Genomic DNA, 57538 nt, shown 5'->3' with positions numbered 1-57538 from the left:
TCTCTTCGCCGAGCGCGGCTTCCACGGAGTGGGCGTCGACGAGATAGGGGCAGCGGTCGGCATCAGCGGCCCCGGGCTCTACCGGCACTTCCCCGGCAAGGACGCGATGCTCGCGGAGCTGCTGGTGGGCATCAGCGAGCGGCTGCTCGACGGGGGCCGCCGCCGCGTGGAGGAGTCGGACGGGGACCCGCACGTCCTCCTCGCCGCGCTGATCGACGGACACATCGACTTCGCGCTCGACGACCGCCCCCTCATCACCCTGCACGACCGCGAGCTGGACCGCCTGCGGGACGCGGACCGCAAGCGCGTCCGGCAGCTCCAGCGGCAGTACGTCGAGCTGTGGGTGACAGTGGTGCGCGAGCTCTACCCCGCCCCCTCGGAAGCGGAGGCGAGAGCGGCCGTGCACGCCGTTTTCGGGCTGCTCAACTCGACGCCGCACCTCGGGGCAGGGCGGGGCGTCACCGAAGGGGTGCTCCAGCGCCTGGCGCACGGGGCGTTCGGGGCCCTGGCGGCCGGCTGAGCGCCCCGGCCCGTCGTCCACGGGGCGGAACATCGCTGCCGCGCGCCCAACGGCCCGGCAGAATGGGGACCATGCCGATACCCAGCCGCGCAGCCCTTGTCGAGCACCTCGTCCGCACACGTATCGCCGGAGACGTCGCCACACCCCGCGACAACAACCTCTCCCACTACCGCAAGCTCGCCAACGGCGACCGCCACTACTGGCTGGGCCTCGAACTGGGCGACCGCTGGACCGACGAGCAGGACGTGCTCGCCGTCATGGCCGAGCGGTGCGGCGTGAACGACGACCCCGCGCACCGCGCCGGGCAGGACACCATCGACCCCGAGCTGACCGTCGACGCCCTCGACCGGATGGCCGCGCGGCTGCGCAAGGCCGCCGCCGGGAAGCAGCGAGTGCTGTTCGCGACCGGGCACCCGGGCGCGCTGATCGACGTCCACAGCAGAACCGCCTCCGCGCTGCGGGCCGCCGGGTGCGACATCGTGCGGATCCCGGGCGGGCTGACCGCCGACGAGGGATACGTCGTGCAGTTCGCCGACGTCGCCGTCTTCGAGCGCGGCGCCTCCCTCTGGCACACCCATTCGCCGGAGCCGATGAACGCCATCCTGGACGGCCTGGAGGCCGAGGGCAGCGCACAGCCCGACCTGGTCGTCGCCGACCACGGCTGGGCGGGGCGCGCGGGCCAGCGGGGCATCGACTCCATGGGGTACGCGGACAGCAACGACCCGGCGCTCTTCCTCGCCGAGGCGGAGGGCACCCTGCAGGTCACCATCCCGCTCGACGACCATGTCGTGGACCCGCGCTACTACGAGCCGATGACGGACTACCTGCTGGACGCGGCCGGGCTGCTCTGACGGGGGTGGCGGCGGGACCGGCGGAACGCTCGCGGCCGTGGGCCCGGAGGCGCCCGGCAGGGCCCTGGATCCCCCGCTGGGGCTCACCCTCCCGCAGGCCCTCTCCCGGCCACCCCTGGCGTCGGGTCCAGATACACCCTTCGGACCGCCGGGAAGCGCTCGCGGAGCTGGGCCTCCGCCTCGTCGCAGGCCCACTCCACCTGCTCGGCCGACGCCACGTCGCGGAAGTCGACCTTCGCGGCGATCAGGACCTCGTCCGGGCCCTGGATCAGCGTCGTCAGCTCCAGTACGCCGGTGATGTGCGGCACGGAGAGGATCTCCTCGACCACCGCCTCCCGCATCGGCGCCGGTAGCGGGCGCCCGATCAGCAGCTCCGCGTTGGAGCGGCCCAGCACCCACGCCACGTACACGAGCAGCGCGCCGATCAGGATCGAGGCGACGCCGTCCCACACGCCCGATCCGGTGATGTGGGCGCCCGCGAGGCCGCCGGCCGCCAGCATCAGCCCGGCCAGGGCCGCCGAGTCCTCCAGGACCACGGCCTTGACCGCCGTGTCGGGCGTGTGACGCAGATAGGTGCCCAGCGGCGCCTCGAAGCGCTCGGCCTCGCCGCGGAGCTGCCGGATGCCGGTGCGCAGCGAGTAGCCCTCCAGGAGGAAGGCGACGCCCAGCACGAGGTACGACACGAGCGGGTCGCCGAGCTCCTCGCCCTGGACGAGGGTGTGGACGCCGTCGTAGACGGAGAAGACCGCGCCGCCGACGAAGGTCGCCACCGACGCGAGCAGCGCCCAGATGTAGCGCTCGGGGCCGTAGCCCAGGGGGTGCTCCTCGTCGGCGGGCTTCACGCTCCGCTTGAGCGAGGTGAGGAGCAGCAGCTCGGTGACGGTGTCGGCGACCGAGTGGGCGGCCTCGGACAGCATCGCGCTCGATCCGCTGACGACGCCCGCGGCCGCCTTGGCGGCGGCGATCCCCAGGTTCGCCACCGCCGCGACGATCACGGTCACCACGCTGTCACCCTGCTCCGCCATGCGACTGACGGTATGTCCGATCGCGGCGGGCTGCATCAGCGCGGACGGGCGCTGGGGGCGCTGGGAGCGGGGCCGGACGTGGTGCGCGTCAGTGCGGGACGCGCACCACGCCTTCCTGAATGACCGTGACGGCCAGCCGCCCGTCCTGCGTGTAGATCCGGGCCTGGCCGAGACCGCGCCCGCCGGACGCCGACGGCGACTCCTGGTCGTACAGCAGCCATTCGTCCGCGCGGAACGGCCGGTGGAACCACATCGCGTGGTCCAGCGACGCGCCGACGACATCGCCGACCGCCCAACCGCCGCGCCCGTGTGCCAGGAGCACCGAGTCGAGCAGTGTCATGTCGGAGACGTACGTGGCGAGGCAGACGTGCAGCAGGGGGTCGTCGGCCAGCTTGCCGTTCGTACGGAACCAGACCTGGGAGCGCGGCTCGCGCGGCTGTCCGGCCGTGGCGTAGGGCGGCGCGTCCACGTACCGCAGATCGACCGCGGCCCGCGCCTCCAGCAACCGCTCCGCCGTCTCCGGGTGGATGAACCGGTCCGCGTGCAGCGGCAGCGTCTGCGCCGCCGTCGGAAGCGACTCGGGGTCGGGCGCCGTCGGCATGTCCGCCTGGTGCTCCAGGCCCTCCTCGTACGTCTGGAACGACGCGGAGAGATGGAAGATCGGCTGCCCGTGCTGGACGGCGACCACCCGGCGGGTGGTGAAGGAGCGGCCGTCCCGGATGCGGTCGACCGTGTAGACGATCGGCGCGCCCGGGTCGCCCATGCGCAGGAAGTACGCGTGCAGCGAGTGCGCGGTGCGGTCCGCGGGGACCGTGCGGCCGGCCGCGAGCAGAGCCTGGGCCGCGACCTGTCCGCCGAACACACGGGGCACGATCGCCGAACGTGACCGCCCCCGGAAGTAGTCCTGCTCGATCTGCTCCAGGTCGAGCAGATCGAGCAGGCTGTCGAGCGCCTCGGTCACAGGCCCTACAGGCCCATCGACTTGGCGATGATCGACTTCATGACCTCGCTGGTGCCGCCGTAGATGCGGTTGACGCGGTTGTCGGCGTAGAGGCGCGCGATCGGGTACTCGTTCATGTAGCCGTAGCCGCCGTGCAGCTGGAGGCAGCGGTCGATGACGCGGTGGGCGACCTCGGTGCAGAACAGCTTCGCGGAGGCGGCCTCGGCGGCGGTGAGCTCGCCCGCGTCCAGGGCCTCCAGGGCGCGGTCGGCGACGGCCTCGGCCGCGTCCACCTCGGCCTGGCAGGCGGCCAGTTCGAACTTGGTGTTCTGGAAGGAGGCGACCGGCTTGCCGAAGACGGTGCGCTCGCTCACGTACTGCTGGGCGAACCGGATGGCGGCCTTGGCCTGCGCGTAGGCGCCGAAGGCGATGCCCCAGCGCTCGGACGGCAGGTTCTGGCCGAGGTAGTAGAAGCCCTTGTTCTCCTCGCCGAGAAGGTCCTCGACGGGCACCTTGACGTCGACGAACGCGAGCTCGGCGGTGTCGGAGGTGCGCAGGCCGAGCTTGTCCAGCTTGCGGCCGATGGAGTAGCCCTCGGACTTGGTGTCCACCGCGAAGAGGGAGATGCCGAAGCGGCGGTCCTCGGCGCTCGGGGCGGAGGTGCGGGCGCAGACGATCACACGGTCGGCGTGCACACCGCCGGTGATGAAGGTCTTGGAGCCGTTGAGGACGTAGTGCGTGCCGTCCTCGGAGAGCTTGGCGGTGGTCTTCATGCCCGCGACGTCGGAGCCGGTGCCCGGCTCGGTCATCGCAAGCGCCCACATCTCCTCGCCGGAGACGAACTTCGGCAGGTAGCGCTTCTTCTGCTCGTCGTCGGCGAGCAGCTTGATGTAGGGCAGGGCGAGCAGGACGTGCACGCCGGAGCCGCCGAAGTTGACGCCCGCGCGCGAGGTCTCCTCGTAGAGGACGGCCTCGAACTTGTGGGTGTCCAGGCCCGCGCCACCGAACTCCTCGGGGACGTTGATCCCGAAGACGCCCAGCTCGCCGAGCTTGTAGTAGAAGTCGCGAGGCGCCTGGCCCGCCGCGAACCACTCGTCGTAGACGGGGACGACCTCGGACTCGATGAAGGCCCGGATGGTCTCCCGGAACGCCTCGTGGTCCTCGTCGAATACGGTACGGCGCATCGAGCCGCCTCCTCCGGAGTCTGGTACGCGATTGTCTAAGCGCTTGCTCAGCCTTAAGTTACCTACCAGTCACCGGCGCTGTCCAGAGCGGGTCGTTCATCTCACAACGACTGCCCCAACGACAGACACGACCACTGTCACGGCGTCGGCGGCCGCGGCCCCGCGCGGATCTCACGGCGACTCGAGCGACTTCAGCGCGAACCACAGCTCCATCCGCACGTCCGCGTCGTCCAGATCCGCCTCCAGCAGCGCAGCGCAGCGGGCGATCCGCTGGCGGACCGTGTTGCGGTGGACGCCCAGCGCCGTCGCCGTACGGTCCCAGCTCCCGTGCAGGGAGAGCCAGGCACGCAGGGTCTCCACGAGCGCGGGGGAGTCCGCCACGGCCGCGAGGACCCGGCGGGCGTGGGTGGCCGCCTCCTCGGCGCCGACCAGGCCGGCGAGCCCGGCCTCGCGGTGCCGGGCGAGCGGGGTGTGGGTGGCCTCGGCGCGGCGGACGGCCCTCGCCGCCTGGAGATCCGCCTCGGGAAGGCCCTCGGCGGTGGCGGGCGCGCTGACCCCGAGGACCCAGCCGGGCTGCGCGGTCACCTCGCGGTCTGCCGGGAGCAGGACGCGTACCCCGTCAGCGGTCGCATCGGTCAACGGGCTGCCGAACGAAGGCGGGGACCCCTCGCCGCGCGCGTGGACCACGGTCCACGGCCCGCCGCCGAGCAGCGGCGCCGCCTCGGCGGGGGAGGCGCCCAGCAGGAGCCTGACCAGCGCGGCGGAGCGGGCCGCCTCGTCGGCGCCCTGGTGGGGCGCGGTGAGCAGGGAGAGCAGGACGACCGCGACCCCGGCGATGGTGTGGTCCCCGGGCTCGCGCCGCTCGGCGGCGATCCCGAGCGCGAGGCCCTGGGCGCCGCCGAGGGCATACGCGGCGAGATGGGCCCCGGGGACGGTGTCGGTGGCCGAGGCCGGAGCGGGGCGCGCGGGCGGGGCTGTGGTCTCCCCCGGCCCGGGCTGCTCGCTCCCGGATCCGATGACGACACGGACGAGCGGGGCCAGCGCGGTGCGGGCGTCCGGCGCGGGCTCCCTCCCGGACTCGGCGAGGGGCCCGCCCTCGGGGCCGTACAGGGCCGCCCAGCCGCCCAGCCGCGCCGCCAGCGCCCGGAGCACCGCCGGGACCGGGTCCGGTCGGGCCGCCGCCGTGGCCAGGGACTGCTGGGCCTCGGTCACCCGGCGCAGTTCGTGGTGACGGGCCTGTGCCATCAGCCGCCAGACGGCCCGGGCCACCGTCGTGAACGGGGTTCTCGGCGGTACTTCGAGCAGGGGCAGTCCGTGCCGGGCGCAGGCGTCCACCAGGTCCTGGGGCACGGTGTCGTACACCGGGGCCACTCCGAACGCCAGCGCCGCCGCTCCTGCCTCGACGAGCCGGGAGACGTAGCGCTCGGGGTCGGTGAGCTGCACGCCCGCCGTCATCAGCAGCTCCCCGCCGAGAAGGTACGGATAGGGGTCGGCCATCTCCGAGGTGTGCACCCAGTGGATGTCCGCGTCGCCGGGACCCGAGATCAGGACGAGCCCCAGTTCCTCGCGCGCCAGCAGCGAAACCAGGGTGATGGGAGGGGTGGGCGGGGCAGCCATCGGCTCCGACATGGACACTCCATCCATCGAGCGTGTGAGCAGTGGAGGAAACGTACACTTCAGCGTCGCTTTCCGGCCACTTACTGTCGACCCCATCCAGAGGCCACGGGTACGGGCGGATGTCCCCGTGAACAGCCTCAGGAGCACTCCACCCGCACGACACGCCACCGAAGTGAGCGAAGGAGGGCCCCATGGCCGTCGACTACACAGTGATCGTCGTCTATCTGGCCGGCATGCTGGCCATGGGCTGGTGGGGCATGCGCCGCGCCAAGTCCAAGAGCGAGTTCCTGGTGGCGGGCCGCCGGCTCGGGCCCTGGATGTACTCCGGCACCATGGCCGCCATCGTCCTCGGCGGCGCGTCGACCATCGGTGGCGTCGGCCTCGGCTACACGTACGGACTCTCCGGCGCATGGATGGTCTTCACCATCGGCCTCGGCCTGCTCGCGCTCTCCGTCTTCTTCTCCGCCCGCATCGCGCGCCTGAAGGTCTACACCGTCTCCGAAATGCTCGACCTGCGCTACGGCGGCCGGGCCGGAGTGATCTCCGGTGTCGTGATGTGGGCGTACACGCTGATGCTGGCGGTCACCTCGACCATCGCGTACGCCACGATCTTCGACGTCCTCTTCGACCTGAACCGGACCCTGTCGATCATCCTCGGTGGCGCGATCGTGGTCGCGTACTCCACGCTCGGCGGCATGTGGTCGATCACGCTCACCGACATGGTGCAGTTCGTCGTCAAGACCATCGGCGTGCTGATCCTGCTGCTGCCGATCGCCGTCATCAAGGCGGGCGGCTTCGCCGAGATGAAGGCGCAGCTGCCGACCGAGTACTTCGAGCCGCTCGGCATAGGCGGCGAGACGATCTTCACCTATGTCCTCATCTACACCTTCGGCATGCTCATCGGTCAGGACATCTGGCAGCGGGTCTTCACCGCCCGCACCGACCGGGTGGCGCGCTGGGGCGGCACGGTCGCCGGTACGTACTGCCTGGTCTACGCCCTCGCCGGAGCGGTGATCGGTACCGCCGCCAAGGTGCTGTACCCCACGCTGCCGAGCGCCGACGACGCCTTCGCGACGATCGTGAAGGACGAACTGCCCATGGGCGTGCGGGGACTGGTCCTCGCGGCGGCCCTCGCGGCGGTCATGTCGACCTCGTCCGGCGCCCTGATCGCCTGTGCGACGGTGGCGAACAACGACATCTGGTCGCGGCTGCGGGGCGCGGTGTCCCGCGGTGACGGCGAGGCCCACGACGAGGTGAAGGGCAACCGTGCCTTCATCCTGCTGATGGGTGTCGCGGTCATCTGCATCGCCATCGCCCTCAACGACGTCGTGCAGGCGCTGACCGTGGCGTACAACCTGCTCGTCGGCGGCCTGCTCGTCCCGATCCTCGGCGGTCTGCTGTGGCGCCGGGGCACGGTCCAGGGCGCGCTCTCCTCGGTGATCGTCGGTGGCCTGGCCGTCATCGGCCTCATGGCGACCTACGGCATCCTCGCCAACGAGCCCGTCTACTACGGCCTGCTGCTGTCCCTGGCGGCCTATGTGATCGTCTCGCTGGCGACCACGCCGACCGACGCCGCCGTCCTCGCCGCCTGGCGCGACCGGCTCGCCGGCCGGGTGCCCGAGGCGGCCGAGGAGCCCGTCCCCGTGGCACCCGTGGTCCCCGGGGCCAATTAAACTCAAACCATATCGAAACGCTGGAAAGAAGGCATTCACATGAGCAGCAACGGGACGCCGCGCGGCCCCATCGACTCGTCCCGCATCCCGCGGTACGCCGGACCGGCGACGTTCGCGCGGCTGCCGCGCCTCGACGAGGTCGGCACCGCCGATGTCGCCGTCGTCGGCGTGCCCTTCGACTCCGGCGTCTCGTACCGGCCCGGCGCCCGCTTCGGCGGCAACGCGATCCGCGAGGCGTCCCGTCTGCTGCGGCCCTACAACCCGGCCCAGGACGCCTCGCCGTTCGCCCTCGCCCAGGTCGCGGACGCCGGTGACATCGCCGCCAACCCGTTCAACATCCACGAGGCCGTCGAGACGATCGAGGCCGCGGCCGACGACCTCCTCGGCACCGGCGCCCGCATGATGACCCTCGGCGGCGACCACACCATCGCGCTGCCGCTGCTGCGGTCGGTGGCGAAGAAGCACGGCCCGGTCGCGCTGCTCCACTTCGACGCGCACCTCGACACCTGGGACACCTACTTCGGCGCCGAGTACACCCACGGCACGCCGTTCCGCCGGGCCGTCGAGGAGGGCATCCTCGACACCGAGGCGCTCTCCCACGTGGGCACGCGCGGCCCGCTGTACGGCAAGCAGGACCTGACCGACGACGAGAAGATGGGCTTCGGCATCGTCACCTCCTCCGACGTCTACCGCCGCGGCGCCGACGAGGTCGCCGACCAGCTCCGCCAGCGCATCGGCGACCGCCCGCTGTACATCTCCATCGACATCGACTGCCTCGACCCGGCCCACGCGCCCGGCACCGGCACCCCCGAGGCGGGCGGCATGACCTCCCGCGAGCTTCTGGAGATCCTGCGCGGGCTGTCCTCCTGCAACCTGGTCTCCGCCGACGTCGTCGAGGTCGCCCCGGCCTACGACCACGCCGAGATCACCTCCGTGGCCGCCTCGCACACCGCGTACGAGCTGACCACGATCATGTCCCGGCAGATCGCGGCCTCCCGGACCTCCAAGTGACCCACGACCACGACGTCGTCCTGCGCCCCACGGAGGCACAGACGCGGGCCGCGCTGAACCCGCCGCCCGGCCGCAACGGCGGCGACCTCGTCGTGGAGACCCTCTCCGGTCTCGGCGCGACGACGGTCTTCGGGCTGCCGGGGCAGCACGCGCTGGGCATGTTCGACGCCCTGCGCCGCTCCTCGCTCTCGTACGTGGGACTGCGCGTCGAGAACAACGCGGGCTTCGCGGCGGACGCGTACGGCCGGATCACCGGCGAGGCGGCCCCGCTGCTGCTCTCCACCGGCCCCGGCGCGCTCATGTCCCTGGCCGCGCTCCAGGAGGCGGCTGCGGCCTCGGCGCCCGTGCTGGCGATCGGCAGCCAGGTACCGGTCGCGGGTCTCGGCGGCGGCCGTCACGGCTATCTGCACGAGCTGCGCGACCAGCAGGCCTCCTTCCGGGACATCGTGAAGTCGGTCCACACCGTCCGTACGCAGTCCCAGATCCCGTCCGCGATCGCGGCGGCCTGGGAGTCCGCGCTGACGGCGCCGCACGGCCCGGTGTGGGTGGAGATCCCGCAGGACGTCCTCCTCGCGGAGACGACGCTGCCCGTCGTGACCGCGATGGACGCGACCCCGGAGGAGGTCGCGCCGCGACCGGAGCTGACGGCCGTCGCGGCGTCACTGCTCTCCGGGGCGGCCCGCCCGGCGGTCATCGCGGGCGGCGGGGTCGTGCGCTCCGACGCGTCGGGCAAGCTCCTGGCGCTCGCCGAGAAGCTGAACGCACCGGTCGTCACGACCTTCGGCGGCAAGGGCGCGTTCCCCTGGGAGCACCCGCTGTCGCTCCAGTCCTGGCTGGAGGACCGTCACACGACGGACTTCCTGGAGGACGCGGACGTCCTGCTGGTGGTCGGCTCGGGCCTCGGCGAACTCTCCTCGAACTACCACACGTTCAAGCCGCGTGGCCGGGTCGTCCAGATCGAGGCGGACGCGGGGAAGCTGGAGTCCAACCACCCGGCGCTCGGCATCCACGCTGACGCGCGACTCGGCCTGCAGGCGCTGCTGGAGACGGTGACGCCCCGCGAGGACGCCGAGGCCGCCGTCCGGGTCGCCGAGGTCCTGGCGAAGGTCAGGTCCCGGATCGCGGCGCAGGACCTGACGCTGGAGCAGGAGGTCGTGGCGTCGGTCCGGGCGGCCCTGCCGGACACGTCCCCGAGCTTCTGGGACATGACGATCCTCGCGTACTGGGCGTGGTCCGCCTTCGACGCCCGCCATCCCAACACCATGCACTCCGCGCAGGGCGCCGGCGGCCTCGGTTACGGCTTCCCGGCGGCGCTCGGCGCGGCCGCGGCGGACCCGACGCGCCCGGTGCTCGCGGTCTCCGGCGACGGCGGCGCGATGTACTCGATCGCGGAGCTGGCGACGGCCCGGCAGTACGACCTCCCGGTCACCTGGCTGATCGTGGACGACGGCGGCTACGGCATTCTGCGCGAGTACATGACGGGCGCCTTCGGCGAGGCGACGGCCACGGAACTGTCCCGCCCGGACTTCGTCGCCCTCGCGGAGTCCTTCGGTGTCCCGGCGACCCTCACGACCCCGGAGTCCCTGACGGAGGACCTCACCAAGTCCCTGTCGGCCCCGGGCCCCTCGGTGGTGGTCCTCCCGGCCCTCCTGCGCATGTTCGAACCGACGCACCTCTGAAGGACGCAGACGCCGATACGGCTCCGAACGCGGTACGCCTGAGACGGACGCGGTACTCCAGCGCCCCGGCCATCCCCCCGATGGCCGGGGCGCCGCCGTGCAGAAGGGTCATTTCGCCCGTCCCGCCAGGTTCCCGTGGCAGCATCGGGCACATCACCCCACGGAGCCCCCCGCTCCGTACAACCTTCCCGATGCTGAGGAGTCGTCAGAGGCGTGACCCAACACCTGACTTCCCGCCCCGTCTCCCGCCGCTCGCGCGGCGCCCTCGGTGTGGCGCTCGCCGTGGGCGTGCTCGTGCCGACCGCCGGCGTCGCCACCCCCGCCGCGGCCGCCGACCCCGTCGTGGCCTGCACCTCCGTCACGCCCGGGCTCGCCGCCAAGCTCAGCAAGGATCTCGGCGTCGCCCTGCGCGGCCGGTCCGCCGCGACCTCGCTCGCGCTGTACGACCGGAAGACCGGAACCAGCTGCTCGTACCGGCCGTACGTGACGTACGACTCCGCGAGCGTCGTCAAGGCGACCGTGCTCGGCGCGCTGCTGCTGGACGCGCAGAAGCAGCGGCGGTCCCTGACCGACACCGAGAAGAACCTCGCCAGCGCCATGATCACCAAGTCGGACAACGACGCCACCAGCACGCTGTGGCGCCAGCTCGGCATCACGAAGATCAAGGCCTTCCTCGCCGCCGTCGGCATGACGCAGACCGTGCCCGGCCCCGGTGGTTACTGGGGGCTCACGCAGATAACGGCACGTGACGAGGCCCGGCTGCTGGGGATGCTCATCACCCCCAACAACGGGATCCTCAACGAGGTGTCCCGCCAGTACGAGCTGTATCTGATGCGGGCCGTCATCGCGTCCCAGCGCTGGGGAACCCCCGCCGGCGCCCCCGCCTCCGTCGCCGTGCAGGTCAAGAACGGCTGGCTGCCGCGGGCCACGCACGGCTGGCGGGTGCACAGCATCGGCGCCTTCACCGGCAAGAGCGGGCGCCCGGCGTACCACATGAACGTCCTGACCCAGGACAACGCGACCATGAACGACGGCGTGAACACCATTCAGGCCATCGCCCGCGTCGTCCACCTGGACCTCAACCCCACCGAGTCCTTCTCCGGAGCCGTGCAGCCGCCCGTCGCCCCGCAGGAGGCCGTCCCGGCCGTGCCCGAGGCTCCGGCCAAGTCCATGGTCACGGCGCCGCCGCAGTCCTAGGGAGTGTCCGGAAAGTATGGCCGTCCGCCCGAAGGGCGGGGCGCGCGGCGTCCGGTGCGTGCGATCGCAAGGCGCCGGGATGCCCTCGTAGCGAAGCTACTCGGGCATGTCGGCAACGCGGCGAGCGTGCGTGCAGGGCGTCGCACGCCAGGCAAGACTTTCCGGACACGACCTAGGACCAAAGGCCGTACTTTGTTGCGGCGGGATGAAATCGGCCGATGGTCGCGTTGGTGCCTTCCGGTAGAGCAGGACGATCGGGAGGCACCACGTGGCGTCGGCGGCTCGACAAGAGGACGGCTGGGCCCGGCGGCTCGCCGGGTACGCATTGCGGTACCGGCGGAACGTCATGCTCGCGCTCGGCTCCTCGCTCGCGGGCATGGCCGTCATGGCCCTCGTCCCGCTGATCACCAAGGTCGTCATCGACGACGTGATCGGCAGCAAGACCCGCTCGCTCGTGACCTGGACCGGCGCCCTCATCGCCGCCGCCGTGGTCGTCTACGTCCTGACGTACGTCCGCCGCTACTACGGCGGCCGTCTCGCCCTCGACGTCCAGCACGACCTCCGTACCGAGATGTACGGCACGATCAGCCGCCTCGACGGGCGGCGTCAGGACGAGCTGTCCACCGGACAGGTCGTCGGACGTGCCACGAGCGACCTCCAGCTGATCCAGGGCCTGCTCTTCATGCTGCCGATGACGATCGGCAACGTCCTGCTCTTCCTGATCTCCCTCGTGATCATGGCGTGGCTGTCGGTTCCCCTCACCCTCGTCGCCCTCGCCGTCGCTCCCGCCCTCTGGTTCATCGCCAAGCGCAGCCGCACCCGCCTCCACCCCGCCACCTGGTACGCCCAGGCGCAGGCCGCCGCCGTCGCCGGGGTCGTCGACGGGTCCGTCACCGGCGTCCGCGTCGTCAAGGGCTTCGGCCAGGAGGACCAGGAGACCGGCAAGATCCGGGACGCCAGCCGCAAGCTCTTCGCCGGGCGGATGCGCACCATCCGGCTGAACTCGAAGTACACCCCGGCCCTCCAGGCCGTGCCCGCCCTCGGACAGGTCGCCATGCTCGCCCTCGGTGGCTGGCTCGCGACCCGGGGCCAGATCACCCTCGGTACCTTCGTCGCCTTCTCGACCTATCTCGCCCAGCTCGTCGGACCCGTCCGGATGCTCGCCGTGGTCCTGACCGTCGGGCAGCAGGCCCGCGCCGGCGTCGAGCGCGTCCTGGAACTGATCGACACCGAGCCCGCGATCGCCGACGGCACCAAGGAGTTCCCGGCAAGCGCCCCCGCGAGCGTCGAGTTCGACGACGTGAGCTTCTCCTACCAGGACGGACGGACCGTCCTCGACGGCTTCTCCCTGGAGATCCGGCCCGGCGAGACCGTCGCCGTCGTCGGATCCTCCGGCAGTGGCAAGTCCACCGTCTCGCTGCTCCTGCCCCGCTTCTACGACGTGACCCGGGGCGCCGTCCTCGTCGGCGGCCACGACGTCCGCGAGCTCACCCTGGACTCGCTGCGGGCCGCCATCGGACTCGTACCGGAGGACAGCTTCCTCTTCTCCGACACCGTCCGCGCCAACATCGCCTACGGCAAGCCCGACGCCACCCAGGAGGAGATCGAGACCGCCGCCCGCGCGGCGCAGGCGGACCGGTTCATCGCCGAACTGCCCGACGGCTACGACACCAAGGTCGGCGAGCACGGCCTCACCCTCTCGGGCGGTCAGCGCCAGCGCGTCGCGCTGGCCCGGGCGATCCTGACCGACCCCCGGCTGCTCCTCCTCGACGACGCCACCTCCGCTGTGGACGCGCGCGTCGAGCACGAGATCCACGAAGCCCTCAAGCAGGTCATGGCGGGCCGGACCACCCTGCTCATCGCCCACCGCCGCTCGACCCTGGGCCTCGCCGACCGGATCGCGGTGCTCGACGACGGCCGGCTCTCCGACATCGGCACCCACGACGAACTGCAGGAACGCTCCGCGCTCTACCGGCGGCTGCTGACCGACCCGGACGAGCTGGGCGGGGTGTCGCCGGGCCGGGCCGTGCCCGTCGAGGTGCCCGAGGACCGCACCGTACGGGAGGAGCTGGACGCCCAGTTCGACGCCGAGCGCGGCATCACCCCGGCCCTGTGGGTGCGCGACGAGGAGTCGACGGAGAACACCGCCCCCGGCGCCACACCCGAACTGCTCGCCCAGGTGGAGGCCCTGCCACCCGCCACCGACACCCCGGCCGTCGACGAGGCCCGTGCTGTCAGGCCGGAGGAGTCCTACGGACTGCGCCGGCTGCTCCACGGCTTCGGCCTCCCGCTGCTCGTCAGCCTGCTGCTGGTCGCCACCGACGCGGGCATGGGGCTGCTGCTGCCGATCCTGATCCGGCACGGCATCGACGAGGGCGTCACCCAGCTCGCCATCGGCGCGGTCTGGGCCGCGTCCGCGCTCGCGCTGCTGACCGTCCTCGTGCAGTGGGTCGCGCAGACCGGCGAGACCCGGATGACCGGCCGCACCGGCGAGCGGGTCCTCTACGCGCTGCGCCTGAAGATCTTCGCGCAGCTCCAGCGGCTGGGACTCGACTACTACGAGCGCGAGCTCACCGGCCGCATCATGACCCGGATGACGACCGACGTGGACGCGCTCTCGACCTTCCTCCAGACGGGCCTGGTCACCGCGTTCGTCTCGGTCGTCACCTTCTTCGGCATCATGGTCGCCCTCGTCGTCATCGACGCGCAGCTGGCGCTGGTGGTCTTCGCGACACTCCCGGTGCTCGTCGTCGGCACGTACTTCTTCCGGCGCTCCAGCGTGAAGGCGTACGAACTGGCGCGTGAGCGCATCAGCGTCGTCAACGCCGACCTCCAGGAGTCCGTCTCCGGTCTGCGCATCGTGCAGGCCTTCCGCCGCGAGCGCTCCGGCGCCGCCCGGTTCGCCGAGCGCAGCGACCACTACCGCCAGGCACGCGTCCGCGGCCAGTGGCTGATCTCCATCTACTTCCCCTTCGTCCAGCTGCTGTCGTCGGTGGCCGCGGCGGCCGTACTGATCGTCGGCGCGGGCCGGGTCGAGGCGGGCACGCTCACCACCGGCGCGCTCGTCGCCTATCTCCTCTACATCGACCTGTTCTTCGCGCCGGTGCAGCAGCTCTCGCAGGTCTTCGACGGCTACCAGCAGGCGGCCGTCTCGCTGAAGCGGATGCAGGAACTGCTCCAGGAGCCGACCTCCACCAAGGTGGCGCCCGAGCCGCTCGACGTCCCGTCGCTGCGGGGCGAGATCGCCTTCGAGGACGTGTCCTTCGCGTACGGCGACAAGGAAGAGGCCCTGGCCGGCATCGACCTGCGCATCCCGGCCGGTCAGACGGTCGCCTTCGTCGGCGAGACCGGGGCGGGCAAGTCGACCCTGGTCAAGCTGGTCGCCCGGTTCTACGACCCCACCTCCGGCCGGGTCACCGCCGACGGAGCCGATCTGCGGGACCTCGACCTGACGGCCTACCGCCACCGGCTCGGAGTGGTTCCGCAGGAGGCGTACCTCTTCGCCGGTACGGTCCGCGACGCCATCGCGTACGGACGGCCCGACGCGACCGACGCCGATGTCGAGGCGGCCGCCCGCGCGGTCGGCGCGCACGACATGATCGCCACGCTCGACGGCGGCTACCTCCACGAGGTGGCCGAGCGCGGCCGCAACCTCTCCGCGGGCCAGCGCCAGCTGATCGCCCTGGCCCGGGCCGAGCTCGTCGACCCGGACATCCTGCTCCTCGACGAGGCGACGGCCGCCCTGGACCTCGCGACCGAGGCCCAGGTCAACCAGGCCACCGACCGGATCGCCGGTCGCCGCACGACGCTTGTCGTCGCTCACCGGCTCACCACGGCCGCCCGTGCGGACCGGGTCGTCGTCATGGCCGACGGCCGGGTCGCGGAGGACGGGACGCACGAGGAGCTGCTGGCGCGCGGCGGGCAGTACGCCACGCTGTGGCGCACCTTCATCGGTGAGGAGGAGCCCGCCACGGCCTGAGGTGGGAGGGGCGGGCGGGAGAGCGCGCAACCGTACGCGCCCCTGCTGCGTCGTACGCATGTACGTACTTCAGATGAGCCGGGGGGCGCGTGTGTTCAGGATGGCGACCGGGGCCGGGGCCAGGGGCCGCCGACTGCTGACGCACCTGCTGGCCGTGGTGATCGCCGCGGCGGCCCTCACGCTCGCCGGGCCGGGCGTCTCCGGGGCCGGGGCCGCCTCGCTGTGCAACGGCCGGCCGACCAAGACCGTCACGTTCGCCACCGGCGAGCTGCGTCTCTACAAGAGCAGGCAGTACGTCTGCGCGCTGACGCTCGCCAAGTCCCCCGGCGCGCGGCGTGCCATGTCCGTCTCCCTCCAGCCGCGCGGTGGCCGCGCCGTCGTCGACAGCGGCCGGTTCACCCGGCAGGCGGGTCCCGTCACCGTCCACGCGCTCAACCGCTGTGTCCGGGCCACCGGCACGGTCGCCGGCCGGAGCGGATCCACCGGTTGGGTACTGTGCTGACGATCCGACCGGCCGACTGGTCCAACTGGGTCTGGCGACAGGCATGTTCATCCCGCTAGGTTCACGGCGAACGTCGTGACCACAGGGGAGGATGAATGCGCAAGACGCTGAGGTGGCTGCTGTCACTCGTGGTGCTCATCGGCACCGTGAGTGCGGCCGGTGCGGCCACCGCCGCAGAACCGGCCACCGGCACAGCCACCGGCACGGCCACACCGACGGCCGCGGCCACGGACATCAAGGACCGCATCCTGGCGATTCCCGGGATGACCCTGATCGAGGAGAAGCCCTACACCGGCTACCGCTTCTTCGTCCTCACCTACACCCAGCCGGTGGACCACCGGGACCCGCGCAAGGGCACCTTCCAGCAGCGCATCACCCTGCTGCACAAGGACACCAGCCGCCCGACCGTCTTCTTCACCTCCGGCTACCACGTCAGCACCAACCCGCGCCGCAGTGAGCCGACGGCCATCATCGACGGCAACCAGGTCTCCATGGAGTATCGGTTCTTCACTCCGTCCCGGCCCCAGCCGGCCGACTGGTCGAAGCTGAACATCTGGCAGGCCGCCACCGACCAGCACCGCATCCACACCGCGCTGAAGCAGATCTACACCAAGAACTGGATCGCCACCGGCGCGTCCAAGGGCGGCATGACCGCCACCTACTTCGAGCGCTTCTACCCGCGCGACATGGATGGTGTCGTCGCCTATGTGGCGCCCAACGACGTGGTGAACAAGGAGGACTCGGCCTACGACCGGTTCTTCGAGAAGGTCGGCACCAAGGAGTGCCGCGACAAGCTCAACGCCGTGCAGCGCGAGGCCCTCGTCCGCCGGGAGCCGCTGGAGGCCAAGTACACCCAGTACGCGGCGGAGAACGGCTACACCTTCGCCACCGTCGGCAGCCTCGACAAGGCGTACGAAGCCGTCGTCCTCGACTACGTCTGGGCCTTCTGGCAGTACAGCCTGCTCGCCGACTGCGCGTCGGTCCCCGACGCGGCGACCGCGTCCGACCAGGAGATCTGGGACAGCGTCGACGCGATCTCCGGCTTCTCCTTCTACACCGACCAGGGCCTCGAGCCCTACACCCCGTACTACTACCAGGCCGGCACGGAGCTGGGCTCGCCCACCATCACGCTGCCGCACCTGGCCGGACTGAGCCGTTACGGGTACCAGCCGCCGCGGAACTTCGTGCCGGCCTCCATCCCCATGAAGGCCGAGCCGCAGGCCATGCGGGACGTCGACAGCTGGGTCCGGCACCACGCCACCCACATGCTCTTCGTGTACGGCGCCAACGATCCGTGGGGTGCCGAGCGTTTCCGCCTCGGCAAGGGCGCCCGTGACAGCTATGTCTACGCCGCGCCCGGCGCCAACCACGGCGCCAACGTGGCGGGTCTGGTCGAGGCCGAGCGCACCAAGGCCACGGCCCGGATCCTCCAGTGGGCGGGTGTCGCCCCGGCGGCCGTCCAGGCCGACCCGGCGAAGGCGAAGCCGCTGGCGCCGTTCGACAAGCGCCTGGACAAGAAGAGCGTGGAGCGCGCGCAGACCCTGCGCCCGTAAGCGGGAAGGCCCGCGGACCACTGACAGGGGCTGTGCGCGCCGCTCGGAACGGGCGCGCACAGCCCCTCGCCGGTTCGCTGCGGTTAGTACCGCAGGCCGTAGCCGACCGGGTACAGCTCCTTGGCCGGATCGTCCGCGCTCTGTATGGCGACCGGCAGCCGGCCCCGGGGATCGGCGCGGCCGGCGATGACCCGGGCGGCCGCACACAGTTCGACATCCGTCCAGGAGTAGCTCGCCACGGTCGCCCGCTGCCCGGTGAGCTGGGCGATGTCGTACGGATTGCGGATCGCGACCGTGACGACCGGCACGCCGGTCGCGGCGAGCCGCGTCACCAGGGTGCGCTGGGTACTGACCGCTGTGACGTTGTACGTGCCGACGACGATCACGTCCTTGCCGGCCGCCGCCGCCACCGCCTCGTCGATCTTCGCCGGCGCAGGGGCCGTCCCCGTGGCCAACGCCGTCGTGGTGAAGCCCAGTTCGGTGAAGGCCTTGGCGAGCGTGGCGGTGGGCGGCCCGGTGGTGCCGGTCGGCGAGGCGGGATCCGCGCCGACGACGAGCAGGTTCGGCCGGGTGCGCGGGTCGAGCGGCAGCAGCCCGCCCTCGTTGCGCAGCACGGTGGTCGTCGCCTCGGCGATGTCGTCGGCCGCCGCCAGATGCGCACGGGTTCCCACGGTCCGGTCCACGTCCCGGTCGGAGACGTAGGGATCGTGGAAGAGACCCAGCCGGGCCTTCAGCCGAAGGATGCGCAGGATCGATTCGTCGAGGCGCTCCTCGGTGAGCTCGCCCTCCTTGACGGCCTTCAGTACGGCCTTCCAGGCGACATCCAGCTTCGGCGGGTTGAGGAGCTGGTCGACCCCGGCCTTCAGGGCGAGCACCGGAACGCGGTCGTCGCCGTACTTGGTGCGGACGCCCTCCATGCCGAGCGAGTCGGTCACCACCACACCGTCGTAGCCCAGCTGTTCACGCAGGATGCCGGTGAGGATGGGCCGGGAGAGCGTCGCCGGGTCCCCGCTCGGGTCGAGCGCAGGAACGACGATGTGCGCGGTCATGATCGAGTCGATTCCGTGGGCGATCGCGCTCCGGAACGGGGGCGCGTCCAGCTCCGCCCACTGCTCGCGCGTGTGCGTGATGGTCGGCAGCCCGTAGTGGCTGTCGGTCGCGGTGTCGCCGTGGCCGGGGAAGTGCTTGCAGGTCGCGGCGACCCCGGCGCCCTGGTACCCCCTCACCTGAGCGGCGACGAGTCCGGCGACGGCCTGCGGGTCGGCGCCGAAGGACCGTACGCCGATGACCGGGTTGGCGGGGTTGACGTTGACGTCGGCGACGGGCGCGTAGTTCTGCCGGATGCCCATCGCGGCGAGCTCGGCGCCGGCGATCCGGGCGGCCCGGCGCGCGTCCGTACACGAACTCCCCGCCCCCAGAGCCATCGCACCGGGCAGCAGCGTCGCGGGCTTGCCGACGCGGTTGACGATGCCGTGCTCCTGGTCGGTGGAGATCAGCAGGGGGACCGGCGTGGGCTGGGCGAGACCGGCCCGCTGGATGCCGTTGGAGAGGGCGGCGATCTGGTGCGGGTCGCGGGTGTTGTGGGCCCAGGAGAAGTAGATGACACCGCCGACGTGGTACGTGGCGATGAGCTCGGCGGCCGTACGGACCCCGATCTCCTTGAGGTTGGCGTCGATGTCGGCCTGGTCGGGGGCGGTGGCGGAGTGACCGTACACCCGCATGACGAAGAGCTGGCCGACCTTCTCCTCCAGGCTCATCCGGGAGATGAGCCGGCGGAGGCGGTGCAGGTCGGGGGGCGCGGCCGCGGCGGTCGCGGGGGTGAGGACTCCGGTTGCCGCGGCGGCGGACACGGCGGCGGTGGCGGTGAGCAGGGCGCGTCTGGAGGTGGGGCGATCGTGCACTGGTGCTCCTTCCGGCCGTACGGGGCGGGGGGTGGTGAAGGAAACTTCCAAGGTGTCACGGATAGTCGGAAACTAACTGCCAGGTCAAGGGATCGCACAGGAAAGACCACTCGATGAGCGGTGGGGAAGGCCGGGTGGTTGTGCGGTGAGGAGGCGGGAAGGCGGGCCGGCCCGCGGCTCTCGGCTTCGGCCACCGAAGGCCGGACGGAGAGTCCGTGCGGTCCCGGTGAGCCTGGGCCGACGGGCCGTTCCCGCACGCCACAGCGCCGACCGCCGCCGCCTGGACACCGGATCCAGCCGTACGGCCGCCGCCTCCGCCGGCAGCGTCCCCGTCCCGGCCGGACCTGGTCCTGGACGAGACGGTCAACCCTCCGAGGTGGTGCGCCGCGGCGCTGCCGGTGTCCGGGGCGACCCTGACGCCGCTGCCGGTCCGCGCTATCGTCCCGGCATGGATCTTGTCCCCATCGATCGTGAACCGGCCCCCGGAGTCGTCCTCCTGAGCGGCATCCCCGGCAGTGGCAAGTCGACCGTCGCCGCCGCGCTCGCGGCCCGCTTCGCGCACTCCGCGCACCTCGAAGTCGACCGCCTCCAGGAGCTGATCGTCCGGGGCGGGCGGTGGCCGGACCCCGTCGGGGATCCGGAGGCGGACCGGCAGATCTTCCTCCGTGCCCGCAACGCCTGCCTCCTGGCGGGCAGTTTCGCCGCCGCCGGCTTCCTCCCCGTCGTCGACGACGTGGTCGCCCGCCGGTCCCACCTGGACTTCTACCGCGCCACGCTGCCCGCCGGCAGCGGACCGGTCCACCTCGTCATCCTCGCCCCCGGCCCCAAGACGGCCTGGGAGCGCAACCTCGCGCGGGACAAGCGCCTGTCGACGGACTGGTCGGCGCTGGACGAGGTGATGCAAGAAGAACTGCTCGGGGAGGGGGCCTGGGTGAACAACGCCGAACTGTCGGTGGAGGAAACCGTGGACGCGGTCCTGTCGGCGACGGGCCTGGACGGGGCGGCGACGGGCTGACCCGGTCCGCCGGGGCGCCTGGGCGAACCGGGGTCAGCCCGCCGGTGCGCCCGGGGCCTGAGCGCCTCGATCGGCTCGCCGGTCCGCCCGGGGTGCGTCGGTGCGCGCCCGGATCAGCCTGCCGGTGCGCCCGGGGGCCTGAGCGCCCCGATCGGCTCGCCGGTCCGCCCCGGGGCGAGTCGGTGCGCGCCCCGGGAAGCCCAATCACCGCCGCGGCCCGACCCTCGGCCCCTCGGCCAATCGACCCCTCGACCCCGAGAGAACACCTCACCCCCGTGGCCGGGCCGTCGACCCCCTCGCCATCAGCTCCGCCGGGACCGTCGCGATGCCGCCCGGCGGTGGTGACTCCGTGCCCATCGCGAGCCGGCCGGCCCGCGCCCCCGCCTCGTACAGCGGCAGCCGTACGGTCGTGAGCGCCGGGACCGCGTCCACCGAGAACGGCAGGTCGTCGAAGCCCGCCACCGAGATGTCCTCGGGGACGCGCAGGCCCTGGTCGCGCAGGGCCGCGCAGGCGCCGAGGGCGACCGTGTCGTTGGCGGCCACGATCGCCGTCAGGTCGGGGGCGCGGCGCAGGAGTTCGACGGTGGAGTCGTAGCCGGAGCGGCGGTCGTACGGCCCGTGCACGGTCACCCGCTCCTGGCCCTCCGCCAGACCCGCCGCGGCCATCGCCTCGCGGTGGCCCTCCAGGCGGTGCCGGGTCGTCGTCCGCTCGGCCGGGCCCGCGACATAGCCGATCCGCCGGTGGCCGAGTGCGAGCAGATGCTCGGTGAGCCGCCGCCCGCCGCCCCGGTTGTCGAAGGCCAGCGCCGCCACGACCGCGTCGCAGCCGGGCAGCGGCGGCCGGCCGCACAGCACCACCCGGGTGCCCGCGTCCGCGAGCTTCGCCAGCTTGGCGGCCGTCGCGGCGATGTGGTCCGGGTCCTCGAGCGCGCCGCCGGTCAGGACCACGGCCGCCGCGCGCTGCCGCTGGAGCAGTGTGAGATAGGTGAGTTCGCGCTCGGGGGAGCCGCCGGTGTTGCAGACGACGGCCAGCTTCTCCCCGCCCGCGCGGCCCAGCGCGCCCTCGCCGATGGCGCTCTGAGCGGCCCCGGCCATGATCCCGAAGAAGGGGTCGGCGATGTCGTTCACCAGGATGCCGACGAGGTCGGACGTGGCGGCGGCGAGCGAGCTCGCGGGGCCGTTCAGTACGTAGTCCAGCTCGTCGACGGCGCGCAGCACCCGCTCCCGGGTGGCCGCGGCGACCGGGTAATTGCCGTTCAGGACCCGGGAGACGGTGGCCGGGGAGACCCGCGCGCGTGCGGCCACATCGGCCAGCGTGACGGTCATCGCGTTCCTCCGAGGAGAGTCGGGCGATCCCCTTGTCCGGGGCGCTGTCGGCAGGCTAGCGTCCTGCCCCGTAGAAAGCGCTTGCTACGGCGGTTACGACGCAGCACGGAGGGAATCTCGTGACACGCAGGACAGTCCGGATCGCCATGAACGGCGTCACCGGACGGATGGGATACCGGCAGCATCTGGTGCGCTCGATCCTCGCGCTGCGCGAACAGGGCGGCCTGGACCTCGGGGACGGAACCGTCCTGTGGCCCGAGCCGGTCCTCGTCGGCCGCCGTGAGCACGCGCTGCGCGGACTCGCCGAGCGCCACGGCCTCGTCGAGTGGTCGACCGACCTCGACGCCGTACTCGCCGACGACACCGTCGAGGTGTACTTCGACGCGCAGGTCACCTCCGCCCGCGTCGACGCGATCAGGAAGGCCGTCGCCGCGGGCAAGCACATCTACACGGAGAAGCCCACCGCCACGGACGTGACCGGCGCCCTGGAGCTCGCCCGGCTCGCCCGCGCCGCCGGAGTCAAGCACGGCGTCGTCCAGGACAAGATCTTCCTGCCGGGTCTGCGGAAGCTGAAGCGCCTCGTCGACGGCGGCTTCTTCGGGAAGATCCTGTCCGTGCGGGGCGAGTTCGGCTACTGGGTCTTCGAGGGCGACTGGCAGGAGGCCCAGCGCCCCTCCTGGAACTACCGCGCCGAGGACGGCGGCGGCATCACCGTCGACATGTTCCCGCACTGGGAGTACGTACTGCACGAGTTGTTCGGCCGCGTGACCAGTGTGAACGCGCACATCACCACCCATGTCCCGCAGCGCTGGGACGAGCGCGGCAAGCCGTACGCGGCCACCGCCGACGACTCCGCGTACGGCATCTTCCAGCTCGAGGGCGGAGCCGTCGCACAGATCAACTCCTCCTGGGCGGTCCGCGTCCACCGCGACGAACTCGTCGAGTTCCAGGTCGACGGCACCCACGGCTCCGCCGTCGCGGGCCTGCGTGACTGCCGCGTACAGCACCGGTCCACGACCCCCAAGCCGGTCTGGAACCCGGATCTGCCCGTGACGCACTCCTTCCGCGACCAGTGGCAGGAAGTGCCGGACAACGCCGAGTTCGACAACGGATTCAAGGCCCAGTGGGAACTGTTCCTGCGCCACATCGCCCTGGACGAGCCGTACCACTGGGACCTGCTGGCCGGCGCCCGTGGCGTCCAGCTCGCCGAACTCGGCCTCAAGTCGTCCGCGGAGGGCCGCCGTTACGACGTCCCGGAGCTCACGCTGTGACCATCCGCCTGCCGTACGGCACGTACGAGCCACGCACCGAGCCGCTGACGCTCCCCCCGGGCGGCCCCCTCGTCTCCCGTACGGTCTTCGCCGCCGCCCATGTCGTCGCCGACCCGTACGCGGACACCCACCCGGACTCCCCGGCCGCCGTCGACTGGGACGCCACCCTCGCCTTCCGGCGCCATCTGTGGGCCCATGGCCTCGGCGTCGCCGAGGCCATGGACACCGCGCAGCGCGGGATGGGCCTCGACTGGACGGGCGCGGCGGAGCTGATCCGCCGCTCGGCGGCCGAGGCGAAGGCGGTCGGCGGCCGCATCGCCTGCGGGGTCGGAACCGACCAGCTCACCGGACCCGCGGACCTGACGGCCGTGACCCGTGCCTACGAGGAGCAGCTCGCGCTCGTCGAGGAGACCGGCGCGCAGGCCGTCCTCATGGCCTCCCGGGCGCTCGCCGCCGCCGCGCGCGGCCCCGAGGACTTCGCGGCGGTGTACGGCCATCTACTGAGGCAGGCGTCGGAGCCGGTGATCCTGCACTGGCTCGGCCCGATGTTCGACCCGGCGCTCGAGGGGTACTGGGGCTCCGCCGACCCGGACGCCGCGACCGAGACCTTTCTGAAGATCATCGCCACGCACCGGGACAAGGTCGACGGGGTCAAGGTCTCCCTGCTGGACGCGGAACGCGAGACCGTGCTGCGGCTCCGCCTCCCCGAGGGTGTGCGCTGCTACACCGGCGACGACTTCCACTACCCCGAGCTGATCGCGGGCGACGAGCGGGGCTTCAGCCACGCCCTTCTCGGGATCTTCGACCCGCTCGCCCCGCTGGCCGCCCGGGCCGTGCGCGCCCTCGACACGGGTGACGTACGCGGCTTCCGCGAACTCCTCGACCCGACCGTCGCGTTGTCCCGTCATCTCTTCGCGCCGCCGACCCGCTTCTACAAGACGGGCGTGGTGCTGCTGGCCTGGCTGGCCGGACACCAGGACCACTTCGCGATGGTCGGTGGCCTCCAGTCGGCCCGCTCGCTGCCGCACCTGGCGCGGGCCTACGAACTCGCCGACGGGCTGGGTCTCCTCCCCGATCCCGAGCTCGCGCAGTCCCGGATGAAGTCCTTGCTCACGGTGTACGGAGTGGACCAGTGACCCTGTCCCGTCTCAGCGTCAACCAGATGACGGTGAAGGGGCTCCCGCTGCCGGAGCTCGTGGCGCAGTGCGTACGGCTGGGCATCCCCGGGGTGGGCCTGTGGCGCGATCCCGTGCGGGCGTACGGGATCGAGGCGACGGTCCGGCTCGTGCGGGACGCGGGCCTGACCGTCACCACCCTCTGCCGGGGCGGCTTCTTCACCACGGCCACCGACCTGGACGACAACCGCGCCGCGATCGACGAGGCGGCGGCGCTCGGCACGGACACCCTCGTCCTCGTCTCCGGTGGACTGGCCCCCGGCACCAAGGACCTGACCGCGGCCCGCGCCCTGATCGCCGACGCCATCGGCGAACTCGCCCCCTACGCGGGGGCGCGGGGCGTGCGCCTGGCCATCGAGCCGCTGCACCCGATGTACGCGGCGGACCGGTGCGCGATCTCCACGCTGGACCAGGCCCTCGCCATCGCCGAGCGCTTCCCCGCCGGACAGGTCGGCGTGGTCGTGGACACCTACCACGTGTGGTGGGACGACCGGGCGCCGGCGGCGGTCGCGCGCGCGGGAGCCGCCGGACGGATCCACTCCTTCCAACTCGCCGACTGGACCACCCCCTTGCCGGCGGGGGTCCTGAACGGCCGGGGACAGCTGGGTGACGGGGTGATCGACCTGCGCGCGTGGCGCTCCCTGGTCGACGCGGCCGGATACGACGGCCCCATCGAGGTGGAGCTGTTCAACGAGGAACTGTGGGCCCGGGACGGCGCGAAGGTGCTGGAGGAGACGGCGGCGAGATACGCCGCCGTGACTCCGGAAAAATAACTCAGCGAAGCCGTACAACCCTTTGCGGGTGACGGTGGTCCTATCTCGTGTCAGGGCTTCCGGGGAGGGATCTGGGGGGATTCGGGAAGCCTTGGTCAGGGAGGGGAACGCGTGGGGCCCGGTCCGCGGACCGGGCCCCTTGTAGTGCGCGAGGTGTGCGCGAGGCAGCGCGCGGGACATCCCCGAGGCGGTGCGCGAGCCGCCCCGGTGCGGCCGGGGAGTTGTCCGCGGGCCCGGCGGGTTGTCCGACCCCGCCGCTATCTTCGGATCATGTCCAGTCAGGCAGTGGTCGAAGGCGTCCTGGAGCGGATCACCTACGCCAACGAGGAGAGCGGCTACACCGTCGCCCGCGTCGACACCGGTCGAGGCGCCGGGGACCTCCTCACGGTGGTCGGCTCGCTGCTCGGCGCGCAACCGGGCGAGTCGCTGCGCATGGAGGGCCGCTGGGGCTCCCACCCGCAGTACGGCAAGCAGTTCACCGTCGAGAACTACACGACCGTCCTGCCGGCCACCATCCAGGGCATCCGCCGCTATCTCGGCTCCGGTCTGATCAAGGGCATCGGCCCGAGGATCGCCGAGCGGATCGTGGAGCACTTCGGCACCGACACCCTCGACATCATCGAGCGGCAGCCCGCGAAGCTCGTCGAAGTGCCGGGCCTCGGCCCCAAGCGCACCCGGCTCATCGGCGCCGCCTGGGAGGAGCAGAAGGCGATCAAGGAGGTCATGATCTTCCTCCAGGGGGTCGGGGTCTCGACCTCCATCGCCGTGCGGATCTACAAGAAGTACGGCGACGCCTCGATCTCCGTCGTGAGGAACCAGCCCTACCGGCTGGCGGCGGACGTCTGGGGCATCGGCTTCCTCACGGCCGACCGGATCGCCCAGGCCGTCGGCATCCCGCACGACAGCCCGGAGCGGGTCAAGGCCGGGCTGCAGTACGCCCTGTCCCAGTCCACCGACCAGGGGCACTGCTTCCTGCCCGAGGAGCAGCTGATCGCCGACGCGGTCAAGCTGCTCCAGGTCGACACCGGGCTGGTCATCGAGTGCCTCGCCGAGCTGGCGGCACCCGGTGAGGACGACGAGCCGGGCGTCGTACGGGAGCGGGTGCCGGGCGTCGACGGGCAGCCGGTCACGGCGGTCTACCTGATCCCCTTCCACCGCGCCGAACTGTCCCTGGCCGCCCAGATCCAGCGCCTGCTGCGGGCGGCCGAGGACCGGATGCCGGCCTTCCGGGACGTCGCCTGGGACAAGGCGCTCGCCTGGCTCGCGACGCGCACGGGCGCCGAACTGGCGCCCGAGCAGGAGCAGGCCGTCCGGCTGGCGCTCACCGAGAAGGTCGCCGTGCTCACCGGTGGGCCCGGCTGCGGCAAGTCCTTCACCGTCCGCTCGATCGTGGAGCTGGCCCGGGCCAAGAAGGCCAAGGTGGTCCTGGCCGCGCCCACGGGCAGGGCGGCCAAGCGCCTGGCCGAGCTCACCGGCGCCGAGGCGTCCACCGTCCACCGGCTGCTGGAACTCAAGCCGGGCGGTGACGCCGCGTACGACCGGGACCGGCCGTTGGACGCCGATCTGGTGGTGGTCGACGAGGCCTCCATGCTGGACCTCCTGCTCGCCAACAAGCTGGTGAAGGCCGTCGCGCCCGGCGCCCATCTGCTGCTCGTCGGCGATGTGGACCAGCTGCCCTCGGTGGGGGCCGGAGAGGTGCTCAGCGACCTGCTGGCCCCCGAAAGCCCCGTCCCGGCCGTCAGGCTCACCCGCATCTTCCGTCAGGCCCAGCAGTCCGGCGTGGTCACCAACGCCCACCGGATCAATTCCGGCGTGCCGCCGATCACCACGGGCCTGCCGGACTTCTTCCTCTTCAGCGAGGACGAGACCGAGGACGCCGGACGGGTCGCCGTCGATGTCGCCGCACGGCGGATTCCCGCCAAATTCGGTCTCGACCCGCGCCGCGACGTGCAGGTACTCGCCCCCATGCACCGCGGCCCGGCCGGCGCGGGCACGCTGAACGGACTGCTCCAGCAGGCCATCACCCCGGCGCGTCCGGACCTGCCCGAGAAGAGATTCGGTGGAAGGGTCTTCCGGGTGGGGGACAAGGTCACCCAGATTCGCAACAATTACGACAAGGGAGAGAACGGGGTCTTCAACGGCACGGTCGGCGTGGTCACCGCGCTCAGCCTGGACGACCAGCGGCTGACGGTGCTGACGGACGAGGACGAGGAGGTGGGGTACGACTTCGACGAACTCGACGAGCTGGCCCACGCGTACGCCGTGACGATCCACCGTTCCCAGGGCAGCGAGTACCCCGCCGTGGTGATCCCCGTCACCACCGGAGCCTGGATGATGCTGCAGCGGAACCTGCTCTACACGGCCGTCACGCGGGCGAAGAAGCTGGTCGTCCTCGTCGGTTCCCGCAAGGCGATCGGGCAGGCCGTCCGCACTGTTTCCGCAGGCAGACGCTTCACCGCGCTGGATCACCGACTGTCCGGAAGTCTGTCCGCGCGGCCCTGACCACAGGATCGATCTTCAGGACACCCGGACGTGGGAAACCCCACCCCCGACTACCGGAACCGGGGCGAAGGGGGCAGGATGAGCAGGTTGGCGGCACTGAGTGCCGCCAATTGGCCCAATGGTCGACCCCGAGTGCACTCTCCTGAGCCAAATGGGGGATGGTAGAGACAGTCAGGGCACCTCGAAGAAGAGGCACTACGTCGGTGAGGGATGACGTGAGCGACAACTCTGTAGTACTGCGGTACGCGGACGGTGAATACACCTACCCGGTGGTTGACAGCACCGTCGGTGACAAGGGCTTCGACATCGGGAAGCTCCGAGCCCAGACGGGTCTGGTCACCCTGGACAGCGGATACGGCAACACCGCCGCCTATAAATCCGCGATCACCTACCTCGACGGTGAGCAGGGCATTCTGCGGTACCGCGGCTACCCCATCGAGCAGCTGGCGGAGCGTTCGACGTTCCTCGAGGTCGCCTACCTGCTGATCAACGGTGAGCTTCCCAAGGTCGACGAGCTCTCGACCTTCAAGAACGAGATCACCCAGCACACGCTGCTGCACGAGGACGTCAAGCGGTTCTTCGACGGCTTCCCGCGCGACGCCCACCCGATGGCCATGCTGTCGTCCGTGGTCAGCGCGCTGTCCACGTTCTACCAGGACAGCCACAACCCGTTCGACGATAAGCAGCGCCACCTCTCCACGATCCGGCTGCTCGCCAAGCTGCCGACGATCGCGGCGTACGCGTACAAGAAGTCGATCGGCCACCCCTTCGTCTACCCGCGCAACGACCTCGGGTACGTCGAGAACTTCCTGCGCATGACCTTCTCGGTCCCCGCCCAGGAGTACGAGCTCGACCCGGTCGTGGTCGCCGCGCTCGAGAAGCTGCTGATCCTGCACGCGGACCACGAGCAGAACTGTTCGACGTCCACCGTGCGTCTGGTCGGTTCCTCGCAGGCGAACATGTTCGCCTCGATCTCCGCCGGCATCTCGGCCCTGTGGGGCCCCCTGCACGGTGGCGCCAACCAGTCGGTCCTGGAGATGCTCGAGGGCATCCAGGCCAATGGCGGCGATGTCGACTCCTTCATCCGCAAGGTGAAGAACAAGGAGGACGGCGTCCGTCTGATGGGCTTCGGCCACCGGGTCTACAAGAGCTTCGACCCGCGCGCCAAGATCATCAAGGCCGCCGCGCACGATGTCCTCTCCGCGCTCGGCAAGTCCGACGAGCTGCTCGACATCGCGCTGAAGCTGGAGGAGCACGCGCTCTCCGACGACTACTTCGTCTCGCGCAACCTCTACCCGAACGTCGACTTCTACACGGGTCTGATCTACCGGGCGATGGGCTTCCCGACCGAGATGTTCACCGTGCTCTTCGCGCTCGGCCGCCTTCCCGGCTGGATCGCCCAGTGGCACGAGATGATCAAGGAGCCCGGCTCCCGCATCGGCCGTCCGCGGCAGATCTACACCGGCGAGGTCCTCCGCGACTTCGTCCCGGTCGAGGGTCGCTGACCCCACCGTCCGGGCCCGCCGCCGGGCCCGTGCCGAAACGAAGAAAAGCGCCCCGCCGCCGATCCCCCCACGGGTCGACGAGCGGGGCGCTTCCCATATCCCCGGTGCGGATTCCCCCCACGGGATCCGGGCCGGGCGTCTGCTGTCCTTGTCGGTCAGCAGAAGCTTTCGCAGGTCTGCGCGGTCTGCCGGGGTACGTACGTACGGGAGGGCCGCTCAAAGCTCCCCGGTGCACGTGCCCCGGCCAACGCTTGCCTGGGACGTCCCCCAAGACATCCCATGAACGTCCCCCAAGACGTTCTCGGCATCGCCCACTTAGACTCGCGAACAGCCCGAATGGTTACCCCCAAATATCTGTGATCTAGGTCTCTTTGTGAAGGTCCTGTGCGTCACGTGAACGTGAATTCACGTAAACGCCCGGAGTCGAAGGCTGTTGGTCACGACAAAAACGGATGAAAAGGCCATGGCCAGCCCGGCGATCATCGGGTTCAGCAGACCGGCCGCCGCGAGCGGCAGCGCGGCCACGTTGTAACCGAAGGCCCAGAAGAGGTTGCCCCTGATCGTGGCCAGGGTCCGCCGTGACAGCCGGATCGCGTCCGCGGCCACCCGCAGGTCGCCCCGGACGAGGGTGAGGTCGGCGGCCTCGATCGCCGCGTCGGTGCCCGTGCCCATCGCGAGGCCCAGGTCGGCCGTGGCCAGGGCGGCCGCGTCATTCACGCCGTCGCCGACCATGGCGACCGTGCGCCCCTCGCCCTGGAGCCTGCGGACCACGTCCGCCTTGTCCTCGGGCAGGACCTCCGCGTACACCTCGTCGATGGCCACCTCGGCGGCGACCGCCTCGGCGACGGCCCGCTGGTCGCCGGTCAGCAGCACCGGCGTCAGGCCGAGCGCGCGCAACAGCCGGACGGCCTCCGCGCTGGTCTCCTTGACGGTGTCGGCAACGGTGAGGATCCCGCGTGCCACGCCGTCCCAGGCGACATGGACGGCGGTGCTCCCGCCGAGGTCGTCGGGGGCGGGCGGCAGGGTGATTCCGGCGTCCGCGAGCAGGGCGGCGCGGCCGGCCACCACCTCGCGGCCCTCGACCGTGCCGCGTACGCCGAGGCCGGGGACGTTCTCGAAGCCGTCGACGGGTGGCAGGTCGCCGCGTTCGAGCGCGCCCGCCGCAACGGCCCGGGCCACCGGGTGCTCGGAGGCGTGTTCCAGGGCGCCCGCGAGCCGCACCAGCTGGGACTCGTCCACGCCCTCGTACGCGTACACCTTCCGGAGCGTCATCCGGCCGGTGGTGACCGTGCCCGTCTTGTCGAGGACGACGGTGTCGACGCGGCGCGTGGACTCCAGGGCCTCGGGGCCCTTGATCAGGATGCCGAGCTGGGCGCCCCGGCCGGTGCCCACCATCAGCGCGGTCGGCGTGGCGAGCCCCAGGGCGCAGGGGCAGGCGATGATCAGGACGGCGACGGCGGCGGTGAAGGACGCCGTCGCGTCGCCCGTGACCGCCAGCCAGAGAGCCAGCGTGCCGAGCGCGAGCAGCAGCACGACGGGGACGAAGACCGCGGAGATCCGGTCGGCGAGCCGCTGCACGCGCGCCTTGCCGTTCTGGGCCTCCTCGACGAGGTGTGCCATCCGGGCGAGCCGGGTGTCGGCGCCGACGCGGGTGGCCTCGACGACCAGCCGTCCCGAGGTGTTCACGCACCCGCCGATGACCGGGTCGCCGACGGTGACCTCCGCCGGCACGGACTCGCCGGTGAGCATGGACGCGTCCACGGCGGACGCGCCCTCGGTGACGGTGCCATCGGTGGCGATCTTCTCTCCGGGGCGCACGACGAAGAACTCCCCGGCCCGCAGGGCGTCCACCGGGACGCGCACCTCGCGGCCCGCCCGCAGGACGGCGACGTCCTTGGCGCCCAGCTCCATCAGCGCGCGCAGTGCCGAGCCCGCCCTCCTCTTGGCGCGTGCCTCCAGGAAGCGGCCGAGCAGGATGAAGGCGATCACTCCGGCCGCGACTTCGAGATAGATCGTGGACGCGGCGTCGGCGCGGGAGACGGAGAAGTCGAAGCCGTGACGCATCCCGGGCATCCCCGCGTCACCGAGGAACAGGGCCCACAGCGACCAGCCGAAGGCGGCGAGGGTGCCCACCGAGACGAGCGTGTCCATGGTGGCGGCGCCGTGCCGGAGATTGGTCCAGGTCGCGCGGTGGAAGGGCAGTCCGCCCCAGACGACGACGGGTGTGGCGAGCACGAGCGAGAGCCACTGCCACCCGTCGAACTGAAGGGCGGGGACCATCGCCGTCGCCACCACCGGTGCGGCGAGGGCGGCCGAGACGATCAGCCGCCGGCGCAGCGCGTCCGCCTCGTCGGCGGTGGCCCCGGCGGGGCTCTCGGCCTCGTCCGTGGGCTCGGGCGGCGGGGGTGCCTCGGCGGTGTAGCCGGTCCTGACCACCGTCGCGATCAGATCGGCGACCTCGATGCCCTCCCGGTACGAGACCTTCGCCTTCTCCGTCGCGTAGTTGACGGTGGCGGTGACGCCGTCCATGCGGTTGAGCTTCTTCTCGACGCGGGCCGCGCACGAGGCGCAGGTCATCCCGCCGATGGTGAGCTCGGTCGTGGTGGTGGATGTCGCGGGGGATGTCATGTGGGGTTCCAAAGGGGAGCGGGGCCCTACCGTTGGCAACGGTACGACCCCGCTCTTCATGCCCGATGCGCGACCTCAGGCGAGACCGATGAGCTCGTAGCCCGCCTCGTCCACGGCGGCGCGCACGGCGGCCTCGTCCAGCGCGGCCTCGGAGACGACGGTGACCTGACCGGTGGAGGCCACGGCCTTCACCGAGGAGACGCCGGCGATCTCGGAGATCTCACTCGACACGGCACCCTCGCAGTGCCCACAGGTCATCCCCTTCACCTGGTAGACCGTGGTGACACCGGCGGCCTGGGCGTCGGCCGCGCCGTCGTGGCAGGAGCCGGTCGACGAGCAGCAGGAGCCGGTGGCCTGGGGCAGCTCGGTCTTCGTCTCGGCGGTCGTCATGGCGCTCTCCTCATCGGGCATTGCTGATCCGGTAGAGACCCCACTTTATACCCCTAGGGGGTATGACGGTCAACCTGCGCCGCGCCACCCGGTGGTGGAGTGCGGGCGCGGGAACGTGTGATCGGACATTCCCCCAGGAGTGGTGCATCCCCTAGATTCAGGTCCAGTCGAGCGAAGGGCCGGGCCGATGAGGGCTGTGGTGTTCGAGGAGTACGGACAGGAGGCACGTGTACGGGACGTGCCCGACCCCGCCCCGTCGCCCCGCGGTGTCGTCGTCCGCGTCGAGGCCACCGGTCTGTGCCGCAGCGACTGGCACGGCTGGATGGGTCATGACCCGGACATCAGCCTTCCGCACGTGCCCGGACACGAACTCGCGGGCGTCGTCGAGGCGGTGGGCGCCGATGTGGCCAACTGGCGGGTCGGCGACCGGGTCACCGTGCCCTTCATATGCGCCTGCGGCAGCTGCCCCTCGTGTGCCGCCGGGGACCAGCAGGTGTGCGAGCGCCAGACCCAGCCAGGGTTCACCCACTGGGGATCCTTCGCCGAGTACGTGGCCCTGGAGCACGCCGACATCAATCTGGTCGCGGTGCCCGACGAGCTGATGTACACGACGGCCGCCGGCCTCGGCTGCCGGTTCGCCACCGCCTTCCGTGCGGTCGTCGCACAGGGCCGGGTGGCGCCCGGCGACTGGGTCGCGGTCCACGGTTGCGGCGGCGTCGGCCTCTCGGCGGTGATGATCGCGGCCGCCTGCGGGGCGCGGGTCGTCGCCGTCGACGTCGCCCCGCGCGCCCTGGAGCTGGCCCGCACCTTCGGTGCGGACCAGTGCATCGACGCCTCCGCCTTGCCCGGTGGCGACACGGCCGCGGCCATCCGCGAACTGACCGGCGGCGGTGTCCATGTGTCCCTCGACGCCCTCGGCTCGTCGGCCACCTGCGCCGCCTCGGTGGCGAGCCTGCGCCGGCGCGGCCGCCACGTCCAGGTCGGGCTGCTGCCCACGGCCGCCGGTGACCCGGTGGTCCCGATGGCCCGGGTGATCGGCCTGGAGCTGGAGATCCTCGGCAGCCACGGCATGGCCGCGCACGCCTACGGGCCGATGATGGAACTGGTCCGCTCGGGCGCCCTGCGCCCCGATCTGCTGGTCACCCAGCAGATCCCGCTGACGGCGGCCCCCGCCGCGCTCGCCGAGATGGGGTCGGCGCCGGGAGCGGGCGTGACGGTGATCCGTCCGCAGAGCTGAGCGGCGGGGTCATTCCCGACGTCCCCGGTTCCCCGGGCGATTGGCCACCCAGGTCCGGATCGTATCCGCGTACCAGTAGGGCTTTCCCGCTTCCACGTGGTCGGGGGGCGGCAGTAGTCCGTGCTTCCGGTAGGAGCGGACAGTGTCGGGCTGAACCCGGATGTGCGCCGCAATGTCCTTGTACGACCAGAGCCTTCTGTCCGGCATGTGTGACACCTCCCTGCGCGCGTCGCAGCGGCGGCCGGAGTGCCGTTCGGGGGAGCTGTGACGCGGACGCTGGTGATCGCTGGCGATCCCCTGAGCCTGTGCCCACCTGAACGACAACTGGTGACCGAGAGAGAGGGGTTGTGAACCGGCTGTGACGGAACACCCGCGTAACGGAGATATGCGTGACAGCAAAGGGACTGATGTGACGGAAGCGGCACACCGGACCGGTGTGCTCGCGGCCGGAGAGTCGCGGCCGTGGTCGTAACCTAGGAGGTCTAGTTTCGCTCTGCCGGAGGTGGCGCATGGCCCGCATCGGACTCACGGCGGCGCGGGTGACCGAGGCCGCCGCCGACCTCGCGGACGACATCGGCTTCGACCGGGTCACCGTGTCCGCGCTGGCCCGTGGCTTCGGCGTCAAGGACGCGAGCCTCTACTCCCACGTCAGGAACCTCGCCGACCTCCGCACCCGGGTCGCCCTTCTCGCCACCGGCGAACTGGCCGACCGGATCTCCGCCGCGGTGGCCGGCCGGGCCGGGAAGGAGGCCATGATCGCCTTCGCCCACGCCTACCGCGACTACGCCCTGGAGCACCCCGGCCGGTACGCGGCGACCCAGATCCCTCTCGACCCGGCCGTCGTGGCGGACTCCCCGGCGTGCCGGCGCAGCATCGAACTCACCTATGGGATGCTCCGCGGCTACGACCTCGCCGAGCCCGATCTCACCGACGCGGGACGGCTGTTGCGCTCCACCTTCCACGGCTATGTCCACCTGGAGGCAGGGGGCGGCTTCGGTCATCCGAGGGACGTACGGGCCTCCTGGGAGCGGGCCCTGGAGGCACTGCACCTCGCCCTCGCGCAGTGGCCGCGCTCGGCCACCGACGCCTGACGCGCCGCGGGGTTCTGCCGCCCCGTCCGCCTAGGCCCCGCAGGAGCGCAGGAAACGGCGGGTGCGGGCCGCGATCGGGAACGGCTTGTCCGGCGGGCACGGGTACATGTCCTGTTCCACGATCGCGAACAGGTCGGCGTCCAGCGCCCCCGCCGCCGCCAGGACCGGCTCCAGCGCGGGCACGCCGGCAGGCGGCTCGCACATCACCCCCCGCGCCACGGCCGGTCCGAACGGCGTGCCCCGCGCGACGACATCGGCCAGGACCTCCGGGTCGACCTGCTTGAGGTGGAGGTAGCCGACGCGCTCCCCGTACGTCTCGATCAGCTTGACGCTGTCGCCGCCGCAGTACGCGTAGTGCCCGGTGTCCAGGCAGAGCGAGACCAGGTCCGGGTCGGTGGCGTCCAGGAAGCGGGTGACGTTCTCCTCGCTGTCGATGTGCGTGTCCGCATGCGGATGGACGACGATCCGCAGCCCGTACCGCTCGCGCACCTCTCGGCCGAGCCGCTCGGTCAGAGTGGTGAGATCACGCCATTGCGCGGGGGTGAGGGTGCTGTCCTCCAGGACCTCACCCGTCTTGTCGTCGCGCCAGAAGGACGGGATGACGACCAGATGCCCCGCGCCCATCGCCTGGGCCAGGGCCGCGTTGTCGGCCACGTGCGCCCAGGTCTTCTCCCAGACGTCCGGCCCGTGGTGCAGCCCGGTGAAGACCGTGCCCGCCGACACCTTCAGACCGCGTCGCGTGGTCTCCTCGGTGAGCCGGACCGGATCGGTGGGCAGATAGCCGTACGGGCCGAGTTCGATCCACTCGTATCCGGCGCGGGCCACTTCGTCGAGGAAGCGGACCCAGGGGACTTGGCGGGGATCGTCGGGGAACCACACGCCCCACGAGTCGGGGGCGGAGCCGATCCGGATGCGGGACAAGGGGGACGGCGAGGTCATGGGCGTCAGCTTTCCGGCCGCCGTCAAGAGGTGTCAAGGTATTCGTCCGAATGTAAGGACAAAATGTTGACAGGGTCGCGCGGGGCCTACTAGACCTGGGGTGGTCGGCCCCGCGCCGCCGATGCGCGAGGCCGACCCCGCGCGAAGCCGCCGGCGCGACGAGGTCCACCGACGAGGTCATCGCTTGCGAAGGGATGCCGGATGGAGACCGATCCGTACGACCTGATCACCATGGGGCGGATCGGGGTGGACCTCTACCCCCTCCGGATCGGGGTCCGGCTGGCCGAGGTGGACACGTTCGGCAAGTTCCTCGGCGGCTCGCCGTCGAACGTCGCCGTCGCCGCCGCCCGCCTCGGACGCCGTACCGCCCTGATCACCCGCACCGGCGCCGACCCCTTCGGCGACTATCTCCACCAGGAGCTGCGGGCGTTCGGCGTGGACGACCGGTGGGTGACCCCCGTCGAGGCGTACCCGACCCCGCTCACCTTCTGCGAGATCTTCCCGCCCGACGACTTCCCGCTGTACTTCTACCGGCATCCCAAGGCCCCGGACCTGGAGATCCACACCCATGAGCTGGACCTCGGTGCGATCGCCTCGGCCCGGATCTTCTGGATGACCGGCACCGGACTGAGCGCGGAGCCGAGCCGAACCGCGACTCTCGACGCCCTCGCCGCCCGCTCGGCGGCCCGTGGCGGACCCGCCGCGTTCACCGTCTTCGACCTGGACTGGCGGCCGAACCTCTGGGCCGCCGCCGGGGAAGGGCCCGAGGCGGCCGGCCGCCACTACCGCGAGGCACTGCGCCACGCCACCGTCGCCGTCGGAAACGTCGACGAGTGCGAGATCGCCACCGGTGAGCGCGACCCGTACGCCGCCGCCCGCGCCCTGCTCGACGCCGGGGTCGCCCTCGCCGTCGTCAAACAGGGCCCCAAGGGCGTCCTCGGTCTGACGGCCGACGGCCGCAGCGCGGACGTACCGCCCATCCCCGTCGAGGTCGTCAACGGGCTCGGCGCCGGAGACGCGTTCGGTGGAGCCCTCTGCCACGGACTCCTCGCGGGCTGGGACCTGGAGCGGACCCTTCAGTACGCCAACGCCGCCGGCGCCGTCGTCGCGTCCAGGGTCGCCTGCTCCTCGGCGATGCCCTTCCCCGCAGAGGTCGAGGCCGCGCTCGAGGGAGGCGTATGGCCGTGAACGCGGTGACCGCCGTCGACCTCGCCCATCTCGTCGCCGTGCGGACCCGGCACCCCGAAGCCGTCGCCGAGGCCGCCGCCCGGCGCCGCAGGCGCCCCCTCATCGGGGACAGCGGCCGACTGATGATCATCGCCGCCGACCACCCCGCCCGCGGGGCCCTCGCCGTCGGCAACCGCCCCTACGCCATGGCCAACCGCCTCGACCTGCTGAGCCGGCTCTGCCTGGCCCTCTCGCGCCCCGGCGTCGACGGCGTCCTCGCCTCCGCCGACATCCTGGACGACCTGCTCCTGCTCGGCGCCCTGGACGACAAGGTCGCCATGGGATCCATGAACCGCGGCGGGCTCGCCGGCGCCCGCTTCGAACTGGACGACCGCTTCACCGGCCACCGCCCCCAGGACCTTCACCGACTCGGCTTCGACGCCGGCAAGCTGCTGCTGCGCCTCGACTACGACGACCCGGGCTCCCTCGACACCCTCCAGGCCACCGCCCGCGCCATCGACGAGATGGCCGCGCTGCGGCTGCCCGTCTTCGTGGAGCCCTTCCGCTGCCACCGCGACTCGGAAGGACGGCTCCACACCGACCTGTCCGCCGAGGCGGTCACCACCTCCCTGGCCGTCGCCTCCGGCCTCGCCGGGACCTCCGCGTACACCTGGCTCAAGGTCCCCGTCACCGAGAATCCCGACGACATGGACCAGGTGATGGCAGCCTCGACCCTGCCCGCCGTGCTCCTCGGCGGCGACATAGGGCCCGACCCGGACACGGCGTACGAGAAGTGGCGAGGGGCCCTGCGACTGCCCACCGTGCAGGGGCTGGTCGTCGGACGCTCGCTGCTCTATCCGGCCGACGGCGACGTGGCCGGCGCGGTCGACATCGCCGTCGGACTGCTCTGAAGGGGTAGGGAGGGACCATGAACGACCTGCATCTCCCGGCCGGCCGTGCCGCCCACGGGCCGTACGCCGTCCACATCGATCCCAAAAGGGCCGGCTGGAGCTACTCCGCGCTCCGCGTGCTCGACCTCGGGCCGGGTGACACCCACCTCCTGGCCGCAGGAGACAGTGAATGGATCGTGCTTCCGCTGACCGGCGGCTGTACGGTTCAAGTGGACGGAGAATCCTTTGAACTGCTGGGGCGGGCAAGCGTGTTCAGCGGAGTCGGTGACTTCGCCTATGTGCCGCGCGACGCCCACGCACAGATCGCCTCCGGCGCAGGAGGCCGCTTCGCCCTGGCAGGAGCGAAGTGCGAGCGACGACTCCCCGCTCGCTACGGCCCCGCGCCGGAGGTTCCCGTCGAGGCGCGCGGCACCGGGGTCCAGGGCCGCGAAGTGCGCAACTTCGCCGCCGCCGGGGTCTTCGACTGCGACCGGCTGATCGCCGTCGAAGTGATCACCCCGGGGGGCCACTGGTCGTCCTACCCGCCCCACAAACACGACGAGCACGTGCCCGGCCAGGAGGCCGCACTCGAGGAGATCTACTACTTCGAGATCGACGGGGGCGGCGCCGGCTACCAGCGGGTGTCCCCGTCGAGGCCCGGCGGCGCCGATCTCCTCGCCGAGGTCCGGGGCGGCGACGCCGTCCTCGTCCCCGACGGCTGGCACGGACCCTCCATCGCCGAACCCGGCCATGACATGTACTACCTCAATGTGATGGCCGGCCCCGGAGCCGAACGGGAGTGGCGGATCCGCTTCCACCCCGACCACACGGAGGGCTACCGATGAGGCTGACCGTCGCACAGGCGCTGGTGCGGTTCCTGTCCCGCCAGTACACCGAACGGGACGGTGCCCGGCAGCGGTTGATCGGTGCCACCTGGGGGATCTTCGGCCATGGGAACGTCGCCGGGGTCGGCCAGGCCCTCCTCGAGTACGCCGACGACATGCCCTACTTCCAGGGCCGCAACGAACAGGCCATGGTGCACGCGGCCGTCGGTCACGCCCGCCAGGCGGGCCGGCTCTCCGCCCACGCCGTCACCACCTCCATCGGGCCCGGCGCCACCAACCTGGTCACCGGCGCGGCCCTCGCCACCATCAACCATCTGCCCGTGCTGCTGCTCCCCGGCGACACCTTCGCGACCCGCCCCGCGGACCCGGTGCTCCAGCAGCTGGAGGTGCCCTGGGCGGGGGACGTCTCCGTCAACGACTGTCTGCGGCCGGTCTCCCGGTACTTCGACCGGATCACCCGCCCCGAGGCCCTGATCCCGGCCGCGCTCGCCGCGATGCGGGTCCTGTCCGACCCGGCGCAGACCGGGGCCGTGACCCTGGCGCTGCCACAGGACGTGCAGGCGGAGGCGTACGACTGGCCGGAGGACTTCCTCGCCGAGCGGGTGTGGCGGGTCCGCCGCCCCCGGCCGGACACACGGGAACTCGCCGACGCGGTACGGGCGGTCCGGCAGTCCCGCCGCCCGCTGATCGTGGCCGGCGGCGGGGTCCACCACAGCCGCGCCGAGGCGGCGCTGGGAGCGCTCGCCGAGCGGACCCACCTTCCCGTCGCCTCCACTCAGGCGGGCAAGGGGTCGCTGCCGTACGACCATCCCTGCGACGTCGGCGGCATCGGCCACACGGGGACGGGCGTCGCCGACGAGCTCGCCGCCGGCGCCGACCTGGTCATCGGGATCGGCACCCGGTTCACCGACTTCACCACCGCCTCGGGGACGCTCTTCGCCCATCCGGACGTCCGGTTCGTCAACCTCAACATCACCGGCTTCGACGCTCACAAGCAAGGTGCGCTGCCGTTGGTCGCGGACGCGCGCGAGGGCATCGACGCGCTGACAGAGGCCCTCGACGGATATCGCACCGAGCTGTCGTGGGCCGGTGCCAAGGCCGCGTGGGAGGCGCGGGTGGACGCCGCCTACGCCGCCCCGGAAGCGGGCGCGCGCCCCACCCAGCCGCAGGTCCTCGGGGTACTCGACACTCTGGTCACCGAAGCCGACATTGTGATCAACGCGGCCGGCTCGCTCCCCGGCGACCTCCACAAGCTGTGGCGGACCCGGTCCGTGGACCAGTACCACGTCGAATACGGGTACTCCTGCATGGGCTACGAGATCCCGGCCGCCATCGGGGTCGCGCTCGCCGCGCCGGGCCGCCCGGTCTGGGCGCTCGTCGGGGACGGTACATACTTGATGAATCCCACCGAAATCGTGACAGCGGTGCAGGAGAACATCCCTCTCAAGGTGGTGATCCTCCAGAACCACGGGTACGCCTCCATCGGAGGCCTCTCCGAGGCGGTCGGCGCCGAGCGGTTCGGCACCGCCTACCGGCGAAGGGCCCCCGACGGCGGCTTCACGGGCGATCCGCTGCCCGTGGACCTCGCCGCCAACGCGGCGTCCCTCGGTATGCGGGTGCTGCGTGCCCACACCATCAGTGACCTGCGAGAAGCCCTCGCCGACGCGCGGGCGGCGACCGTCCCCACATGTGTCTACGTCGAGACCGAAACGGCAGACACAGTGTCGGGCGCGCCCCCCGCCCAGGCGTGGTGGGATGTGCCCGTGGCCGAGATCGCGACCCGCCCGTCGGCGGTCAAGGCCCGGGAGGAGTACGACCGGCAAGTCGTAGCCCGACGCCGCCACCTGTAGGTAGAAGGAGTACGTACGTCATGACGAAGAGCGTCAACCACTGGATCGGTGGCAAGTCCGTCGAGGGCACGTCGGGCAACTGGGGCCCGGTCACCGACCCGGCCACCGGTGCCGTCACCACGCGCGTCGCCCTGGCCTCGGCCGAGGAGGTCGACGCCGCCGTCGCCTCCGCCAAGGCCGCGTACGAGACCTGGGGCACGTCCTCGCTCGCACAGCGCACCGGCATCCTCTTCAGGTACCGCGCCCTGCTCGACGCGCACCGCGACGAGATCGCCGCGCTGATCACCGCCGAGCACGGCAAGGTCCACTCGGACGCGCTGGGCGAGGTCGCCCGCGGTCTGGAGATCGTCGAGCTGGCCTGCGGGATCACCACGCAGCTCAAGGGCGAGCTGTCGACCCAGGTCTCCAACCGGGTCGACGTGTCGGCGATCCGGCAGTCGCTGGGCGTCGTCGCGGGCATCACCCCGTTCAACTTCCCGGCGATGGTGCCGATGTGGATGTTCCCGCTGGCCATCGCCTGCGGCAACACGTTCGTGCTGAAGCCCAGCGAGAAGGACCCCTCGGCCGCGAACCTCCTCGCCGAGCTGGCGTCCGAGGCGGGGCTGCCCGACGGCGTACTGAACGTGCTGCACGGTGACAAGGTCGCGGTCGACGCGCTGCTCGCGCACCCCGATGTCGCGGCCGTCTCCTTCGTCGGCTCCACGCCGATCGCCCGCCACATCCACGCCACCGCCTCGGCCAACGGCAAGCGGGTCCAGGCGCTCGGCGGAGCCAAGAACCACATGCTCGTCCTCCCGGACGCGGACCTGGACGCGGCGGCCGACGCGGCGGTCTCGGCGGCGTACGGCTCCGCGGGCGAGCGCTGCATGGCGATCTCGGCGGTCGTCGCGGTCGGCTCGATCGCCGACGAGCTCGTCGAGAAGATCCGCGAGCGCGCCGAGAAGATCAAGATCGGCCCCGGCAACGACCCGACGTCCGAGATGGGCCCGCTGATCACCGCGGTCCACCGCGACAAGGTCGCCTCCTACGTCACGGGCGCGGCGGCCGAGGGCTGCGAAGTCGTCCTCGACGGCACCGGCTACACGGTGGACGGCTTCGAGGACGGCCACTGGATCGGCCTCTCCCTGCTGGACCGCGTCCCCACCTCGGCGAAGGCGTACCAGGACGAGATCTTCGGCCCGGTCCTGTGCGTGCTGCGCGCCGAGACGTACGAGGAGGGCGTCGCCCTCATCAACGCCTCGCCGTTCGGCAACGGCACCGCCATCTTCACCCGCGACGGCGGCGCGGCCCGCCGCTTCCAGCTGGAGATCCAGGCGGGCATGGTCGGCGTGAACGTCCCGATCCCGGTGCCGGTGGGCTACCACTCCTTCGGTGGCTGGAAGGACTCGCTCTTCGGCGACCACCACATCTACGGCAACGACGGCATCCACTTCTACACCCGCGGCAAGGTCGTCACCACCCGCTGGCCGGACCCCTCGGACGCCCCGGCCGGCGTGGACCTGGGCTTCCCGCGCAACCACTGAACCGTCCCCCGACGACTCGCCGGCCCGCCCGGGTCCCTCAATCCGGGCGGGCCGGCGGCCGTTTAACCAGTGGCCCCCGCGGGTGTCGCCCGCGCAGGGTAGGGGGATGAGTGAGCGTCCCCGGCAGGAGATCCGGGCCCTGTGCAGCGAGTCCACCGTCACCGTCTACCAGGCGTACGACCCCGCGATCGGGCTGCCCGCCGTACGGGAGGGGCGGTTTCCCGGGGCGTGGAAGCGGGAGCGGATGACCTGGGTCAAGCCGTCGTTCCTGTGGATGATGTATCGCTGCGGCTGGGGGACGAAGGAGGGGCAGCAGACCGTCCTCGCCGTCGAGATCCTCCGGGAGGGGTTCGACTGGGCGCTGCGGCATGCCTGCCTGTCGCACTACGTCCCGGGCGTGCACGCCGATCAGGCCGACTGGAAGCGGCAGTTGAGGCAGGCGCCCGCTCGGGTGCAGTGGGACCCCGAGCGTGATCTGCGGCTCAACGCACTGCCGTACCGCTCCCTGCAGCTGGGGCTGGCGGGGGAGGCGGCGCGGCGGTACGCGGATGAGTGGACGGTCTCGATCAGCGACGTGACGCCGCTCGCGCAGGAGATCCACGGCCTGGTGCGGTCCGGCGACCTGGAGGCAGCCGCGAAGCTCCTGCCCGAGGAGCGCCCCTACCCCGCGGGTGAGGAACTGCTCGGGCATCTGCTCGGCTGAGGGGGGCGCCGGCGCCGGCTCGAACCGGTGCCTTTGCCGCTGCAACTAGGCTAATGTCATGACCAGTTGACCATGAATCGGGGGGGCGATTTCTGTGCGAGCGGTGTACCGGCCTGTCGTGGGGCTGATGATTGCGGCCGTCGTGTGCGGGCTCGGAGGGTGCTCCGACGGGGCGCCCGGGGTGGGCGGCAAGGGCCCGGCGGGAGCCGGGACGGCCGGGCCCGAGGCGAAGGCGTTCGACCCGCCGCTCGCGTTCGGGAAGGGCGTGAAGCCGGCCCGTGAGGAGCAGGCCAAGTCGCGTGACGTCGGTCTGCGGGGACTGCGCGCCTACGTGCTGACGGAGCGGGCCCTGGAGGCGTACGACACCCGGACCGGCCGGAAGCTCTGGTCGACCGCCCCGGACATGAAGAACCTGTACACCGGCTCCGACGAGCGCCTGGAGAGTTCCAGCAGCGTCCCTCTGGTCTTCGTGTCGCAGGGTGACCGTACGGAGGCGCTCTTCGCGTTCACCAACTTCACCGAAGGCAGCGGCACGAGTGCCGGCCGGATGGATGCCTATGTGCGTGCCGTGGACGCGGACAGCGGCAAGGTGACCTGGACGACCCGGCTGCCGGTGCCTGCCGGAACGCACGTCGGTGACATACCGCCGGTCGTGGTCGGGGCGGAGAACGGGACCGCGATCGTGGCCGCCCGTACGAGCCCCGACGGCTCGGGTGAATCCGGCGACAGTGCCGTCACCTACGGCATATCCCTGGATACGCACCAAGTGGCCTGGAAGCAGCCTGGCTTCGCGGCCGCCGCTGTGGACAGCGGGGTCATCGCCGGGGTGCAGGTCCGTGACCTGACGACGGTGGGGCAGAAGGGCACCTGGCACGCCGAGAATGAGGACCTCGCTCTCACCGGCCGGTCGGTCGCCGACGGCGCTGTCCGCTGGAAGCAGGGGGGTGTCTCGTCGCTCCAGGTCAATCGCCTGGGAGGTGGCCTGTTCGCCTCGGAGGCCGCGGTGCACGACATCCGCACGGGCAAGGTCGTGCCCGGGATGATGACGGGCGGAGGCTACAGCTCCTTCCTGACCTGTTCCTACGACCAGCAGTCGGTGGTCGTGTGCGTCGGTGACAAGGAAGTGCGGGCGATGGACACGACCAGCCGCAAGGTGCTGTGGACGATCTCCGAGGACGATCACTCGCGCGAGATGCCGACGGTCCAGACCGCCTGGCACGGCGCCGTCTACGCACACGCCGGTCCCGCCTACGTCGTTCTCGACGCCAGGACGGGCAAGGACCGCCGAACGTTCGACGGTCCTCACCTGTATCTGGTCAACGAGTACGCCGGAATGGACCTGGACACGGTCGTTCACCCGGCGACCGGCTGAAGCGGGTCCGCCCTAGAACAGCGAGTGGAGCAGGCGGTTCGGGGAGCCGGTGCGCGGGTCCTGGACCTTGTTGGGGGTCGCGTTGTTCACCAGCGCGTCGCGGACCTGGGCCGGGGAAGCCGTCGGGTGCGCCGCCAGGTAGAGGGCCGCGGCGCCGACCGTGTGCGGGGTCGCCATCGACGTGCCCGAGATGGTGTTCGTCGCGGAGTCGTTGTCCTTCCACGCCGAGGTGATGTTCACGCCCGGTGCGAAAAGGTCGAGGCAGGTGCCGTAGTTGGAGAACGAGGCACGCTTGTCCGCGCTGTCCGTCGCGCCGACGGTGATCGCCTCGGGGACGCGGGCCGGCGAGTAGTTGCACGCGTTGGCCGGCAGGCCCAGGATCGGAAGGCCGTTGCCCGCGGCGACGGCGTAGGTGACGCCCGAGGCGATCGAGCGCTTCACCGCGTTGTCCAGTGAGGTGTTCGCGCTGCCGCCGAGGCTCATGTTGGCGACCGCCGGCTTGACCGCGTTGGCGGTCACCCAGTCGATGCCGGCGATGACCCCGGCCGTCGTACCGGAGCCGTCGCAGTCCAGCACGCGGACCGCCACCAGCTTCACGCCCTTGGCGACGCCGTACTTCGCGCCGCCGACCGTGCCCGCGACATGGGTGCCGTGGCCCTGGCAGTCCTGCCCGTTCTGGCCACCGCCGACCGTGTCCGTGCCGACCACCGCGCGGCCGCCGAACTCGCTGTGCGAGGTCCGGATTCCGGTGTCGATGATGTACGCGTTCACGTTGGAGGCGGTCGTGTTGTAGGTGTACGTCGTCGACAGCGGCAGACCGCGCTGGTCGATCCGGTCGATGCCCCAGGTGGCGTTCGTCTGCGTGGCGTTGAGGCGCACGATCGCGTTCTGTTCCACGTACGCGACCCGGGGGTCGGACGCGAGCGTGGCCGCCCTCGCCTGCGACATCGTGGCGGAGAAGCCCTTCAGGGCGGTGCGGTACTCGTGCTTCGGCGTGACGCCCAGGTCGGCGGCGCGCGTCGAGCCGTCCTTGAGGACGACGATCCAGCTGTTTCGCAGGGCGGTGGAGGCGGGAGCGAGACGAAGGTCGCCGAGCGACGCGCTCTGCGCCGTGGGGGAGACGGCGACCTGCAGACCGGCCGCAAGGCCGATGACGGATATCAGCGTGCCGATGCGGCGGGACGGGGCTCTCATCTCGGGGCACCTGACCTTTCGTTGTCCGGACGGCCCCACAGCGTCTCGGCTGGTCATGTACCGCACAAGAGTGTGCCTCGGCCTCACCCGGCTTCGTCGCCGAACCCCCACGTGAGCATGGCGAATTCTCCATCGTCGTGGGCGCCGGCGGACCGGTAGGTCGCCAGAGCAGGATCGTTGTCGGTGTCCACACCGACCCACATGTCGTAGCAGCCGCGCTCCCGGGCGACGGCGGCCAGCGCCTCGGTGAGCGCCCGCCCGATGCCCCGGTGCCGGTACGCCTCGTCCACCGACAGCTCGTACAGACACATCTCCACCCCCTTGTCCGGGTGGAGCATCTCGATCCCGGAGACCATGCCCACCGGCGCCCCCTCCACATGGGCGATCAGCATCAGATGCCCTGGTGCCGCCAGGAACCGCTCCGCCCACTCCGGCCGGGCCGGACCGTCGTACAGATGCTGGGCGGCGACGAGCTCGGCGACCGTCGTCGCACGGCGGATCTCCATGAAGTGCCCTCCAGGTGTGTACCGCGTCTGGTGTACGCGGACCGTACTGCGTACGACTGGAGGAGGCTTCCGAGTTCCGCCTGACGGCAGCCGAGCCCGAGCGGGCGTCCGCTTAGGGTTTGAGACATGCGAATCCGACTGTCCCGGCGATGGCCGGCCCTCGCCGCGGCCGTGGCGCTGCTCGCGGGCGCCGGTACCTGGACCGCCGTCGCCTCGGACGGTGCGCCGGCCGTGCACCGCGAGGACCAGGTCATGGAGATGCCGGGGGCGAGGATCGACACCTCGTACTTCACCTCAGGCACCGGCCGCCGCCCCGCCGTCCTCGTCGGACACGGTTTCGGCGGCAGCAAGGACGACGTCACGGCCCAGGCGGAGAAGCTGGCCCGGGACGGATACGCGGTGCTGACCTGGTCGGCGCGCGGCTTCGGCGCCTCCACCGGACAGATCGGCCTCAACGACCCGGCCCGCGAGGTCAAGGACGTCCAGCGGCTGATCGACTGGCTGGCGAAGCGGCCCGAGGTGCGGCTCGACGGCGACGGCGATCCGCGGGTCGGCGTCACCGGCTCGTCGTACGGCGGCGCGATCTCGCTCCTCGCCGCCGGGTACGACACCCGCGTCGACGCGATCGCGCCCCAGATCGCCTACTGGAACCTGGCCGACGCGCTGTTCCCCGACGGGGTCTTCAAGAAGCTCTGGGCCGGCATCTTCTTCTCCACCGGTACGACCTCCGGCGGCGCGGGCGGCATGGGCCGTGCCACCGGACCCCAGGGCGCCTGCGGCCGCTTCTCGCCCGAGCTGTGCGCGATGTACGAGCGCGTCGCCGTCTCCGGGATCCCGGACGCAGAGGCCCGCACCCTGCTGGAGGCCCGCAGCCCGTCGGCCGTCGGCGGTCGGATCAAGGTGCCCGCGCTCATCGTGCAGGGCCAGTCCGACTCGCTCTTCCCGCTCTCCCACGCCGACGCCATGGCCAAGGCGATCAGCGCCAACGGCGCGCCCGTCGCCGTCGACTGGATCGCCGGCGGCCACGACGGCGGAGACCGGGAGACCGGCCGGGTCGAGTCCCGCATCGGCGCCTGGTTCGACCGCCACCTCAAGGACGACAAGGGCGCCGCCACCGGGCCCGGCTTCCGGGTCAGCCGCACCGGCGGCGTCGACTCCACCGATGGCCAGGCCCAGCTGCGCGGCGCCACCGCCGACCGCTACCCCGGTCTGTCGTCCACGGCCTCGGCATTTCCCCTCACCGGCCCCCGCACCCAGACCTTCCGCAACCCGGCGGGCGCGACCCCGCCCGCCGTCTCCGCCGTGCCCGGCCTCGGCGGTGGGCTCTCCCAGCTCTCCTCGATCGGCGTCGGCGGCCTCTCCCTCGACTTCCCCGGCCAGCACGCCCGTTTCGACTCCGCCCCGCTGACGGGATCCGTACGGATCACCGGCTCACCGACCGTCCGCGTGAAGGTCGCCTCCAACAGTGGCGGCGCCGTCCTCTTCGGAAAGCTGTACGACGTCGGGCCCGACGGGAACCGGCAGGTACTGCCCGCGCAGCTCGTCGCCCCCGTCCGCGTCGAGGACGCGAAGCAGGGCAGCAGCCTCCGGCTCACGCTGCCCGCCATCGACCACGAGGTCGAGGCCGGGCACCGGCTGCGTCTGGTGCTCGCCGCGACCGACCTCGGCTACGCGTCACCGGCCGCCCCGGCCACGTACACCGTCACCCTCGAGAGCGGCCTGGCCGTGCCGACCGCCCCCGGGGTGACGACACAGGCGGCCGGATGGCCGTGGTGGGTCTGGGGGCTGCCGGCATCGGCCGCCCTGATCGCGGCCCTGCTGCTGATCACCGCACGGCGCGGGGGCGCGGCCCCCGCGCCGGATCCCGAACTGGCCCATGTGCCGCTCCGGATCAGCGGACTCACCAAGCGCTACGCCAAGGCCGGCGACCGCTATGCCGTACGGGATCTGTCCTTCCGGGTCGAACAGGGGCAGGTCCTCGGGCTGCTCGGACCCAACGGCGCCGGAAAGACGACGACGCTGCGCATGCTGATGGGCCTGATCACCCCCGACGGCGGAGAGATCCGGGTCTTCGGCCACGCCATCCGGCCGGGCGCCCCCGTGCTCTCCCGCGTCGGCGCGTTCGTCGAGGGCGCCGGTTTCCTGCCGCATCTGTCCGGCCGGGACAACCTCGAGCTGTACTGGAAGGCCACCGGCCGCCCCGCCGAGGACGCGCACCTCGACGAGGCGCTGGAGATCGCCGGCCTCGGCGACGCGCTCGCCCGCGCCGTGCGCACCTATTCGCAGGGCATGCGGCAGCGGCTGGCCATCGCGCAGGCCATGCTCGGCCTGCCGGATCTCCTGATCCTCGACGAGCCGACCAATGGGCTCGACCCGCCACAGATCCGCGAGATGCGGGACGTGATGATCCGGTACGCGGCCGGGGGCCGGACCGTCATCGTCTCCAGCCACCTTCTCTCGGAGGTCGAGCAGTCCTGTACGCATCTGGTGGTCATGGACCGGGGCCGGCTGGTGCAGGCCGGTCCGGTCGCCGAGATCACCGGCGCGGGCGACACGCTTCTGGTGACGCTCGGGGACAGGGTCTCCGACCCGCTGGTCGAGAAGATCGGGCAGCTGCCCGGTATCGGCTCGGCGGTCCGCACGGACGGTGGGCTGCTGGTCCGTCTCGACGGCGCCACCCCGACCGCTCTCATCAGCGAACTGATCCGGCTCGACGTCCCGTTGACCGGCGTCGGGCCACACCGTCGCCTGGAGGACGCGTTCCTCACCCTGATCGGAGGCTCCGCATGAGTGTGGCGACCGAGGCCGCGCCGGGCTACCGCGCCCGGCACACCCTGCCGCTGCGCGTCGAGGCCGTACGGCAGCTGAAACGGCGCCGGACGCTCGTCATGGGCGGAATCCTCGCCGCCCTGCCGTTCGTGCTGATCATCGCCTTCGCGATCGGCGGCACACCGGACGGGCGGGACAACGGCCGGATCACGCTGATGGACACCGCGACCGCGTCCGGCGCGAACTTCGCCGCCGTGTGTCTCTTCGTCTCGGCGGGCTTCCTGCTGGTGGTGCCGGTGGCGCTGTTCTGCGGAGACACCGTCGCCTCGGAGGCCAGTTGGTCCTCGCTGCGCTATCTGCTCGCCGCGCCCGTGCCGCGTGCCCGGCTGCTCTGGTCGAAGCTGGCCGTGGGGCTCGGGCTCAGCGCGGCGGCGATGGTCCTGCTGCCGCTGGTGGCATTGGCGGTCGGCTCGGTGGCGTACGGATGGGGGCCGCTGAGGCTGCCCACCGGCGGGTCGCTGGCGACCGCCGACACCGTCCCGCGCCTGGCGCTCGCGGTCGTCTTCATCTTCGTGTCCCAACTGGTCACCGCCGGACTGGCCTTCTGGCTGTCGACGAGGACGGACGCGCCGCTGGGCGCGGTCGGCGGCGCGGTGGGGCTGACGATCATCGGCAACGTCCTGGACGCGGTGACCGCGCTGGGCTCCTGGCGGGACTTCCTGCCCGCGCACTGGCAGTTCGCCTGGGCCGACGCGCTGCAGCCGCAGCTGGAGTGGGGCGGGATGGTGAAGGGCGCGGCGGTCTCGGTGACGTACGCCCTGGTGCTCTTCGCCCTGGCGTTCCGGGGGTTCGCCCGCAAGGACATCGTGTCCTAGGGAGTGCCCGGAAAGTCTTGCCTGGCGTGCGACGCCCTGTCCGCAGGGGCGGGCCTCTCCACGGATGCGCCCCACGTCAGACCCACCCCCGGCGCGCCGCCTCCGCTCCGGCCCGGAAGCGGCTGGTCGTGCCCAGAGCGGCGAAGAGCTCGCCCACCCGGCGGCTGTAGGTCCGGCCGGACATGCCGAGGCGGGCCGCCGCCGTCTCGTCGGTGAGCCCGGCCAGCAGCGCGTCCAGGACCGGGCGCAGGCGGGCGGGCAGTACGTCCGGCGGCCGGGGAATCGACGTCAGCTCCTCGCCCGCGTCCCAGCAGGCGTGGTGGGCGCGGACGAGAGCCTGCACGACGACGGGGTCGCGGATCAACAGCAGCCCGTTGTAGAGCAGTTCGAGATCGAGGGGGACGGCCGCGACCGTGCGGTCGACGACGATCATCTTGAAGGGGATCGTCTCCGCCAGCCGGGCCCGGCCGCGGGGCCAGGCGCCGCCCGCGACATGGGGCAGCGCACGACGGGGCACGATCCGCCGGACGGCCCCGGCCCGCTCGGCCGCCGCGCGCACACAGGCGCCGGCCAGCTCGAGGAACGGCTCCGGGATGGCGCGGCCCGCGCAGCCGGAGGGGTCGTCGAAGGTGAGCAGTTCATGGCGCGCGGAGGCGGCGAGCCCGGCCAGGGCGGCGCTCACCTGTCTCGGCCCGCGCACCGGCCGTCCGGGCGGGCGCCTCACCTCCGGCGCCGCCTCGCCGTCCGCGCCGTACCCCACGTCGACGCCGTCCACAGCGCGCGATGTCTCCAGGAGACTCGCGGTGTCCGACCAACCGAGCACACAGCCCACGACATCCGCCACGACCGACCACCCCCGTCAATCCGCTCGTGCCACTCCATGTACTCACGCGACTGCACACGGTGACAAGACCCAGGCCAAGGGGTGGCGAGTCCCAGCCATCCGCCCTCGGCGGGTCCTTCGGCTGTGCCCAACGCGCGGTGGCCGTTGCCGCATTGAGATCCATCCGCAACTCCTTCGCATGCACTTTCCGGCCGCCGCGGACGTCACATTCACAAGTGCCGACATGGAGGGGGACCACAGTGAGGCGTCGTTCGAGGACATACCGGGCCGGTACCGCCGTACTCCTGGCCGCCGGAATGCTGTTGACCGGATGCGCGGCCAACGGCAGCGCCGACCGGACGGCGAGCGAGGGCCGCGGCCGGGCCCCGGTCGCACCGGCGCCCGGACCGCGCGACGGCGGCGCGCCGGGAGAGAGCGTGCGGGAGGGAGAGGGGAAGGGCGAGGGCGAGCAGAAGGGCCGGAGCCCGCAGGCGGCGCCCGACTACGTCTCGACGTTCGCCCTGGACGTGGACACCGCGTCCTACGGCTACGCCCGCCGCACCCTCGCCGACGGAAGGCTGCCGTCTCCGGAGACCGTACGGCCCGAGGAGTTCGTCAACAGCTTCCGCCAGGACTATCCGCGCCCCGAGGGTGACGGGTTCACCGTGACCGTGGACGGCGCCCGTACGAAGGCCGAGAACTGGTCGCTCGTACGGGTCGGGCTGGCGACCAGGCCCTCGGACCGGCGGGGGAAGCGTCCGCCCGCCGTGCTCACCTTCGTCGTCGACATCTCCGGGTCGATGGACGAGCCCGGGCGGCTCGACCTGGTCAAGGAGTCGCTGGGGGTGCTCACCGACCAGCTGCGGGACGACGACTCGATCGCCCTGGTGACCTTCAGCGACGAGGCCGAGACCCGGCTGAGGACGACCCGGGTCGGCGGCAACCGCGACCGGATCCACCGGGTCGTCGACGAGCTGGAGACCACGTCGTCGACCAATGTGGAGGCGGGCGTGCGCACCGGCTACGACGTGGCCGTCGAGGGGCGCCGCGCGGGCGCGACGAACCGGGTCGTCCTGCTCTCCGACGCGCTCGCCAACACCGGTGAGACCGAGGCCGACGGGATCCTCGAGCGGGTCGACGGCGCGCGCCGGGAGTTCGGCATCACGCTCTTCGGGGTCGGTGTCGGCAGCGAGTACGGCGACGCGCTCATGGAGCGGCTCGCCGACAAGGGCGACGGGCACACCACTTATGTCTCCACCCCCGCGCAGGCCCGCAAGGTCTTCGTCGACCAGCTGCCCGCGCATCTCGAACTGCGGGCCCGTGACGCCAAGGCGCAGGTGGCCTTCGACCGGGGGACGGTGGAGCAGTTCCGGCTGATCGGGTACGAGAACCGGGAGGTCGCCGACGAGGACTTCCGCGACGACCGGGTGGACGGCGGCGAGGTCGGTCCCGGCCACAGTGTGACGGCGCTGTACGCGGTGAAGACGCGGCCCGGCCGGAGCGGGCGTCTGGCGACGGCCACCGTCCGCTGGCTCGACCCGGCGACCCGCGCCCCGCACGAGCGCGCCGGGGTCCTGGAGACGCCGGCCCTCGCCGCCGGCCTGTGGGACAGGGGTCACGACAGCCTCCAGCTCGCCGCGATCGCCGCCTACTTCGCGGACACCCTGCGCGGGGGCACGCTTCCGGGCGCCCCGGGTCTGTCCGAACTGGCCGAGCGTTCCGGCGCGCTGGCGAGCCGTACGGAATCGAAGGTGATCCGCGAGCTGACCGATTCCATCCGGCAGGCCCAGCGGCTCAAGTCCTAGCGCGTTCACGGGCGATGGGGCGCGGGGGGCGGGCGGCCGAGGAGCGAAACGGGGCTGCGCCCGCCGCCCGGCCGGGTGATGATGTGCGCCATGGCCACACTTCTGCTCGCCCTCGCCGTCGGCTCCACAGGGCTCTACGCCGGGTTCATGCTCATCTTCCTGACGGGGATCATGCCCGCGCTCGCCCGGCTGACCGACCAGGAGTTCGTGACCGTCATGCGGCGGATCAACGAGTACGTGCCGCGACCGGTGTTCCTGACGGTGTTCCTGGGCATCGTGGTGTTCCCGGCAGTGGCGCTTGCCGTGCCCGTCGAGGGGCGGTCGGACACGCAGTTCTGGCTGATCGTGGCCGGCCTGGCGGGCGTGGTGCTCAACCATCTGGTGACCATCGGCGGGAACGTTCCGCTGAACACCGCGCTGGCCGGCTCGGAGGGCGAGGACCCGGCGGCGGTCCGGACGGCGTTCGAGGAGCGCTGGAACCGTCTCCACGCCGTACGCACGCTGCTGGTCACCGCCGCGTTCGGACTGCTGATCGCCGCCTCGCTGACGTAGCTCCTTCACGCAGGCAGGCAGGGCGGTCAGGACAGGGCGGGCGGCCAGGCGGGCAGTCAGGAAGGCCCGTCCGCCTGCCGGTGTCGGTCAGAAGCCCTCGAGCGCGGTCGGGATTTCCGTGACGCCGATGATCGAGGTGAAGAGGATCTCGCCGTCCTGACGCCCGGTGACCAGGACGAGCCCGCCCCGCTCACCCGGGCAGACGGCCGGCTCGGTCTCGATCCAGACCGGGCTGCCGAACTCGGCGTACCGGTGGAAGGTGCTGTCCATGGCGACGGGCAGGACCGCGCGGCCCTCGGGGGCCAGGGTGTGGACCGCCTGCCGGGCCGCCTCCAGCAGGACCATGCCGGGGATGTGGTCGCCGGGGTGGTCGAAGAGCACCGGATGGCGGGTGTCCACGCGCAGCTGCCAGCGGTGCGGCCCCTCGGCCGGGGCGAGGACCACGTCGAAGCCGTGGTGGCGGCCGACGGTGCGGGGCGGCACGGGCGTGCCGGGGCGCTGCGGGGCGGCGGCGGCCACGGCGGCGAGCTGCGGGGCGCGCAGCCGGCGGTACACCTCGGGGCCGGTGCAGGTGTAGCGAGCGTTGCCGGTCGCCCAGGTCAGGCCGCCGGAGCTGAGGACCACTTCGTAGCGCAGTCCCGTCAGTTGCCGGCCGCGCCGCTTGATGTCGGTGCAGGTGACGTCGAGGCGGAGGTCCGCGGGTGCGCAGCCGATGCGGACGAGGTCCGGTTCGACGCCGTAGTTGAGCTCCCACATCAGGAACTGGTGGCCGAGCGGGACGTCGAAGCCCGCGTGGGCCAGCAGCGCGCCGACCTGACGAATCGTTTCCGCCGCCATGAGCGGGTCGTAGTGCGTGCCGCCCACGGGAGTGAAGAAGCTGTGTGCCCGCGGCCATTGGGCGGTCAGCGTGAAGTGCTCCTCGTCCAGGCGGGACCAGTCGGCCGTCAGGAACACCTCCGCCACGGCTGCCCGGTGGACGTACTCCCGCGGGGCCGTCGTCGTGAGACGGCCGATACCCAGCGGTGCCGCATGCGTCGTCGCGAGGTCGGCGTGAGCGGTCGTCTGCAGCATGAGGTCCTCAAGTAGCGGGCGTGCGGGGAGAAAAGGGGCGGGACTCGCGGAAGATACGAACTTTCGGGTCGGTTTTGCAAGGGATCCAGGCCAGAAGTTCCACGGTCTGTCAGGTTGTACTGCACGGAGTGCTGTCGGGAACAGACTGCGAGGCGTGACCGACCAGCCAACGCCGGTGCGCGAAACGGTAGATGTCCGGTGCGTGAGACCCCGGGGTTCACCCGGCAGGCGGCTTCGGGTATCTTCCAGCTGCCGGAAAATCTGTACCGCCAGGTTTGTTTCGCGGGTGCCCGAGACGCCGGTTTGGGCGCATACGCCACGCTGAGGTGGTTCCGGCCCGATACGTTCGGCCTCGGCTGCCTCTTGGAGATTCCGTGGAACCCCTGCGTCAAATACGCCTCGCCGCCGTGAACATCGACGGCGTCCTGCTGAACGACACCTTCAGCCCGGTCATCCATCACTTCATCACCAGCCGCGGTGGCCACTACGACGCCGACGTCGAGCGGGAGATCTTCTCCCAGACCCAGCTCACCGCCGCCAAGGCCCTCGGCGCCGCCGCCGGCATCGACCTCGCCCCGCAGGACGTCCTCACCGCCTACTTCGAGGAGCGCGCCGCCCATCTCGTCGAGCACCCGCTGCGCGTGCTCGACGGCGCGACCGAGCTGCTGATGCGGCTGCGCGGCCTCGGACTGCGCACGGTCTGCTACGGCGGCCTCGACAAGAGCCACTTCGACCGCTACCTGCGGGACCAGGCCGGGCTCTTCGACGGCCCCGGCTATGTGTGCACCAATGACTTCCGGCCCGGGCTGCACGAGATCACCGCCGAGATCTTCGGTCTCGACTACGACCAGGTCGTCTTCATCGACGACGTCGCCAGGGTCGGCGAGGCCGCGATGGAGCTCGGCATCGCCTTCATCGGGCACCCCAGCGACTTCGCCCATGGCTTCCAGGGCGAGCTGATGCGCGGCGCGGGCGTACGACACGTGGTCGGATCGCTCGACGAGATCGACGAGCCGCTGCTGCGCACGGTCGACGCCGAGGCCGCCGCCGGCCGCAACTGGAACGGCTGAGCCGCCGTGACCCCCACCCATCTGCCGAGGGAGACAACCGTCCCATGACTGCCGACCACCGCCTGCTGACCGACAAGGTCGCCCTCATCACCGGCGCCAGCAGTGGAATCGGAGCGGCGGCCGCCCGCGTCTTCGGCCGCGAGGGCGCCACCGTGGTGCTGGCCGCCCGCCGCGAGGAGAGGCTGAAGGCCGTCGTGGCCGAGCTGCGCGAGCAGGGCGTCACCGCCGAGTACGTCGTGACCGACATCACCCGCCCCGAGGACACCGCGGCCGCCGTGGCCCACGCGGTGGAGCGCTTCGGGCGCCTCGACGTGGCCTTCAACAACGCCGGCTGGGGCGTCGGGCGCGAGCCGCTGCACACCATGGACCACGAGCTCTACGACCGGATCATGGACGTCAACGTCCGCGGTGTCTGGAACTGCCTGCGGGACGAGGTCACCGCCATGCTGGCGACCGGCGGCGGCGCGATCGTCAACAACAGCAGCGTCGGCGGACTCCTCGCGACCCCTGTCGCCGCGCCCTATGTGGCCGCCAAGCACGCGGTCGTGGGGCTGACCAAGGCGGCCGCCGCCGAGTACGCGGCGCAGGGCATCCGGGTCAACTCGGTGGCGCCCGGCACCACCCGTACCGAGGTCGTGGCCGAGTGGTTCGCCGCCGTGCCCGGAGTCGAGGCGGCACTGCACGCGGCGACCCCGCAGCCGCGCACCGCGGAGCCCGAGGAGATCGCCGAGGCGGCGGCCTGGCTGCTCAGTGAGCGCGCGTCCTTCGTCACCGGTGTCATCATGCCGGTGGACGGCGGTTTCACCATGGTGTGAGGCGGGCGGTGACCGGCGGCAACGGCCGCGGGAAGCCCTGCGTACGACATCTTGTGTCCTCTGCACGTATCCGTCCATACTTGCTGTTTTCGACTGTGAAGTGCGAGTGAGCACGGAGCGAGCGCGAGGGCCCCGCCGGTCATCGGGCTATGAGAGGGACGTGACCCCCAATGGCGAAGCAGGATCGCGCGATTCGAACGCGCCAGGCGATCTTGGAAGCGGCCGCCACCGTCTTCGACGAGCGCGGTTACGAGGCCGCCAAGCTCACCGACATCCTGCAGCTGGCCCAGGTCACCAAGGGTGCGCTCTACTTCCACTTCGACTCGAAGGAGGACCTGGCGCACGCGGTGATCGACGCCCAGGTCCAGGCCGTTCCCCTTCCCATGCCCCAGGTCTCCAAGATGCAGGAGTTCGTGGACATCGGCATGGTCTTCGCCCACCGGCTGACCCATGACGGGCTGCTGCGGGGCAGCGTGCGGCTCACCCTCGACCAGGGCGGCCACGAACTCAACCGCAGCGGCCCGTACCGCGAGTGGACCGAACTGAACCTCCAGGTGCTCAACGAGGCCAAGGAGCGCGGCGAGTTGCTGCCGCACGCCGACACCGCCGAGGTGGCGCCGCTCGTCGTGGGCGCGTACGCGGGCCTCAACCTCATGTCCCAGGCGCTGGGCAACCGCGCGGACATGGACCGCTGGGCCTCGGCGCTCTACCGCCATCTGACGCCCAGCATCACCGTGCCGGCCGTCCTCGCGATGCTCGACATGGAGCCCGGTCGCGGTGCCCGGGCGCTTCGGGCGGCCGACGCGACGTCGAGCTAGGCACCTCTGGCCCAGACCCGGGCTCAAAAAACATACCCAGCTCCTTGTTTTTTGAGGTTGCCACAGACTCTTCACCCGCCGTACGCCCCGATTTGACATTCCAAAGCGTACCTGTGAGTCCAGATTTCGGATGCACCGGTGTGCTTGATCGGATGCGTTGACGCTCTCCTGATGGATTTAAATCAAGGCAAAACCGGTCATTCCCCTACGCAGTTCGGTGCTACGAATCCATACCCTGGGGTTTCTTATTGACATGCCTCAGGGTCTGCTTTTCTAATCGACGAGGGCCGAGCCGCACAGACTGAGGGGGCAGAGTGGACGTCCGGATCCTGGGAGGACTGTCGGTGCACGAGAACGGGGTCTCGATCACACCAACGGCAGCCGCTCCGCGGCAGGTTCTGGCGCTCTTGGCGGCCAAGGCCGACCAGGTCGTGCCGGCGGCCGTACTGATCGAGGAACTGTGGCCGTCCGGACCGCCGCGCACCGCACGGCTCGAACTCCAGTCGCACATCATGGACGTACGGGCGCTGATCACCACCGCGCTGCGCAACACCGAGCCGCCGGACCCCGCCTCGACCTGGCTGGAGCGCCGCACCGCCGACGCGGTGCTCGTCTCCCTGCCCGGCGGCTACCGCCTCGACACCGGCGGAGGCTCCATCGACGCGTGGCAGTTCGAGCGGGCCACCGGCGCCGGATACCGGGCCATGGAAGCGGGCGACTTACAGCGCGCGGCGCGCAGGCTCGGTGAGGGCCTCGCCCTCTGGCACGGCGAGGCGTTCGCCGGCGTGGCCGTCGGTCCGCATCTACGCGGAGAGATCGAACGCCTCGAGAAGTCCCGGCTGAGCGCCCTCGACCAGTGGGTCGAGGCACAACTGCGGCTCGGCCGGCACTCCGAGATGATCCCGGAGCTGTCCGAACTCGTTGCCCAATACCGCACCAACGAGCCCCTGCACGGCCAGTTCATGGTGGCGTTGCTGCGCTGCGGCCGTCAGACCGAGGCCCTGGAGGTCTACCAGCGGCTGCGCAACGGCCTCAAGCGGGAGTCCGGTGGCGAGCCCTCGGCGCGGCTGCGCAGGCTCCAGCGGTCCATCCTCACGGTCGGCGACGTGGCACGGGCGTCCCGGCCCGTGGCGCCGCGGCGCACCGCCGCGGGCTCCCTGATGCCGGCCGGCTCGTTCGTCTGAGCCCACCGAAGTGATCCGGGAAGACAACCAAAAAAAGGGGGCGGGGCAGGACCTGTTGGTCCTGCCCCGCCCCCTTGTTCCCCCCGAGGCGGATCAGGCGTTCTTGAGACCGGCCTTAAGCGCCGTGGCGATTTCTACGGCGCGGCGGGTCTGGAATTCGATGGCGGCGAGGTTTTCGTCGGCGACGGTGGTGGCCTGGTTGGAGGACACGCTGGAGGTGCC

General features: G+C 71.5%; 46 protein-coding genes (1 of these 46 cut by a window edge). 32 read left to right on the top strand and 14 right to left on the bottom strand.

The window, feature by feature from the left end:
* Window positions 1–520, top strand: partial view of an SACE_7040 family transcriptional regulator gene (locus ACZ7J0_RS33315; protein ID WP_470893742.1) — the 3' portion only. 59 nt of this gene lie to the left of the window's left edge; only the last 520 of its 579 coding nucleotides appear in the window; the start codon falls outside the window, past its left edge; its stop codon occupies window positions 518–520.
* A 71-nt stretch (window positions 521–591) separates the two neighbouring features.
* Window positions 592–1371 carry a phosphatase gene (locus ACZ7J0_RS33310; protein ID WP_470893740.1) on the top strand — a complete coding sequence of 260 codons (780 nt, stop codon included), beginning with the start codon at window positions 592–594 and terminating at the stop codon, window positions 1369–1371.
* Between the two features lie 83 nt (window positions 1372–1454).
* Here the strand turns inward: ACZ7J0_RS33310 and ACZ7J0_RS33305 are convergent, their stop codons facing one another.
* The 4 genes from ACZ7J0_RS33305 to ACZ7J0_RS33290 form a co-directional block, all read right to left on the bottom strand.
* A complete protein-coding gene (locus tag ACZ7J0_RS33305) occupies window positions 1455–2396 on the bottom strand; it encodes a cation diffusion facilitator family transporter (RefSeq protein WP_470893738.1) in 942 nt (313 codons plus the stop codon).
* An 88-nt stretch (window positions 2397–2484) separates the two neighbouring features.
* Window positions 2485–3357, bottom strand: a complete 873-nt coding sequence (gene tesB, locus ACZ7J0_RS33300; RefSeq protein WP_470893736.1) for an acyl-CoA thioesterase II — start codon at window positions 3355–3357, stop codon at window positions 2485–2487.
* A gap of 5 nt (window positions 3358–3362) precedes the next feature.
* Window positions 3363–4520, bottom strand: coding sequence for an acyl-CoA dehydrogenase family protein (locus ACZ7J0_RS33295; RefSeq protein WP_470893734.1), 1158 nt, complete (start codon window positions 4518–4520; stop codon window positions 3363–3365).
* A gap of 171 nt (window positions 4521–4691) precedes the next feature.
* Window positions 4692–6149 (bottom strand): PucR family transcriptional regulator ligand-binding domain-containing protein, encoded by a 1458-nt coding sequence (locus tag ACZ7J0_RS33290; RefSeq protein ID WP_470893732.1) that lies wholly within the window; start codon window positions 6147–6149, stop codon window positions 4692–4694.
* A gap of 179 nt (window positions 6150–6328) precedes the next feature.
* On the opposite strand from ACZ7J0_RS33290, the gene ACZ7J0_RS33285 reads away from it, so the two are divergent.
* From ACZ7J0_RS33285 to ACZ7J0_RS33255, 7 genes are all read left to right on the top strand, one after another.
* Window positions 6329–7810 carry a sodium:solute symporter family protein gene (locus tag ACZ7J0_RS33285; RefSeq protein WP_470893731.1) on the top strand — a complete coding sequence of 494 codons (1482 nt, stop codon included), beginning with the start codon at window positions 6329–6331 and terminating at the stop codon, window positions 7808–7810.
* 39 nt (window positions 7811–7849) lie between these two features.
* Window positions 7850–8821, top strand: coding sequence for an agmatinase (gene speB, locus ACZ7J0_RS33280; RefSeq protein WP_470893729.1), 972 nt, complete (start codon window positions 7850–7852; stop codon window positions 8819–8821).
* The gene (locus ACZ7J0_RS33275) at window positions 8818–10500 is read left to right on the top strand and encodes a thiamine pyrophosphate-binding protein (RefSeq protein WP_470893727.1); all 1683 of its coding nucleotides are present in this window, start codon (window positions 8818–8820) and stop codon (window positions 10498–10500) included. Before speB ends, ACZ7J0_RS33275 begins: the two co-directional genes overlap by 4 nt.
* A 288-nt stretch (window positions 10501–10788) precedes the next feature.
* Entirely contained in the window at window positions 10789–11697 is a 909-nt protein-coding gene (locus ACZ7J0_RS33270; protein WP_470893767.1) for a serine hydrolase, read from the top strand.
* Window positions 11698–11965: 268 nt separating this feature from the next.
* Window positions 11966–15676 (top strand): ABC transporter ATP-binding protein, encoded by a 3711-nt coding sequence (locus tag ACZ7J0_RS33265; protein WP_470893725.1) that lies wholly within the window; start codon window positions 11966–11968, stop codon window positions 15674–15676.
* Between the two features lie 100 nt (window positions 15677–15776).
* A complete protein-coding gene (locus ACZ7J0_RS33260) occupies window positions 15777–16178 on the top strand; it encodes a hypothetical protein (RefSeq protein ID WP_470893765.1) in 402 nt (133 codons plus the stop codon).
* 95 nt (window positions 16179–16273) lie between these two features.
* Window positions 16274–17731: a S28 family serine protease gene (locus ACZ7J0_RS33255; RefSeq protein WP_470893723.1), complete on the top strand. Its 1458-nt coding sequence runs from the start codon at window positions 16274–16276 to the stop codon at window positions 17729–17731.
* A gap of 83 nt (window positions 17732–17814) precedes the next feature.
* On the opposite strand, the gene ACZ7J0_RS33250 is transcribed toward ACZ7J0_RS33255, so the two are convergent.
* The gene (locus tag ACZ7J0_RS33250) at window positions 17815–19632 is read right to left on the bottom strand and encodes a glycoside hydrolase family 3 protein (RefSeq protein ID WP_470893721.1); all 1818 of its coding nucleotides are present in this window, start codon (window positions 19630–19632) and stop codon (window positions 17815–17817) included.
* Window positions 19633–20080: 448 nt separating this feature from the next.
* On the opposite strand from ACZ7J0_RS33250, the gene ACZ7J0_RS33245 reads away from it, so the two are divergent.
* The gene (locus ACZ7J0_RS33245; RefSeq protein ID WP_470893719.1) at window positions 20081–20647 is read left to right on the top strand and encodes an AAA family ATPase; all 567 of its coding nucleotides are present in this window, start codon (window positions 20081–20083) and stop codon (window positions 20645–20647) included.
* Window positions 20648–20914: 267 nt separating this feature from the next.
* Here ACZ7J0_RS33245 and ACZ7J0_RS33240 read toward each other — a convergent pair whose 3' ends face one another.
* Window positions 20915–21973, bottom strand: a complete 1059-nt coding sequence (locus ACZ7J0_RS33240; protein ID WP_470893717.1) for a LacI family DNA-binding transcriptional regulator — start codon at window positions 21971–21973, stop codon at window positions 20915–20917.
* 119 nt (window positions 21974–22092) lie between these two features.
* Here ACZ7J0_RS33240 and ACZ7J0_RS33235 point away from each other — a divergent pair, with 119 nt between their 5' ends.
* The 5 genes from ACZ7J0_RS33235 (at window position 22093) to ACZ7J0_RS33215 (ending at window position 29199) form a co-directional block, all read left to right on the top strand.
* A complete protein-coding gene (locus ACZ7J0_RS33235) occupies window positions 22093–23244 on the top strand; it encodes a Gfo/Idh/MocA family protein (RefSeq protein ID WP_470893715.1) in 1152 nt (383 codons plus the stop codon).
* Window positions 23241–24380: a dihydrodipicolinate synthase family protein gene (locus tag ACZ7J0_RS33230; protein ID WP_470893713.1), complete on the top strand. Its 1140-nt coding sequence runs from the start codon at window positions 23241–23243 to the stop codon at window positions 24378–24380. The genes ACZ7J0_RS33235 and ACZ7J0_RS33230 overlap by 4 nt, the downstream gene beginning before the upstream one ends.
* 26 nt (window positions 24381–24406) lie before the next feature.
* Window positions 24407–25192, top strand: coding sequence for a sugar phosphate isomerase/epimerase family protein (locus ACZ7J0_RS33225; protein ID WP_470893763.1), 786 nt, complete (start codon window positions 24407–24409; stop codon window positions 25190–25192).
* A 270-nt stretch (window positions 25193–25462) separates the two neighbouring features.
* Window positions 25463–27694 (top strand): SF1B family DNA helicase RecD2, encoded by a 2232-nt coding sequence (recD2, locus tag ACZ7J0_RS33220; RefSeq protein ID WP_470893711.1) that lies wholly within the window; start codon window positions 25463–25465, stop codon window positions 27692–27694.
* Between the two features lie 215 nt (window positions 27695–27909).
* Window positions 27910–29199, top strand: a complete 1290-nt coding sequence (locus ACZ7J0_RS33215) for a citrate synthase (protein ID WP_470893709.1) — start codon at window positions 27910–27912, stop codon at window positions 29197–29199.
* 405 nt (window positions 29200–29604) lie between these two features.
* Here the strand turns inward: ACZ7J0_RS33215 and ACZ7J0_RS33210 are convergent, their stop codons facing one another.
* Both ACZ7J0_RS33210 and ACZ7J0_RS33205 read right to left on the bottom strand, forming a co-directional pair.
* Complete coding sequence (locus ACZ7J0_RS33210; RefSeq protein WP_470893707.1) at window positions 29605–31827, bottom strand: heavy metal translocating P-type ATPase; 2223 nt, start codon at window positions 31825–31827, stop codon at window positions 29605–29607.
* Window positions 31828–31902: 75 nt separating this feature from the next.
* Window positions 31903–32238, bottom strand: a complete 336-nt coding sequence (locus ACZ7J0_RS33205; RefSeq protein ID WP_470893705.1) for a heavy-metal-associated domain-containing protein — start codon at window positions 32236–32238, stop codon at window positions 31903–31905.
* Window positions 32239–32404: 166 nt separating this feature from the next.
* Between ACZ7J0_RS33205 and ACZ7J0_RS33200 the strand changes: the two genes are divergently transcribed.
* A complete protein-coding gene (locus ACZ7J0_RS33200; RefSeq protein ID WP_470893703.1) occupies window positions 32405–33454 on the top strand; it encodes a zinc-dependent alcohol dehydrogenase family protein in 1050 nt (349 codons plus the stop codon).
* Window positions 33455–33463: 9 nt separating this feature from the next.
* Here ACZ7J0_RS33200 and ACZ7J0_RS33195 read toward each other — a convergent pair whose 3' ends face one another.
* Window positions 33464–33661, bottom strand: a complete 198-nt coding sequence (locus tag ACZ7J0_RS33195; RefSeq protein WP_470893701.1) for a helix-turn-helix transcriptional regulator — start codon at window positions 33659–33661, stop codon at window positions 33464–33466.
* Window positions 33662–33963: 302 nt separating this feature from the next.
* Between ACZ7J0_RS33195 and ACZ7J0_RS33190 the strand changes: the two genes are divergently transcribed.
* A complete protein-coding gene (locus ACZ7J0_RS33190; RefSeq protein WP_470893699.1) occupies window positions 33964–34545 on the top strand; it encodes a TetR/AcrR family transcriptional regulator in 582 nt (193 codons plus the stop codon).
* Between the two features lie 30 nt (window positions 34546–34575).
* Here ACZ7J0_RS33190 and ACZ7J0_RS33185 read toward each other — a convergent pair whose 3' ends face one another.
* On the bottom strand, window positions 34576–35484 hold the full coding sequence (locus tag ACZ7J0_RS33185; RefSeq protein ID WP_470893697.1) for a sugar phosphate isomerase/epimerase family protein: 909 nt from the start codon (window positions 35482–35484) through the stop codon (window positions 34576–34578).
* A gap of 201 nt (window positions 35485–35685) precedes the next feature.
* On the opposite strand from ACZ7J0_RS33185, the gene iolC reads away from it, so the two are divergent.
* From iolC to ACZ7J0_RS33150, 7 genes are all read left to right on the top strand, one after another.
* Window positions 35686–36672 (top strand): 5-dehydro-2-deoxygluconokinase, encoded by a 987-nt coding sequence (gene iolC / locus ACZ7J0_RS33180; protein WP_470893695.1) that lies wholly within the window; start codon window positions 35686–35688, stop codon window positions 36670–36672.
* Complete coding sequence (locus ACZ7J0_RS33175; protein ID WP_470893693.1) at window positions 36663–37562, top strand: Cgl0159 family (beta/alpha)8-fold protein; 900 nt, start codon at window positions 36663–36665, stop codon at window positions 37560–37562. The genes iolC and ACZ7J0_RS33175 overlap by 10 nt, the downstream gene beginning before the upstream one ends.
* A gap of 17 nt (window positions 37563–37579) precedes the next feature.
* Window positions 37580–38386 (top strand): 5-deoxy-glucuronate isomerase, encoded by an 807-nt coding sequence (gene iolB / locus ACZ7J0_RS33170; RefSeq protein ID WP_470893691.1) that lies wholly within the window; start codon window positions 37580–37582, stop codon window positions 38384–38386.
* Window positions 38383–40236: a 3D-(3,5/4)-trihydroxycyclohexane-1,2-dione acylhydrolase (decyclizing) gene (gene iolD / locus ACZ7J0_RS33165; protein WP_470893689.1), complete on the top strand. Its 1854-nt coding sequence runs from the start codon at window positions 38383–38385 to the stop codon at window positions 40234–40236. Before iolB ends, iolD begins: the two co-directional genes overlap by 4 nt.
* A gap of 20 nt (window positions 40237–40256) precedes the next feature.
* Complete coding sequence (gene mmsA, locus ACZ7J0_RS33160) at window positions 40257–41759, top strand: CoA-acylating methylmalonate-semialdehyde dehydrogenase (protein WP_470893687.1); 1503 nt, start codon at window positions 40257–40259, stop codon at window positions 41757–41759.
* A gap of 106 nt (window positions 41760–41865) precedes the next feature.
* Window positions 41866–42462, top strand: a complete 597-nt coding sequence (locus ACZ7J0_RS33155; protein ID WP_470893685.1) for a DUF4291 domain-containing protein — start codon at window positions 41866–41868, stop codon at window positions 42460–42462.
* A gap of 118 nt (window positions 42463–42580) precedes the next feature.
* Window positions 42581–43834 (top strand): hypothetical protein, encoded by a 1254-nt coding sequence (locus ACZ7J0_RS33150; RefSeq protein ID WP_470893683.1) that lies wholly within the window; start codon window positions 42581–42583, stop codon window positions 43832–43834.
* A gap of 12 nt (window positions 43835–43846) precedes the next feature.
* Here the strand turns inward: ACZ7J0_RS33150 and ACZ7J0_RS33145 are convergent, their stop codons facing one another.
* Both ACZ7J0_RS33145 and ACZ7J0_RS33140 read right to left on the bottom strand, forming a co-directional pair.
* Window positions 43847–45028, bottom strand: a complete 1182-nt coding sequence (locus tag ACZ7J0_RS33145; protein WP_470893681.1) for a S8 family peptidase — start codon at window positions 45026–45028, stop codon at window positions 43847–43849.
* Between the two features lie 83 nt (window positions 45029–45111).
* On the bottom strand, window positions 45112–45534 hold the full coding sequence (locus ACZ7J0_RS33140; RefSeq protein WP_470893679.1) for a GNAT family N-acetyltransferase: 423 nt from the start codon (window positions 45532–45534) through the stop codon (window positions 45112–45114).
* A 126-nt stretch (window positions 45535–45660) separates the two neighbouring features.
* On the opposite strand from ACZ7J0_RS33140, the gene ACZ7J0_RS33135 reads away from it, so the two are divergent.
* Window positions 45661–48324 carry an alpha/beta fold hydrolase gene (locus tag ACZ7J0_RS33135; RefSeq protein WP_470893677.1) on the top strand — a complete coding sequence of 888 codons (2664 nt, stop codon included), beginning with the start codon at window positions 45661–45663 and terminating at the stop codon, window positions 48322–48324.
* Window positions 48321–49178, top strand: a complete 858-nt coding sequence (locus ACZ7J0_RS33130; protein WP_470893675.1) for an ABC transporter permease — start codon at window positions 48321–48323, stop codon at window positions 49176–49178. The genes ACZ7J0_RS33135 and ACZ7J0_RS33130 overlap by 4 nt, the downstream gene beginning before the upstream one ends.
* Before the next feature lie 76 nt (window positions 49179–49254).
* On the opposite strand, the gene ACZ7J0_RS33125 is transcribed toward ACZ7J0_RS33130, so the two are convergent.
* Window positions 49255–50022 carry a helix-turn-helix transcriptional regulator gene (locus ACZ7J0_RS33125; protein ID WP_470893673.1) on the bottom strand — a complete coding sequence of 256 codons (768 nt, stop codon included), beginning with the start codon at window positions 50020–50022 and terminating at the stop codon, window positions 49255–49257.
* A 296-nt stretch (window positions 50023–50318) separates the two neighbouring features.
* On the opposite strand from ACZ7J0_RS33125, the gene ACZ7J0_RS33120 reads away from it, so the two are divergent.
* Both ACZ7J0_RS33120 and ACZ7J0_RS33115 read left to right on the top strand, forming a co-directional pair.
* Window positions 50319–51806 (top strand): vWA domain-containing protein, encoded by a 1488-nt coding sequence (locus tag ACZ7J0_RS33120; RefSeq protein ID WP_470893761.1) that lies wholly within the window; start codon window positions 50319–50321, stop codon window positions 51804–51806.
* Between the two features lie 90 nt (window positions 51807–51896).
* The gene (locus ACZ7J0_RS33115) at window positions 51897–52358 is read left to right on the top strand and encodes an anthrone oxygenase family protein (RefSeq protein ID WP_470893671.1); all 462 of its coding nucleotides are present in this window, start codon (window positions 51897–51899) and stop codon (window positions 52356–52358) included.
* A gap of 87 nt (window positions 52359–52445) precedes the next feature.
* Here ACZ7J0_RS33115 and ACZ7J0_RS33110 read toward each other — a convergent pair whose 3' ends face one another.
* Complete coding sequence (locus ACZ7J0_RS33110) at window positions 52446–53429, bottom strand: ScbA/BarX family gamma-butyrolactone biosynthesis protein (RefSeq protein ID WP_470893670.1); 984 nt, start codon at window positions 53427–53429, stop codon at window positions 52446–52448.
* A 374-nt stretch (window positions 53430–53803) separates the two neighbouring features.
* Between ACZ7J0_RS33110 and ACZ7J0_RS33105 the strand changes: the two genes are divergently transcribed.
* From ACZ7J0_RS33105 to ACZ7J0_RS33090, 4 genes are all read left to right on the top strand, one after another.
* Window positions 53804–54499, top strand: a complete 696-nt coding sequence (locus tag ACZ7J0_RS33105) for an HAD family phosphatase (RefSeq protein ID WP_470893668.1) — start codon at window positions 53804–53806, stop codon at window positions 54497–54499.
* Between the two features lie 44 nt (window positions 54500–54543).
* Complete coding sequence (locus ACZ7J0_RS33100) at window positions 54544–55314, top strand: SDR family NAD(P)-dependent oxidoreductase (RefSeq protein WP_470893666.1); 771 nt, start codon at window positions 54544–54546, stop codon at window positions 55312–55314.
* 170 nt (window positions 55315–55484) lie between these two features.
* A complete protein-coding gene (locus ACZ7J0_RS33095; protein ID WP_470893664.1) occupies window positions 55485–56132 on the top strand; it encodes a ScbR family autoregulator-binding transcription factor in 648 nt (215 codons plus the stop codon).
* 314 nt (window positions 56133–56446) lie between these two features.
* Window positions 56447–57316, top strand: a complete 870-nt coding sequence (locus ACZ7J0_RS33090) for an AfsR/SARP family transcriptional regulator (RefSeq protein WP_470893662.1) — start codon at window positions 56447–56449, stop codon at window positions 57314–57316.
* The last annotated feature ends 222 nt before the right edge of the window (window positions 57317–57538 follow it).

This window comes from Streptomyces sp. NPDC038280, from assembly GCF_055600045.1.
This window is presented reverse-complemented; position numbering and strand designations above follow the sequence as displayed.

What these genes read in the sequence shown, in the direction of transcription:
- ACZ7J0_RS33290 (WP_470893732.1), bottom strand. Translation starts at nt 6,149, where the DNA reads ATGTCGGAGCCGATGGCTGCCCCGCCCACCCCTCCCATCACCCTGGTT.
- ACZ7J0_RS33175 (WP_470893693.1), top strand. Translation starts at nt 36,663, where the DNA reads ATGGCCGTGAACGCGGTGACCGCCGTCGACCTCGCCCATCTCGTCGCC.
- ACZ7J0_RS33310 (WP_470893740.1), top strand. Translation starts at nt 592, where the DNA reads ATGCCGATACCCAGCCGCGCAGCCCTTGTCGAGCACCTCGTCCGCACA.
- ACZ7J0_RS33095 (WP_470893664.1), top strand. Translation starts at nt 55,485, where the DNA reads ATGGCGAAGCAGGATCGCGCGATTCGAACGCGCCAGGCGATCTTGGAA.
- recD2 (WP_470893711.1), top strand. Translation starts at nt 25,463, where the DNA reads ATGTCCAGTCAGGCAGTGGTCGAAGGCGTCCTGGAGCGGATCACCTAC.
- ACZ7J0_RS33190 (WP_470893699.1), top strand. Translation starts at nt 33,964, where the DNA reads ATGGCCCGCATCGGACTCACGGCGGCGCGGGTGACCGAGGCCGCCGCC.
- ACZ7J0_RS33115 (WP_470893671.1), top strand. Translation starts at nt 51,897, where the DNA reads ATGGCCACACTTCTGCTCGCCCTCGCCGTCGGCTCCACAGGGCTCTAC.
- iolC (WP_470893695.1), top strand. Translation starts at nt 35,686, where the DNA reads ATGGAGACCGATCCGTACGACCTGATCACCATGGGGCGGATCGGGGTG.
- ACZ7J0_RS33295 (WP_470893734.1), bottom strand. Translation starts at nt 4,520, where the DNA reads ATGCGCCGTACCGTATTCGACGAGGACCACGAGGCGTTCCGGGAGACC.
- ACZ7J0_RS33240 (WP_470893717.1), bottom strand. Translation starts at nt 21,973, where the DNA reads ATGACCGTCACGCTGGCCGATGTGGCCGCACGCGCGCGGGTCTCCCCG.
- ACZ7J0_RS33145 (WP_470893681.1), bottom strand. Translation starts at nt 45,028, where the DNA reads ATGAGAGCCCCGTCCCGCCGCATCGGCACGCTGATATCCGTCATCGGC.
- iolD (WP_470893689.1), top strand. Translation starts at nt 38,383, where the DNA reads ATGAGGCTGACCGTCGCACAGGCGCTGGTGCGGTTCCTGTCCCGCCAG.
- ACZ7J0_RS33195 (WP_470893701.1), bottom strand. Translation starts at nt 33,661, where the DNA reads ATGCCGGACAGAAGGCTCTGGTCGTACAAGGACATTGCGGCGCACATC.
- ACZ7J0_RS33255 (WP_470893723.1), top strand. Translation starts at nt 16,274, where the DNA reads ATGCGCAAGACGCTGAGGTGGCTGCTGTCACTCGTGGTGCTCATCGGC.
- ACZ7J0_RS33135 (WP_470893677.1), top strand. Translation starts at nt 45,661, where the DNA reads ATGCGAATCCGACTGTCCCGGCGATGGCCGGCCCTCGCCGCGGCCGTG.
- ACZ7J0_RS33305 (WP_470893738.1), bottom strand. Translation starts at nt 2,396, where the DNA reads ATGGCGGAGCAGGGTGACAGCGTGGTGACCGTGATCGTCGCGGCGGTG.
- ACZ7J0_RS33245 (WP_470893719.1), top strand. Translation starts at nt 20,081, where the DNA reads ATGGATCTTGTCCCCATCGATCGTGAACCGGCCCCCGGAGTCGTCCTC.
- ACZ7J0_RS33200 (WP_470893703.1), top strand. Translation starts at nt 32,405, where the DNA reads ATGAGGGCTGTGGTGTTCGAGGAGTACGGACAGGAGGCACGTGTACGG.
- ACZ7J0_RS33110 (WP_470893670.1), bottom strand. Translation starts at nt 53,429, where the DNA reads ATGCTGCAGACGACCGCTCACGCCGACCTCGCGACGACGCATGCGGCA.
- ACZ7J0_RS33155 (WP_470893685.1), top strand. Translation starts at nt 41,866, where the DNA reads ATGAGTGAGCGTCCCCGGCAGGAGATCCGGGCCCTGTGCAGCGAGTCC.
- ACZ7J0_RS33185 (WP_470893697.1), bottom strand. Translation starts at nt 35,484, where the DNA reads ATGACCTCGCCGTCCCCCTTGTCCCGCATCCGGATCGGCTCCGCCCCC.
- ACZ7J0_RS33260 (WP_470893765.1), top strand. Translation starts at nt 15,777, where the DNA reads ATGGCGACCGGGGCCGGGGCCAGGGGCCGCCGACTGCTGACGCACCTG.
- ACZ7J0_RS33285 (WP_470893731.1), top strand. Translation starts at nt 6,329, where the DNA reads ATGGCCGTCGACTACACAGTGATCGTCGTCTATCTGGCCGGCATGCTG.
- ACZ7J0_RS33120 (WP_470893761.1), top strand. Translation starts at nt 50,319, where the DNA reads ATGCTGTTGACCGGATGCGCGGCCAACGGCAGCGCCGACCGGACGGCG.
- iolB (WP_470893691.1), top strand. Translation starts at nt 37,580, where the DNA reads ATGAACGACCTGCATCTCCCGGCCGGCCGTGCCGCCCACGGGCCGTAC.
- ACZ7J0_RS33225 (WP_470893763.1), top strand. Translation starts at nt 24,407, where the DNA reads ATGACGGTGAAGGGGCTCCCGCTGCCGGAGCTCGTGGCGCAGTGCGTA.
- speB (WP_470893729.1), top strand. Translation starts at nt 7,850, where the DNA reads ATGAGCAGCAACGGGACGCCGCGCGGCCCCATCGACTCGTCCCGCATC.
- ACZ7J0_RS33210 (WP_470893707.1), bottom strand. Translation starts at nt 31,827, where the DNA reads ATGACATCCCCCGCGACATCCACCACCACGACCGAGCTCACCATCGGC.
- ACZ7J0_RS33205 (WP_470893705.1), bottom strand. Translation starts at nt 32,238, where the DNA reads ATGCCCGATGAGGAGAGCGCCATGACGACCGCCGAGACGAAGACCGAG.
- ACZ7J0_RS33140 (WP_470893679.1), bottom strand. Translation starts at nt 45,534, where the DNA reads ATGGAGATCCGCCGTGCGACGACGGTCGCCGAGCTCGTCGCCGCCCAG.
- mmsA (WP_470893687.1), top strand. Translation starts at nt 40,257, where the DNA reads ATGACGAAGAGCGTCAACCACTGGATCGGTGGCAAGTCCGTCGAGGGC.
- ACZ7J0_RS33100 (WP_470893666.1), top strand. Translation starts at nt 54,544, where the DNA reads ATGACTGCCGACCACCGCCTGCTGACCGACAAGGTCGCCCTCATCACC.
- ACZ7J0_RS33130 (WP_470893675.1), top strand. Translation starts at nt 48,321, where the DNA reads ATGAGTGTGGCGACCGAGGCCGCGCCGGGCTACCGCGCCCGGCACACC.